We start from the raw sequence: 57,046 nt of genomic DNA, 5'->3' as shown, positions 1-57,046 counted from the left end.
TACTTGGTGAGGCCGGTCAGCAGCACCGTGCGGATCGGGACATTGATACCGACGCCGAGCGTGTCGGTGCCGCAGACGACCTTCAGCAGGCCCTCCTGGGCGAGGCGCTCCACCAGGCGGCGGTATTTGGGCAGCATGCCCGCGTGATGCACGCCGATCCCGTGCCGGATCAGCCGCGAGAGCGTCTTGCCGAAGCCGGAGGCGAACCGGAATTCGCCCAGCGCCGCGGCGATGGCGTCCTTCTCGGCGCGGGAGGCGAAATTGACGCTGGTCAGCGCCTGGGCGCGCTCCAACGCGGCGGCTTGGGTGAAATGCACGACATAGACCGGGGATTGGTTGGTGGTGACCAGATCCTCGAGCGTCTCGGTGATCGGCGTGCGAGCGTAGGAAAAGCTCAGCGGCACCGGGCGTTCGGTGCCGGCGACAATGGCGGTCGGATTCCCGGTGCGGCGCTCGAGGTCGGCGGCGAAGAAATCGACCTCGCCCAAGGTGGCCGACATCAGCAGGAATTGGGCGTTCGGCAGCTCGATCAGCGGAACCTGCCAGGCCCAGCCGCGATCCGGATCGGCGTAGAAGTGGAATTCGTCCATCACGATCTGCCCGACCTCGGCCGCCGCGCCCTCGCGCAGCGCCAGATTCGCCAGGATCTCGGCCGTGGCGCAGATGATCGGGGCGTCGGCGTTGACGGCGGCGTCGCCGGTCACCATGCCGACCCGGTCGGCGCCGAATACCTCGCACAGCGCGAAGAATTTCTCGCTGACCAGGGCTTTGATCGGCGCGGTGTAGTAGGTGCGCAGGCCCCGGGTCAGCGCGAACAGGTGCGCGCCGACCGCAACCAGGGATTTGCCGGAGCCCGTCGGAGTGGCGAGGATGACATTGGACCCGGAGGCCAGCTCCATGATCGCCTCGTCCTGCGCCGGATACAGCGGAGTGCCCTGTTCCTCGGCCCAGATCGCGAACGATTCGTAGAGCGCGTCGGCGTCGGTCCCCGGTATCTCGAGCAGTTCGGTCAGATCCACTCGTTCCACCCTACGGGCCACCCCGTGGGCGGCCCGATCAGGGCGGACAGAGCCTATTTCGCGCCGTCTCCGTCGTAGCCGCCCTGCTCGGCGAGGAACTTCTCGAACTCCGCGCCCAGTTCGTCACCGCTGGGCAGTTCTTCATCACTGGCCAGCAGCGAGGTCTGCTCCTCCTGCGCCGAGACGAAGCTGTCGTATTGGCGCTCGAGGGCGTTGACGACCGTCTCCACCTCGGAGTTGCCCGAGACGTGCTCGTTGACCTGCTCGCGCACCCGTGCCGCCGCCTCACCGAGCGCGGCCAGCGGAATCGACAGGCCCGCGTTGTCGGCGACGTTCTCCAGCAGCGTCTGCGCGGCCTCCGGGTAGGCGGTCTGCGCCAGGTAGTGCGGCACGTGCACCGAGAAGCCGACCGACTCGTGGCCGTGCTGGGCCATCCGGTACTCCAGCAGCGAGGACGCGCTGCCCGGCACCTGCAATTCGCCCGGCCAGCGCTGATGATCGGTGATCAGGGAGCGATCCGAGGAATGCGCGGTGACCCCGAGCGGGCGGGTGTGCGGAATCGCCATCGGAATCGCGGACAGGCCGATGCTGCGGCGCACGCCCAGCTGCTCGGCGAGCAGGCGCACGGCGGTGGTGAACTTCTCCCAGCGCAGATCCGGCTCGATGCCGGCCAGCAACAGGAACGGCGTGCCGTCGGTGTCCTTGACCGCCCACAGGTTCAGCTCGGGTTCGGCGTAATCGCTGAAGTGATCGGTCTTGAACGTCATCAGTGGACGGCGCGATCGGTAATCGAGCAGCTCGTCGACGTCGAACGAGGCGACCAGTTCGCTCTCCAGGCTCTCGCGCAGATGCGTGGTGGCCAGGCGCACCGCGTGACCCGCGTCGGTGAAACCCTCCAACCCGTGCACCAGGACGGGCCCGGAGCCGTCGTCGGACGACAACTGCGGAGCGGGGAACTCCAGTTCGTACATGCGCGACTCGTGCTCCATCGCGTACTCCTTCCTGCGCGGTCCGCTTTCCGGCTTTCCGAGTAGCTCGGACGTCGGTGTCCTCGCTTACCCGTTGTTGCACTGCGCGGTGCGTCAACCATGTCCATTGTCCCCCATGCCGGTGACAAGCACCGCGCACGGTAGTGGACACCGACCCGTACGTCGAGGCAACAGCTGATTCGCCTGTGGCATTCCCGGCCCGCACAATTCGCCGCGCCACGGTGCCCGCCGGGCGGAGCCCGGGGACCCGAATCAAGGAGTTCCCGATTCTGTCGTGATTCAAGCCTCCTGCGGCGGTTCGATCGGGACCCGCCCCGGTCGGCGTGGCAACGCGGACGGGCGTGGCGGATTTGGCACAGTGGCCGGGTGAGTGTGCCGGGATCGTCACGCGCGCGGTGGCCGGGAGCCGCCGCACTGAGCTGCGCGGTGCTGGTCAGCGGGTGCGGCAGCACGGTCGCCGGGCATCCGGTCGCGGGGGAGGCCACGACCGTGCAGGCGCACGTCGTCTCCGGGCTCGACGGCCTGCTGCCCGGTGACGACCAATTCCCCGCTCGATACTCGGTGGTCCGGCTGCCGCCCGAGGCCGCCGCCCAGGCCGCGGGCGATCTGATCGGGATCACCCGCGGCGCCACGGTCTACCCGCCGGGCTGCCGGCCGCTCGAGCAGTCCTTCGGCCCGGATCAGACCGCGGTCGCCGTCGGCACCGACGACGGCACGCGGGCGACGGTCACCGTCGAACTGACGCGCAGCCGCCTGCCCCTGCCGGTGCTGCGCGACCAGCTCGAGCGCTGCACCGAGATCCGGGTGAACCAGGCCGGCGCCCTCACCACCGTTGCCACCCGCCTCGATCCCGCGCCGGGGCTGCCCGGCGACGCGATCGCGTTGCGGCGCAACGTGATTCCCGACCTGGGCGGAGTCGGCCGGAACCGCTCGATGCGGACACTGCTGGGCCAGGTCGGCGATGTGCGCATCACGGTCACGTACCTGACCTTCGGGGTGTTCGAACCGGACATCGCGGCGCTGGACCAGCTGTACGGCACGACGGTGCGGCAGGTCCAGAACGGCTGATCCGGCGCGATAGCAGGCGCCACCGACAGATTCGGCGCCGGGCCCGGCCCCGTGGCCGTGGTTGTCCCCAGTTCCCGGTTTGTCCACAGCGCCCGCGAAAGCCCAGTTCGCTCCACCGCACTCGGGACGGTCCCGGCGCATGCTCGGCCCATGACCACCTCAGCCGAACTTCCCGCCACCCTCGGGCACGGCGCCCCGAACCCCTACTGTGCCGTCGGGCTGCCGCGCCGCCGGCCCCGGCCGCCGGCGCCGCACTGCGCCGACCCCACCCCGTTCTATCGGGGCGGTGAGTGGGCTCGCTCACCCCTGCGGATCGCCGACCCAGGTGAACTGATCGTCGCGCTGCCGCCGATGCTCGGTTTCGTGCCGCAGCGCTCGCTGGTGGCCGCCGTGCTGCGGGCCGCGGCGCCGCCCGGCAGCGCGCCGGTCATCGACGCGGTGGCGCGCTTCGATCTGGAACCAGCCGGCGGCCCGCCCGCGCGCGCCGGGCAGATCGCGGCCTGCCTGGCCCGCATCTGCGCCGCCGAGCAAGCCGAGGAGGTACTCGTCGTGGTCGTCGACGAGCAGGCGGCCCGGCCCGAGCCGGGGCCGCCCCGCCGCCCCGCTCCGGACACACCGCACGCCGCGCTGGTCGCCGCGCTCGACAAGCGCCTGGCCGCGCAGGAGATCCTGCTGGCGGGCGCCTGGGCGGTACCGGCCATCGACGCCGGCGAACACTGGTGGCCGCTGCTGGGCGGGCCCGGCGGCGGCGTGCTGCCCGATCCGGGGCAGTCGTCGATCGCGCTGGCGAGCGTGCTCGACGGCCGGCCGATCCACGGCTCGCGTGCGGAGCTGACCGCGGTGCTCGACCTCGACCCCGCCCTGTGCGCCCCGGTGGCGGTGCACCTGGAAGGCGCGAGCGAGCGGGCCCGGGAGCGCTACGCCCGGGCCGTGCGTCACGGCGAAGTCGACAGCTACCACCGCGCCCTGCTGGAGGGGGTGCTGTGGCAGGTCGCGCACGCGGCCGTCGGGTCGCTGCCCGGTCCGGCGGAACTGGCGGAACTCGTTGGGGCGCTACGGGAACCGATGGTGCGCGGCGCGCTGTACGCGCTCGCCTACACCGACCAGGCCGCGGCCGCCGAACGGCTGTGGGTCCGCCTGGTTCGGGCGCTGCCCGGCGCGGAGCGCGCCCATCCCGCCGCCTTGCTGGGGTATGGCGCGTATGTGCGCGGCGACGGCCCGTTCGCCGGGATGGCCTTGGACGTGGCCCTGGCCGCCGACCCGCGCCACAGCATGGCTGGCCTGCTGGAGGCGGGGCTGCGTTCGGGAATGCGGCCCGGACCGCTGCGCCGGGTAGGGCGCAGCGGTCACGCGATGGCCGCCGACCTCGGTATCGATCTCGGACCGCTGGTCCGATGAGGCCGCTACTTCGCGCTGTGCGCCCGGGCACCCAGCGATTGGGTGAACTTCCAAGCGTCGGCGACGATTTCGTCGAGATCGTTGTGCTCGGGCCGCCACCCGAGCTCGGCGATCGCGCGTTCGCTGGAGGCGATGAGCACCGCCGGGTCGCCGGCGCGGCGCGGCGCGTCCACCGCGGCGATCGGCAGCCCGGTGACGCGCTCGCACGCCGAAATCACCTCGCGCACCGAGAAACCGGTGCCGCTGCCCAGGTTGTAGATGCGGTGCGCGCCGGGTTCGGCGGCGGCCAGCGCCAGCACGTGCGCCTGCGCGAGATCACGGATGTGGATGTAATCGCGCACCGCGGTGCCGTCGTGGGTGGGCCAGTCGGTGCCGAAGACCGCGATGGATTCCCGGTGGCCCAGGGCGACCTGGAGCACCAGCGGGATGAGATGGGTTTCCACCACCCGGTTCTCGCCGAGCCCGCCGTAGGCGCCCGCCACGTTGAAATAGCGCAGGCTGGTCGCGGCCAGGCCGTGCGCGATCGCGTACGAGGTGATCGCGTGGTCGATGGCCAGCTTCGAGGCGCCGTAGGGGTTGGTCGGCTTGGCCGGCGCGTCCTCGGTGATCGGCACCTGCTCGGGCTCGCCGTAGACGGCCGCGGTGGAGGAGAACACCAGCCGGGCCGTGCCCGTCTCGCGCATCGCCTCCAGCAGCTGCAGCGTCTTCACCACATTGCCCTGCCAGTACTTCTCCGGCTTCTGCACCGATTCGCCGACCAGCGACTGGGCCGCGAAATGCAGGACGCCGTCGAAGGATTCGGCCCGCAGCAGGGCCACTGCCGTCTCGGCGATGTCACCCTCGGCGAACCGGGCCTCGGCGGGCACGCCGTCGGCGTTGCCGGTGCTCAGGTCGTCGACGACGACCACCTCGTGGCCCTGTTCCAGCAGCACCTGCGCGCAGACGCCACCCACGTATCCGGCTCCGCCGGTCACCAGGAGTTTCACCGGTCAGACCAGCTTCACCTGGACGGCGTGGGCCATTTCGTCCGACAGCTCGAAACCCGCGTGGCCGGGCACGGTGATCACCACGCCGCCGGGCTTGGATTCGACGGTGACGCGGGCATCGGGCACGACGCCCGCCTCCCGCAGCCGGCCGATGACCTCCGGATCGGTCTGGATGTGCTCGGCCAGCCGGCGCACCACGACCGCGTGGCCCTGGCCGTGCGGCAGATCCGACAGGCGCACCAGCGTCTCCTCCGACGGCGCGACCGCGGTGATGCCCAGCTCGTCCAGGCCGGGGATCGGGTTGCCGTAGGGCGAGGTGGTCGGGTGGTTGAGCACCTCGACCAGGCGGCGCTCGACATCCTCGCTCATCACGTGTTCCCAGCGGCACGCCTCGGCGTGCACGTTCTGCCAGTCCAGGCCGATGATGTCGACGAGCAGACGCTCGGCGAGGCGGTGCTTGCGCATGACCGCGATGGCCATGCTGCGGCCCTTGTCGGTCAGCTCCAGATGGCGGTCACCGGCGACCAGCAGCAAACCGTCGCGCTCCATCCGCGCGACAGTCTGGCTCACCGTCGGACCACTCTGCTCGAGGCGCTCGGCGATGCGGGCGCGCAGGGGCACCACGCCCTCCTCCTCGAGGTCGTAGATGGTACGGAGGTACATCTCCGTGGTGTCGACCAGATCCTTCACCTGTTACCCCTTCGTCGGCACGAATTCTACCCACGCGCGAGCACCGCACCGCGGCCGCGTCACATGCCGTGGCGCGGCCCCGACGTGAGGCACTGCTTGTGGGAATCGGCTTCGGCGCACGGCGTCTGGCCGTGTTCGCACTTACTCTCTTTCTACTGCATAGGAACGTCGCGCGGGTGCGCCAGCTTCCCAAGTACCGTGGCAAATATGGCCACACCCGTCACTCGGGCATCGGGAACCGTTGTCTGGACCGAGAAGTTCCTGGATTACACCTGGACTCCGGAGCACCCCATGAAGCCGGCGCGCCTGCAGTTCACCATGGCGCTGGCCGAAAGTCTGGGATTGCTCGACGGTGTCGAGCCGGTTCAACCCGAACCCGCCGCCCCGGGCGAGTTGCTCCGGGTGCACACCGCCGCCTATATCGAGGCCGTGGAGCACGCGGTGCAGCCGCCGGGCGCGCCGCAGGCGCCGCCGCACGGGCTCGGGTCACCGGACAATCCGGTCTTTCCACGCATGCACCAGGCGGCCTCGGTCATCGTCGGCGGCACGCTGGCCGCCGCCCAGGCCATCGCCGAGGGCCGCACCCGGCGCGCGGTCAGCATCGGCGGCGGCATGCACCACGCCATGCCCGACGCCGCCTCGGGGTTCTGCATCTACAACGATGCCGCGATCGCCATCTCCTGGCTGCTCGACCACGGGTTCGACCGCATCGCCTACCTGGACGTGGATGTGCACCACGGCGACGGCGTGCAGCGCGCCTTCTACGGTGACCCGCGAGTGCTGACCTTCTCCATCCATCAGCATCCCGCCACGCTGTGGCCCAACACCGGGTGGCCGGAGGAGACGGGCATGGGCCCGGCCGAGGGCACCGCGCTCAATCTCGCGATGCTGCCCGGCGCCCGGGATGCCCAGTGGCTGCGCGGTTTCCATGCCGTCGCGCCGGGCGCGCTGGCGGCGTTCCGGCCGCAGATCGTGGTCAGTCAGTGCGGCGTCGACACCCATCGCGAGGACCCACTCGCGGATCTGGAACTCACCGTCGACGGGCAGCGCGCGGCCTTCCTGGCCATGCGCGAACTCGCCGACCGCTACGCCGAGGGGCGCTGGCTGGCCGTCGGCGGCGGCGGATACGGGCTGGTCCGGGTGGTGCCGCGCGCCTGGACGCATCTCCTGGCCGCCGCGCTGGACCGCGACATCGCGCCGGAGACGGAGATCCCGCGGGATTGGCTCGACACCGTCCGGGCCGCCGCGCCCGCGGTCGAACCGCCGCGCACCATGGGCGATGGGGGCGATGTCACATTCCGGCCCTGGGACGGACCGGGTGGCACGGGGGAAACTGGAGACGCGCAGATCGACCGCGCCCAGCGTGCCGTGGACACGGCCGTACTGGCCACGCGCCGCGCCACTTTCGGGTTGCTCGGCCTGGATCCGGAGGACCCCCGTGACTGAGCCGACACCCCTGCCGGACACCCCCGGCACGCCCGCGGTGCCGCCGCCTCCGCCGCAGCACTGGTTCGCCGACGTGCTCGCCTCCGACGGCGGCGTGGTCCGGTTGCGCCCGGTCGTCCCCGACGACGCGGACCGGATGCAAGCCTTCCACGCCGCGCTCTCCGACCGCACCCGCTACCTGCGCTACTTCGGCCCCTACCCGCGGATCTCGCCCAAGGATCTCTACCGCACCACCCATGTCGACTATCACGACCGGGTCGGCCTGGTGGTCGAGCTGGGCGAGGCGATCATCGGCGTGGGCCGCTACGAGTTGCTCGACCGCGCCGGTGGGCGGGCCGCCGAGGTCGCCTTCGTGGTCGCCGACGAGCATCAGGGGCGCGGGCTGGGTTCGATCCTGCTCGAGCACCTGGCCGGGGCGGCCGCCGAGAACAAGATCGAGACGTTCGTCGCCGAGGTGCTCGCCGAGAACTCGGCCATGGTCACCGTGTTCCGGGACGCGGGCTATCAGGTCGAGCGCAGCCGCGACGGCTCGGTGCTGCACCTGGAATTCGCCATCGATCCGACCGAAGCGCTTGTCACGGTGCGGGATTCGCGCGAGCGTGCGTCCGAGGCCCGCAGCGTCGGGAATCTGCTCGCACCGCGCTCGGTGGCCGTCATCGGCGCGACGCCGGCGGCCGGGCGGGTCGGCGGGGTGGTGCTGGCCAACCTGCTCAACGGGGTGTTCCAGGGGCCGGTCTATCCGGTGAATCCGACCCGGACGGCGGTGCGCGGCGTGCGCGCCTATCCGACGGTGCGCGATATCCCCGACGAGGTGGATCTGGCCGTGGTCGCGGTGCCCGCGGCCTCGATCGGGTCGGTGCTCGACGACTGCATGGCCAAGGGCGTCAAGGGCCTGGTGGTGCTCACCGCCGGATTCTCCGAGACGGGGCCGCAGGGCGTCGCCGCCGAACGGGATCTGATCGCCGCCGCGCGCGGGCACGGCATGCGAGTCGTCGGGCCCAGCGCGCTCGGCATCGCCAACACCGACCCGGAGGTGTCGCTGAACGCCACGCTGGCCTCGGTGCTGCCGGCTCGGGGCCGGATCGGATTCTTCTGTCAGTCCGGCCCGCTGGGCGCGGCCATTCTGGGCGAGGCCGCGGCCCGCAATCTGGGTCTGTCGACCTTCGTCTCGGCCGGTAACCGCGCCGATGTCTCCGGCAACGACCTGCTGCAGTACTGGGACACCGCGCCCGATACCGATGTGATCCTGCTCTATCTGGAGAGCTTCGGTAATCCGCGCAAGTTCTCCCGGATCGCGCGCCGGGTCGCGCGGACCAAGCCGATCGTCGCGGTGAGCAGCGGCCGGTTCGCGGCCCGGGCCCAGCCCACCGGCGATATGGACCGCTCCATCGTGCGCGACCTGTTCGCACAGGCGGGAATCGTTCAGGTCGATTCGATCTCGGAGCTGTTCGACTGCGCGGCGCTGCTGGGATACCAGCCGTTGCCCGCGGGGCCGCGTGTCGCGATCATCGGCAACAGTGCCGCGCTGAACTGGCTCGCCTTCGACGCCGCGCGCAGTGAGGGGCTGGAAGTCCATCGGCCCGAACCACTGCCGGCCCGCGGGCCGCGCCCCACCGAGCGCACGGTGGACGAGCACACGGTCGGCGACCCGGTGGATCTGGGGCCCGACGCGACGCCGGGGGATTATCTGGACGCGGTCGTCGCCGCCCTGCGTTCGGACGAGATCGATTCCGTCATCGTCGTTTTCGCGCCCCCGGTGCCGCTGCCGATGGCCGGCTTCGCCGAGGCGATCCGGGCCGCCACGGCCGCGGTGCCCGAAGCCGCCAAGCCGGTGCTCACGACTTTCGTTGCCGAGCAGGGTATTCCGAACCTGCTGGCCGTGCGCGGGGAGCGAGGGATGGCGGTGCGGGGCTCCATCCCGTCCTACCCGGATCCCGAACGCGCGGCCCGGGCGCTGGCCATGGTCGGCCGCTACGCGCAGTGGCGCGACAAGCCGGTGTCCACGGTGGTGCGGCCCGACGGGATCGATCCCGACCGGGCGCGGGCGCTGGTCGCGGGCTGGATGCGGGAGGGTGAGGGGCGCTGGCTGACGGACCTGGAGGCCGTCGATCTGCTGGACTGCTACGGCATCGGCGTCGTGGAATTCCGGGAGGTCCGCAGCGCGGAGGAGGCCGTCGCCGCGGCGGAGGAACTCGGCTACCCGGTGGCGGCGAAGGCCACCGGTGAATTGTGGCGTCGCCGACCGGATCTCAGCGGTGTGCGCTTGGATCTGTGGCGGCCGGAGGCCGTCGCGAAGGCCTACCGCGATCTGAGCGAGGTCTGTGGCGATCCGGTGCTGCACCTCCAGAAGATGGCGCCCGTCGGCGTCGGCTGCGTCCTGCGGGTGCAGGACGACCCTTCTTTCGGATCGGTCATCGAGTTCGGCCTCTCCGGCATGATCATCGAACTTCTCGGCGATCGCGCCTACCGCGCACTGCCGCTCACCAGCGCCGAAGCCACCGCCCTGATCGACGCCCCCCGCGCCGCCACCTTGCTCTCCGGCACTCCGGCCAGCCCCCGCGTGGACAAGGCCGCCCTCGTCGAACTGGCCCAGCGCATCTCGGCCATGTTCGACGACCTCCCCGAAATCCGCGAACTCTCCTGTGACCCGGTCCTGGCCTCACCCACCTCCGCCGCCATCCTCTACGCCCGAGCCCGCATCGGCCCGGAACCCAGCCGCTTCGACGTCGGCCCTCGCCGCCTGGCTTGAAGTCGTCCGGGCGGGGCCGACGACTTCGTCTGCCTCGCCCGCGACCTACTCTCGACGCCTCGCGACGATTGACTAGATGATCAGCATGGCCCAGCCGGCATCCGAACCCGACCGACCCACCGCAGCCCATCTGCGGGATGTTCTCGTCGAACTCGAACGTCGAGAGCCGATCTTTCACCGACCCGAATTCGGCACCACCCGTGCGGATTTCGAGCGGTCCACCGCACCCGATTTCTGGGAGACCGGCGCTTCCGGAAAGCGCTACAGCCGGGAATTCGTCTGGGCCACCATCGAACAACGACAACTCGCCGCCAGCGAGCATCCCCACGGCGATGACCTGTGGACGACCTGCGACTTCCAGCTACGCGAGATCGCGCCGGACACCTATTTGCTGACCTACTCGCTCCGCCAACCCGAGCGGCTGACCCGGCGCCTGACCGTCTGGCAACGCATCAGCGGCGACTGGACGATCCTCTACCACCAGGGAACAGTCGTCGCCGAATAACAGCAGCATCGACCGAGGTTGCGAAACCTCGAAACCACCGGGTCTCAGCGTCTCGTTACCGCGGTCCAGGAGGCGATCTCCAGCTGGAGTTCGGGGTCAGGCAGAAATGCAGCGAGTCCGTCGAGGAGCCCGGCCGCGCGGTGGATTCCGGCGATCCAGCGGATTCTGTCGATCAGATCGGGGTCGGACAGAGGGCGAGCGGCGGTGTTCAGTGCCGACACGGCTGCTTCGTACTCGGCCGCGAAAGCGTCTGGGGGCATGCCCACGGTGGTGCGGAAATGCGTATAGCAGGCCAGCGGAGAGCAGATTCGGGCGACGGCGGCTGCGCCGAAACGTTGCAGCAGATGGACCGTTACCAGAATGCGCCGCCACAGGGTTTCCGTGAGGGGGACATCACCGGTTTCCGCGGCTTGATGGAGAGCCTGAAGGTAGACGGCTGCCCAGGTCAGTGCCTCCGCCTGCGGAAGTTCGGCCATGAGGTTGGCATTGCAGCGGGCGAAGATGTCCAGCCACCAGGAAATGCCCTCCCGGGTGGTATTCGCGAGCTGTGCCGCGATGTCCGCCGGCGTGGTGCGGTGTTCTGTCACCCTGTGCCTCGTAGTCGCGAAACCCGTTGTGCTCCTTGGGAGGCAGACTTCCCCGTCCGGAAGCGCCGCGCGCATCGTGTGCGGGAACAGGATCCGGGCGATTCACCAGGGTGCGCGTTACAGCGGCCTGGACTGGAGATGCGGGGAAGGCTGCGGAAGGTGATTCGGATCCCGGCGCCACAAGGCTGAGCCCTCGTGCGTGTGCTGCGCACACACATCCGCGTTCCGTGGACCACCAGACTCCGGTACACAGCAGGCCGACCGGTTCGCGCGAACCTGGAGGGGTCAGGACGCGCGGGCACCGGTCGGCGTTTCACGGTGCCCCGTCGACTGGGAACACCCGAGTGGGGAGCTGCCGCGGGTGCGGCAGGTGGATCAGCTGGCGTAGGCGCGCAGGCGATCGGCCCGCTCACCCTTGCGCAGCTTGGACATCACTTCGCGTTCGATCTGACGGACCCGCTCACGGGAGAGGCCGAAGAGCTTGCCGATCTGATCGAGTGTGCGCGGCTGGCCGTCGTCCAGGCCGAAGCGCAGGCGGATGACCTGCTGTTCGCGTTCGTCCAGGGTGGCGAGCACGCTGCGCACATCGTGGTGCAGCAGGCCGGCGATCACCGCGGATTCGGCCGAGGTGGCCTCGGAATCCTCGATGAAATCGCCCAGCGGCGCCTCTTCGTCGTTGCCGACCGGCATGTCCAGGCTGACCGGATCACGGGAGTGATCGAGCAGATCGGAGATCTTCTCCACCGGGATGCCCGACTCGTTGGCCAGCTCGTCGTCGGTGGCCTCGCGGCCCAGTTGCTGATGTAGCTCGCGCTTGATCCGGGCCAGCTTGTTGACCTGCTCCACCAAGTGCACAGGTAGGCGGATGGTGCGGCTCTGATCGGCCATGCCGCGGGTGATGGCCTGGCGGATCCACCAGGTGGCGTAGGTCGAGAACTTGAAACCCTTGGCGTAATCGAACTTTTCCATCGCGCGGATGAGTCCGAGATTGCCTTCCTGGATCAGATCCAGCAACGGCATGCCGCGGCCGGTGTAGCGCTTGGCGAGCGAGACCACGAGGCGCAGATTGGCTTCGAGCAGATGCGAGCGGGCGGACTGGCCTTCGCGAACGATGATGGCCAGATCGCGCTTACGGGTGGCCGACAGGCGCTTGCCGGTCTCCAGTAAATGCTGCGCATAGAGGCCCGCCTCGATGCGCTTGGCCAGCTCGACCTCGTCGGCGGCCGTGAGCAGTGCCGTCCGGCCGATGCCGTTCAGGTACACGCGTACCAAGTCGGCGGCGGGGCTCTGGGCGTCGAGGTCGGAATCGCTGGGGCGCACACGAGTGGTGGCGGGGCTGGTCATGACTTGCCTCCTGTCGGTGGTGTCTCATCCCGAACAACGGACCCGACAGAGAGAAAGTTCCCGTTTCAGCCTCCGGTAAACCGTCCTGAGCTGCGGTTTTACCGACTTGCGGCTGAGAAGTTCCTGAGAAGGATCTGCTGCCGGAACACCGGTGGTCCGATCCCGCCGCCGACGCCCACTCGTGGCCCAATGTCTATACGGGGCGCACCAATCCGTGACGAACGAGTCCTGCCACCACGGAGAGCGCCTCGCCTGCGAATTCCGCGGAGACTTCCTCGGATCCATGGGCAAGCGCCAGCAGTTCGATCAGTTCGTACAACGGCAAACCGTCCGCACGCATTCCCGCGACCAGGGCGATCGTGGACTCGTCCACCTCGTGCTGCCAGCGCGGTCCGTCGCCGCGGTGCAGGCGGGCCACCCGCTGCTCCCAGCCGTCCGCGCCGGGCAGGTAGACGCGCTCCAGTGCGGTCGCGGCATCCGCGGTGAAACGGGCGTTCCAGGCCAGATCGTTGTCCGCGGCGACCGCGCGCAGCCAGGCCGACCGTTCGAAATACTGGACGGCCTCGCCGCCGAGCGGGTCCTCGAATCCGTGGGTGAGGTCCTCGGCGAGCAACTCGGTGGGGCCGTCGATGGCGCGGAGGTAGACGAATCCGAAGCCGACGCCCGTGACCTCGGCGGTCGCGAACGCGTCCAGCCACTGCTCTGCCCGCGCCTGGGCGGCGGGGTCGCGCGGATCCAGTCCGGCGTCGCGCAGCCAGGTTCCGACATAGAGGGCGGGGTCGGCGACGTCGCGCTGCACCACCCAGGCGTCGACGCCGTGGGCGGGCAGCCAGGAGGAGACGCGGTGCCGCCAGTCGTCGTCCTCGGTGTGCACCCAGGCCGCCAGCATGGCCGCGGTGCCGCCCGGGGCGAGCAGCTCCGCGGCCTGGGAGATGACCAGTTCGCTCGCGCCGTCCAGGGCGAGCCCGGAATCGCGATAGGTGTGCTCGATGCGGGCGGGCCCGACCACGAACGGCGGATTGGCGACGATCTGATCGAAGCGCCGCCCGGCCACCGGCTCGAACCAGGAGCCTTCGAGCAGTTCGATGTCGAGTTCGTTCAGTGCCGCGGTGGCCTCGGCCAGCCACAGCGCGCGGGGGTTCACGTCGGTGGCGGTGACCGAGCGGCCGTAGGAGGCCGCGTGCACGGCTTGGACGCCGCAGCCGGTGCCGAGATCGAGCACGGAGCCGACCGGTCGGGTCGGAGTCGCGCGCAGCAGCGACAGCGACGCGTGGCCGACACCGAGCACGTGCTCCTCGCTGAGCGTGCGCCGCTGCATCGAGTCGTCGAGATCCGACAGAATCCACCGGGTGCCCGCGCCCGCGTCCAGCGGCCGCAGATCCAGTGCCGCCCGCACCTCGCCGCCGTCGCGCGCCAGCAGCCCGGCCGCCACCGCCTGCTCGATGCGCACCGGCGCCAGCGCCGCTGCGACCTCACGCTCGGGCACGGCGTCGCCGAGCAGCAGCAGCCGCACCAGCACCCCGAGTTCCCCCAGCTCCCGGGCCGCCCGCCGCACCGGCACGGGCTCCGACCGCCCCAGCGCCGCGTGCACATCCTCGCCCAGCGCCGCCAGCAGCGTATCGGCGTCGTAGCCGACCCTGGTCAGCGCGGACCGCAGGTCCGGGCACAGGGCGGTGAGCAGCGATCCGGTCGTCGTCCGATTGGTAGGCACACCGGTACTCTGCCACCGCCCCCACCCGGCCCTCCAAGCTGCTCCACCCCCCACCCCGGTTTCGGTGGCGGGGCGGCCGCGCACCAGGCCGGAGAGCACCGAGGCGAACGCGAGGGGGCGGTCACGCGTGTGCGACATGCGCCGACAACGCGGGCTGAAGCGTGACGCCGCGGCCGCGGCTGCCCCGCCGACCGGCAAGCGCCACTGCGGCGTCCTGCCGAGGCCGATGCGCGCCGACCACGATCGGTGTCGGTGCCGGGTGAGTTGTGGGCGCTCGCGTCCCGCTGTGGGTGATGCACGGTGTGGCCACCGCAGTTGGTGCCGACCCTGTCGGATCGCCGCCGTCGCGTCCCGACGCGCGTGGGAGCGGCGCGCCGCGGTTCGCGAGGCCCGGTAAGCCGCGGTCGTGACGTCCCGTCGCTGCTTATGCGCGCCGCCGCGATCGTAATTGGGCCGTGTCCACACAGTGGTCGCCGTGAAGGCCTGCCCCGCAAGCGCGCGCACCCCCGCGATCACCCTGCCGCCGCGCTTCGCGGCTGGATCGGTGGCCGTGACGCGGTTCGTGCGGGTCCGGTGAGGCGCGGTCGTGACGCCCTGTCGCTGCTTATGCCCGCTGCCGCGACCGCGATTCAGCTCGGGCCCGGTGAGCCGCCGATGCGGTGTCTTGGCAGTCGGCGAGGGTTCCGGGCGACCAAGTGGCCGGGTTCGGGGGTGCCTGTCCGTCCGAACCCGGCGCGCGGCTGTCAGCGGGGGTTCGGGTCGCGGCCGGTGACGCAGTAGGGGGCGCCGGAGGGGTCGGCCATGACGATCCAGTGCTGGTGGCGTTCGGTGATGGTCGCGCCCAAGGTGGTGTGCCAGGCGGCGGTGGCCTTGATGTCGGAGGAGGCGAGGTCGATGTGGGCGGTGGCCGTGCGGTCCTCGTTGAGGCGCTGCAGCAGGAATTGGACGGGGAGGGGTTCCTTGGGGCGCAGGCGGGAGAATTCGGGCAGGGTGGCCGCGGAGTGGTCCCAGTGGGTGAGGGTGGTCCAGAAGCGGGATTCGGCGATGTAGTCGTAGGTGCCGATATCCAGGCAGACCTGGTCCAGGCGCGACAGCGAGCCGTCGGGGGCCGCGACGGCGGGGGCGGGGTGGCTCTTGGCGGGACCCGCGGGAGTGAAGCAGAAGAGCTGACCGGCGGGGGAGCGCAGGACGGCGTATCCGGGATGGTTGGCGACCAGGTCGGCGCCCAGGTCCAGCGCGCAGCGCACCGCCGCGGGGATGTCCTCGACGTCGAAGTCCAGGTGCACCCCGCCCAGGCCGGTCACCGACTGCATCTTGATGCCGGCGGCGGCGAAGAGCGCGGGATCCGGTAGCAGAGTGAGGAATTCGCCGTCGGCGCCGCGGCGCTCGGAGGGCGCGGTGCCGGTGATGGTGGACCAGAAGGCCACACATGCGTCGAATCGTTGCGCGGGACGGTCGAGAAACGCCCAGACCCACCTGATCATGTTGTCTCCTGAGTACTGCGGGAAGCGGGCCCGCACCCGTGGCGCGGGCCGGGCCGCGCTCGTCGGTTTCCCGGCACACAGTAGGTCGCGCCGGTGCGGCTGTCGAGGACAATCGGGCGACTGGCCGAGACAGCAACCGGAAGAAGGTGATTCGTCCGGTATATCCCTTCGAATGCTCGAAAGAGTCTGCGCGAGTTAGCGATTAGACGTTCTGCCGGATTCGATCAGCCGACGGTGTCCACCTGACCGACGGAAACCGTTGCGCGCGGCCCGGATTGACTCGGCCGCGCGCGGAAGGTCCGGCGATAGGCCAACGGCGCCAGCCCCAGCTCGGCCCGCATGTGGTGGCGCAGCGAATGCGCGGTGCCCAGCCCGGCCGCGTGTGCGACGGCGTCGACCGGCAGGTCGGTGGTCTCCAGCAGGTGCCGCGCGTGCCGCAGCCGCTGCTGCAGAATCCAGCTCCCCGGCGCCAGCCCGGTCTCGGCTTTGAAGCGACGGGTGAAGGTGCGCACACTCATCCGGGCGTGCGCGGCCAGCGTCGCCAGGTCGAGCTCGGCATCGAGGTGACGCAGCGCCCAGGCGCGGGTCGGTGCGGTCCCGTCCGAGCCCGGGTCGGGCACCTGCCGATCGATGAACTGGGACTGCCCGCCTTCGCGCCACGGCGGGACCACGCAGTAGCGCGCGGCCCGATTGGCGACCTCGCTGCCGTGATCGGTGCGCAGAATATGCAGGCACAGATCGATGCCCGCCGCGAGACCGGCGGCGGTGCAGAGCTTTTCGTCGTCGGCGACGAAGAGCAGGTTGTCGTCGAGCCGCACCCGCGGGTACAGGGCGCGGAACTCCTCGGCGAAAGACCAGTGCGTGGTGGCGCGCCGCCCATCCAGGTAGCCGGCGGCGGCGAGCACGAAAGCGCCGGTGCAGATCGAGATGATCCGGGTGCCCGGCCGGATCGTCGCGAGCGCGGCGGCGAGCTCGGCGGGCAGGGTACCCGCGCGGCGCGGCCCCGGAATCTGGGTGCCGGGGATGATCACCGTGTCGGCGGTGGCCAGCAACTCCGGGCCGTGCGCGGGCGTGACGGCGAAACCGCCGGTGGATTCCACCGGCTCGGTGGACAACCCGCAGATTCGCACGTCGTAGAGCTTGTCGCCGGCGGCGGTCTTGGCGGCGCCCAGCACCATCGTCGGAATCGTCATGTCGAAGCCGACGACGGGCGCGAGCGCCAGCACGGCGACGCGGTGCGGTGTGGTCATGCTCCCCCTCCGGGTGTGGCTAGATATTTACGCATTGTGTCATTCAGGCCACTCGTTCGGAACCTCGCTTTCCCGCACGCTGTTCCGGTGACCGAATTACGAGCCTCCGCCGACGCCCGGGATCCCGTGGACGCCACCGAGATTCCGCCCCGCCGCGGCCTGCACCCGGCCTGGCTGGTCGCCGGGGTGACCTTCCTGACACTGATCGGCGCGGCCGCGTTCCGGTCGGTGCCCAGTGTGCTCATGACCCCGCTGCACGAGGAGTTCGGCTGGTCGCACGGCACCATCGGCACCGCGGTGTCGCTGAATCTGCTGCTGTTCGGCCTGATCTCGCCGTTCGCGGCCGCGCTGATGGAACGGCTGGGCATCCGCAAGGTGGTCGCCTGCGCGCTGGTGCTGGTGGCGGCGGGCAGCGGGCTGACGGTGTTCATGACCCAGTCCTGGCAGCTGGTGGCGACCTGGGGTCTGCTGGTCGGCGTCGGGACGGGCTCGATGTCGATGGCGCTGGTGGCCACCGTTACCGGCCGCTGGTTCGTGCGGCAGCGCGGCCTGGTCACCGGCGTGCTGACCGCGGCGGGTGCGACCGGACAGCTGATCTTCCTGCCGCTGGTCGCGGCGGTCGCCCACGACCACGGCTGGCGGCTGCCGTCGCTGATCGTGGCCGGGACGGCACTGGCGGTGGTGCCGCTGGTGCTGCTGTTCCTGCGCGACTTCCCCAGCGACGCGGGCGTCACCGCCTACGGGGCGGAACCGAGCAGCACGGTCGGGCTGCGCAAACCGCCGATCGGCGGCGCGCTGCGCGCCCTGACGGTGCTCGGCCAGGTCGCGCGCCGGCCCGGGTTCTGGCTGCTGGCAGGCGGATTCGCGGTGTGCGGCATGTCCACCAATGGACTGGTCGGCACGCATTTCGTCAGCGCCGCCCACGACCACGGCATGCCGCAGACCATGGCCGCCGGCCTGCTCGCGCTGATCGGCATCTTCGACGTGGTGGGCACGATCTTCTCCGGCTGGCTCACCGACCGGGTCGATCCGCGCTACCTGCTGCTGGGCTACTACTCGCTGCGCGGGTTGTCGCTGCTGATCCTGCCGTCGCTGTTCGCGCCCGACACCGAACCCAGCATGTGGGTGTTCATCATCTTCTACGGCCTGGACTGGATCGCCACCGTCCCGCCGACGGTGATGCTGTGCCGGGAACTGTTCGGCGACGACGGGCCGATCGCCTTCGGCTGGGTGTTCGCCTCGCACCAGGTCGGGGCCGCGATCGCCGCGACCGGCGCGGGGGTGGTCCGCGACATCCAGGGCAGCTACGACCTGGCCTGGTACGTCGCGGGCGGGCTCTGCGGGATCGCGGCGCTGATGTCCATCGTCATCCGCCGGCCGAAAACGGCGGTGCCGGTCTAGTTCTCGATCGCGCGGTGCGGCCGCGACTCCAGGGCGGCCTGCTTGCGGCCGTCCCAGCGGCTGGGTTCGTCCTTGCTCCGCGGCGGGCGGTCGTTGGCGATCAGCACCGCGATCCAGGGCAGCGGGATGGACACGCCGATGATCAGCAGTGAGATGACCCAGTTCTCCCACAGGCTGTAGGCGATCGCGGCCAGCACCAGGCAGGGGATGCGGAAGGCCATGATGATCGTGTACCTGCGGACCCGGGCGCGGTGCTGGTCTTCCAGCGAGGGCGCGGCCTCGGTGATCAGGACCGGGTGTTTGTCGTCGTTGCCGGGGAAGAATCCGCGGGAGGCGGGCTTGGGGTCTGGCATGGAGACGTCTGGGCGAACACCGCTGCCGATGTCGTCGGCGTCCGGGGTGTCGCCGTACTGCTGCATAGCTCCGAGTGTTCCACAATCGGCGGCCGCGCTCGGCCGCCCCCGGGGGAATGCGGCATCATGGAGGACGTGAGTACCGACACCCTGGTTCGCCCGGATACGACGACCGACGAGACGACGGGCGACGACACCCCGAAATTCTTCCACTACGTGAAGAAGAACAAGATCGCCGAGAGCGCCGTCATGGGCACCCACGTGGTCGCCCTGTGTGGCGAGGTGTTCCCGGTGACGCGCTCGGCCAAGCCCGGCTCGCCGGTGTGCCCGGCCTGCGAGGAGGTCTACAAGGGCCTGCGCAAGGGCGACTGAGTCCCGTAGTCCTCGGCCCCGGTTTCCGTGCCGGGGTCGTCCTCGTCGTCGCCGCGCACCTGGTTGGCCAGCCACTCCTTCATCTGCTCCAGCCGCGTCGCGCGGGCGGGCCAGAATTCCTGGATGGTGGCGTTGAACTCGGCGCCGAGAATCACGGCGAAGCCGAGGAAATACGTGAACAGCAGGAACGCGATCGGCGTCGCGAGCGCGCCGTAGGTGACGCCGGTCTCGTTGATCCAGGACAGGTACCGGCGCAGGCCCTCGCTGGCCGCCATGAAGAACACGGCCGCCACCACCGCGCCCCAGAACAGGCGGTGCCACGGGAGCGTCCGGTGCAGCGCCAGCTTGTAGAGCGTGGCCAGCGCGACGATCAACAGCAGGCCGACGCCGGGATAGTAGAAGCTGTCCAGCAGCCGGATGCCCGTCTCGCGCCACATGTCGGGCAGCACCCGCCCGGCCAGCCGCGGGCCCAGCGCCACCAGCGGCAGCAGGATCACCGACGCGATCAGGAACCCCACGTACAGCAGCAGCGCGAAGATGCGCTGCCACACCGGATGTCGCGCGTCCTGCTGACCGTGTGCCTCGACGATGGAGTCCACGAAGGTCGACATCGCCGAGGACCCGGCCCACAGCGACAGCACGAACCCGAACGACACCACCGCGCCGCGCCCGCGCCCGAGCACGTCGTTCACCGTCGGTTCGATCAGGTCGGTGACCACGGCGCTACTGAACAACTCGCGGCTGAAGGCGAGGATCTTGGACTCGACGATGTTGACCGTGTCCGGCCCGAACAGGCCGCCGACGTAGCCCAGGCTGCCGAGCACGCCGAGCAGCAGCGGCGCGAGCGACAAGGTCTGCCAGAACGCGGCGGCCGCCGATTTCGTGAAGATCGAGTTGTTCCACGACTTCTGGGCCACCCGGACGACGACGCGCCGGCTGCGGCGGGCCGCGCGGCGCAGGCGACGCCGCAGCAATCCCAGACGTGACGAACGCGCGCCACCGCCGCCGCTGTGGATCGGCAGCGGTTCACTCGCGTCGGGCTCGGGGTCGTTCATGGTGTGTACAGCATCGCGCATGACACGCCCCGGCACTGCTTTGTCGCACGGGGGACGTGGCCCACACTGGCCAGACACGCCGTGTCGACCGGCCGAACAGGGATGTTGTGCCCGGTCGGCCTGTGATGCCGATCGCCCCCGCCGCGTCGGTTTGGCAACACGCCGACTCCGCCCGCTAGGGTCTTCTGCGTGACTGGGTCGGGTGGCGCTGCGGCGACTAATGAAGCTTCGCCGGGCGATTCCGGAGCGTCGGGCAGAGCTGGCCAGCTACGCGCTTGGCAGCGCCGCGCGCTGACGAAATACCTCGCGTCCAAACCGCGTGACTTCCTAGCCGTCGCCACTCCCGGCGCCGGTAAGACGACCTTCGCGCTGCGCGTGGCCTCCGAACTGCTGGCCGACCGCACCGTCGACCAGGTGACGGTCATAGCGCCGACCGAGCACCTCAAGCACCAGTGGGCGCAATCCGCCGCCCGGGTGGGCATCCAGCTGGATTCGCGCTTCTCCAACGCCACCGGCGGCACCTCCGGCGATTATCACGGCGTCGTCGTCACCTACGCCCAGGTGGCCTCGCATCCCGCGCGGCACCGGGTGCGCACCGAACGCCGCCGCACCCTGGTGATCCTGGACGAGATCCATCACGCGGGCGACGCGAAGAGCTGGGGCGAGGCGACCGCCGAAGCCTTCGGCGACGCGACCCGGCGACTGGCCCTCACCGGTACCCCCTTCCGCTCCGACGACAGCCAGATCCCGTTCGTCACCTACGAACCCGGTGAGGGCGGCCTGCCGCAGTCCCGCGCCGACCACACCTACGGCTATGCCGAGGCGCTCGCCGACGGCGTCGTGCGGCCCGTGGTCTTCCTGGCCTATTCCGGTGAGGCGCACTGGCGCGACAGCGCGGGCGAGGAGTACACCGCCCGCCTCGGCGAGCCGTTGAGCGCCGAGCACACCGCCCGCGCCTGGCGCACCGCGCTGGACCCGGCCGGCGACTGGATCTCCGCGGTCCTGCGCGCCGCCGACACCCGGCTGCGCCAGCTCCGCTCGACCGGCATGCCGGACGCCGGCGGCCTGGTCATCGCGACCGATCAGGAACGCGCCCGCGACTACGCCGAACTGCTCGAACACATTTCGGGGGAGAAGCCCGCGCTTGTGCTCTCCGACGACCCCTCCTCCTCGGATCGCATCGGGGAGTTCGCCGCGAGCACGCAGCCGTGGATGGTGGCCGTGCGGATGGTATCCGAGGGCGTCGACGTGCCGCGCCTCGCGGTCGGTGTCTACGCGACGAGCGCGTCCACGCCGCTGTACTTCGCGCAGGCGATCGGCCGTTTCGTGCGTGCCCGGCGGCCCGGGGAAACGGCCAGCGTGTTCCTGCCCTCGGTGCCGGTGCTGCTGGATCTGGCCGCACAGCTGGAATTGCAGCGCGACCACATCATCGGCAAGCCGCACCGCGAGAAGAACGCGCTCGACGACGAACTGCTGATCGACGCGAACAAGCAGAAGGACGAACCCGGCGACGAGGAGCGCAAGTTCGTCGCGCTGCACGCCGACGCCGAACTCGATCAGCTGATCTACGACGGCAATTCGTTCGGTACCGCCACCATCGCCGGCAGCGCGGAGGAAGCCGACTACCTCGGCATCCCCGGTCTGCTCGACGCCGAGCAGATGCGGGCGCTGCTGCGCGAACGCCAGTCCAAGCAGGTCTCCGAACGCAGCGCCGCCGCGACCGCCGAAACCTCGGCCCATGTCGCGACGGCCACCGAGCGGGTCGCGACCGCCGACAAGCTCGGTGAGCTGCGCCGGGAGCTGAACAGCCTGGTCGCGATGCACCATCACCGCACCGGGAAGCCGCACGGCGTCATCCACGGTGAATTACGCAAGGAGTGCGGTGGCCCGCCCACCGCGCTGGCGACGGCGGATCAGCTCGCCGAGCGCATCGCCTGCCTGCGCCGTCGGTAAGCGGCCGGTCCGGGCGATCGTGCCGCTCGGCCGATGTGAACGTTGTGCCGAGTGACCCGCGTTCGTGCGGTCGAATGGTCCGATCGCGGAACTCAGCCCTCGACCGGAGCCTTGCGGGTGTGCTGGGCGACGAGTTCGGCCACGTGCTTGCCGGTGCGTTCCAGCGGCGCCGCGGAGCGCTGCGCCAGCGACATCACGACCGCGCCCTCCACGGCGGCGATGATGGTGGTCGCCAGGGAGCGGGCGGTGTCGGGTTCGACCTGCTCGGCGCGCAGGCGTTCGGCGAGGATCTCCTCCCAGTCCAGGAAGCTCGCGGCCGCGGCGTCCGCGGCGGCCGGGGATTCGGCGCGGCCCAGGGCGGCGGCCAGGATGGGGCAGCCCGCGGTGAAATCGCTGGCGAGCATGGCTTCTCGCCACATGGCGGGGTAGGCCGCGAGGCAGGTGGCGACATCCGCGCCGGCGGTGAAGGTGCGCATGACCGCGCTGGTCGCCTCGCCCGCCACCCGGGTCGCCTCCGCGACCAGCTCGGCTTTGCCGCCGGGAAAGTTCAGGTAGACCGTGCGGCGGGAGATGCCGCTGTGGTCGAGCAACTGCGCGATGCCGGTGCCGGCGATGCCGTGGCGGCGCATCAGATCGATCGCACTGGCCAAGAGTTTGTCCCTGGCGGCCATGCGCGCCCCTTTCCCTCGTCGGCTGTCGAGCCCCAGTCTACGGTTGATGTAAACCGATCGGTGTACTACCGTCGCGGTACACCGATCGGTCTACTCGAAGCCGATCTCGACGAACGGGCCCAGCAATGCCGACCCTGCACGATCCCCTTCCGCTGGCCTGCGGCCAGGCGCTGCCCAACCGGATCATGAAGTCCGCCCTGAGCGAGGGGCTCGGCAACCAGGACCTGGCGCCCGACGAGCGCCTGGAGCGGCTCTTCCGCCGGTGGGGCGCGGGCGGCTTCGGGCTCGTCGTCACCGGCAATGTGATGGTGGACAGCCGCCACCTCGGCGAGCCCGGCAATGTAGCCGTCGAGGACGAGCGGCACCTCGGCGCGCTCACCCGCTGGGCCAAGGCGGGCAAGGACGGCGGCACGCCGGTGTGGGTCCAGCTCAATCATCCCGGCCGCCAGGCCAATCCGATCGTCACCCGGCACCGCCCGGTCGGGCCCTCGGCGATCGCGCTGACGATCCCCGGGCTGCCCACACCGCGCGCGCTCACCGAGGACGAGATCCTCGACATCATCCGCCGCTTCGGCACCGCGGCGCGGGTGGTGGAGGCCGCGGGCTTCGACGGCGTGCAGATCCACGGCGCGCACGGCTACCTGGTCTCGCAGTTCCTCTCGCCGATCGCCAACCAGCGCACCGACGCCTGGGGCGGCGACCCGGAGCGCCGCGCGCGGTTCGTGCTCGAGGTCGTGCGATCGATTCGGGCGCAGGTGAGCCCCGGTTTCGCGCTGGGCATCAAGCTGAACTCGGCCGATTTCCAGCGGGGCGGGTTCACCGAGGAAGAGTCCCAGGGTGTCGTCGCGCGGCTGGCCGCCGAAGCGGTCGACCTGATCGAGATCAGCGGTGGCAGTTATGAATCGCCCGCCATGATGGGCCGGCCGCGCCAGGTCGCGGCCAGCACCAAGGCGCGCGAAGCGTACTTCCTGGATTACGCCGAAACCGTGCGGCGGGTGGCCGGATCGACACCGATCGCGGTGACGGGCGGGTTCCGCAGCGCGGCCGCGATGACCGAGGCGGTCGGATCGGGCGTGTGCGACATCGTCGGGCTGGGCCGGCCGGCCGCCGTGTTCCCCACCGCCGCGGGCGATCTGCTGGAGGGCCGCACCGAGGTTCTGCGCTCGCCCTTCATCACGCTGGGGCTACCGCCGCGGCTGGCCGCCAACGGCAACATCAAGGCTTTCGACGGCGCGCTCGATCTACAATGGCACACCGATCAGCTGCATCTGATCGGGTCCGGGGCGGATCCCGATCCGGGCCGCTCGTCCTGGCGCACCGCCGCGCACATGATCCGCCATCACGGCGTGGACGCCTTCCGCGCCAAGCGATCCGCCGCGCCCGCCACCGACAAGCTGGCCCGCAAGTTCCGCCGCGAGCGCGCCCTCGGCCGCTACGTCATGAACCCCGCGGTGCGCCTGCTGGACCGCGTCGGAGTGCGCACCACCCTCGCCACCGAGCTCGAGACCATCGGCCGCAAATCCGGTCAGCCGCGCCGGGTTCCGGTCTCGGTGCTGTTCGACGACGACGGCGCGTGGATCATCTGCATGCACGGCACCCGCTCGGGCTGGGGCCTGAACCTGACCGCGAACCCGAACGTCACCGTGCGCCAGGGCGACCGCTGGCGGCCGGGCATCGCCGAATTCCGGCCCGAGGACGACGTGGTCGCCCGCGCCACCACTTTCGCCCCGCACCCCGCGCTGGCTCCGCTGACCCGATCGATGTTCGCCACCTTGCAGACCGCTCCGGTCACCGTCCGCGTCACCTTCACCGACACGCAGGGCTAACAGACCCGCACAGGGTCCCTCAGACGACCTCGAAGTAGGCCGCCGGGTCGAGGCTGTTGATCGGAGTCCAGCGGGGCGTCTCGGCCGGGATCGACGAGTCCTGATGGGCCGCCTCGAAATAGCCCTGGAGTTCCAGGGCCAGGCGTGGGTTCTGGTCCACCCGCCGGGTCAGTTCGTAGAGCACTGACAGCAGGTGCACGCAGCGTGGGTTGCGGGCCGAGCAGGAGCAGTCCGTGGCGGCCAGCACCGGGGTGGGGGTCAGGCCCGCGTCGGCGAGGGCGCGGTGCATCTCGTCGGTGAGGACCGTGGGGTCGGGCAGCAGCCCGGCGATCGCGGTCACGGCCGCGCGGTCCAGCGGAGCCACCTCGACGTGGGTCACCGAGGCTTGGCCGCCGCGATGGATGGACGCGCGGACATCGCGGCCCTCGATGGTGAGCTGGACCCCGTCGTTGCGCGCGATGGAGCGCGCCCGGGGGAGCAGCGGGTCGGGGCGGGTCTGGCGCAGCGGTTCGGCCAGGCGCAGCCAGTCCTTGCCCCAGGCGGTGTATCCGAAGTCGTTGTCCGGCATCAGTTGTCTCGCTTCCGGCGCAGGATTTCCACGAGTTGCTCGTCGTCCAGTCGGGCCAGCGCGGCGATGCCCGCGGTATCGGACAGATCGGTGAGGGCGGCTTTGCGGTCGTGCATGCCCGCGATGTGCTCCTCCACGGTGGTGCCGGAGGTGAGCGTGGTGACGGTGACCGTGCGGGTCTGCCCGATGCGGTGCGCGCGGTCGGAGGCCTGCGCCTCCACGGCCGGATTCCACCAGCGATCGAAATGGATGACATCGGCGGCCCGGGTCAGCGTGAGACCCGTGCCCGCGGCGCGCAGGCTCAGCACCAGGACCGGTGGGCCGTCAGGGGATTGGAAACCGGCGACGATCGCGCCGCGCTGCTCCTGATTGAGCCCGCCGTGGAAGAACGGCGCGGTGACGCCGAACTGTTCGGCCAGGTGGCGCACCAGCAGCTCGCCGGTCTGGCGGTACTGGGTGAAGATCAGGGTGGGCGCGTCGTTCTCCAGATTGGCCCCGACGATGTCGGTGCACAGATCGAGTTTGCCGGAGCGACCCGCCAATTCGCCGAGCTCGCCGGTGATGAGTCCGGGATGGTTGCACACCTGTTTGAGCGCGGTGAGCGCGGCAAGCACGCGGGTCTGGCGTTGCGCGCCGGAGCCGAAGCCGTCATCGACGGCGCGGTCCAGCAGCTGGTCGTAGAGCTTCTCCTGCTCGGGGGTGAGGTCGCAGAGCAGGTCGGTGTGGATCTTGGCGGGTAGCGATGCGGCGACCTGAGTCTTCTTGCGGGTCAGCACCACCGGTTCGATGGCGTCGCGCAGCCGGGCGGCGGCGGTGGCCGACCCGTCCTGGATGGGCCGGACGAACCGGCGGCGGAACTGGGTGCGGTGCGCGAACAGCCGGGGCGCGACCAGGTTGAGCAGGGCGAACAGCTCTTCGAGATGGTTCTCCACCGGGGTGCCGGTCAGCGCCACCTTGGCGCCGGCGGTGAGCGTGCGCGCGGCCTTGGACACCTGGGTGCGCGGATTCTTCAGCGCCTGCGCCTCGTCGAAAACCACCGTCGTCCAGGAGGTTCCGGTGAGGTGCTGCCCGTGCAGCCGCAGGGTGGGGTATCCGGCGATCAGGACGGTGCCCGGCTCGGGCGCCACCGCGCCGCCACGCCACACCACCGGCCGCAGCCCCGGCCCGAACCGGGTGATCTCGTGCGCCCAGTTGCCGACCAGCGAGGTGGGACACACGACCAGCTGCGGGCCCTCGGCCACCCGACCGGCCAGGAAGCCGATGGTCTGCACGGTCTTGCCGAGGCCCATCTCGTCGGCCAGCACCGCCCCGCCGAACGCCTCGGTCGTCTCCCGTAGCCAGCTCACGCCGCGCGCCTGGTACGGCCGCAGCTCGGCCTTCAGCACCGAGGCCATTTCCGCTGTCGCCGCCTGGGTTTCGTGGAAGACCCGCAGCGCGCGCTGCGCGGCGATCACCGAGGTGCCGACCGCGTCGGGCACCGCGTGCGCGGCGATGGGCAGCGTGAACTCGTCGGTACCGTCATCGCTCGGCCCCGGACCCGGCGCAGGTGTGCGCCTGCTTCGCGCCGCGGAGGTGTCTGCGGCCGCGGCGGCAGAACCCGGCGCAACCGGCGCGGCTTGCGCGGCTGCGGACTGGATCAGGTTCTGCCACACGCGCAGTGACGCGCCTCGTTCGCCGATCGCCGCGCCGGGCTCGTCGGCAACCAGTGTGGCGAGTTCGTGCGCGGTGACGAGCACGCAGTCGACGTCGACGACCGTGAGCGCGTCCAGCGTGCTCGTCGGTACGGCCAGCGGCAGCGTCTCGCGGTCCCCGATGCCGGTGGGCGCGCGCCCGGTGGTGCGCCCGCTCCAGGTCCAGAGGGCGAACATGTGGCGGTCGGGCAGGTAGGTGGCCTGGGTGGAAGACAGGTCGATCCCCTCGTTCGCAATGTGTTGTGCGGCACAAAAATTGTCCAGGGACGCCGACAGCGGGCGACTGGTGTCGCCCGCTGCCGGTGAAGACTGTGTTCTGTTGTTCGATGCTGTTGTGTCGGGACGCGAGGTCGGACCTGTGCTCTACAAGGCGGGAGCGGACTCCGTGTCGATCACGGCTTCCAACTCACGCAAGCGATCCATGTGCTCGTTCGCGTGGTGCTGGCAGAAGAGCAACTCTCCACCTGCGGGAAGGGTGGCGCGCACGCGCGCTGCCGCCCCGCAGCGGTCGCAACGATCGACCGCGGTCAGTGGGGTGCTTGTCAGGGTTCCTGGCATGACTCCTCCGTCCTGGCTCCCGGCACTGCAGTCCGTTCACCTGGTGTGGGGCCCGTGGTCACTCCGCGGGCTCGCTACCGCTACTTCCCAGCAGTGGTATGACTACTCTGTCAGACGTTCGGGACGGGGGCTTTGTTCCCGTAAACGATTCGGTGTGTTTTCCCTAACATGACCTGGTATTTCGCTAACGGCGAACAGCTCACCTCAGGTGCCGCACACGTCCACGCTCACTCCTCGAACTCGCCTATCCAGTTGTCTACCGGGAGATTACCCGTGATCTATGACACTCACACCCTCGTTCACATTTGTGACCTGAACGAATGGTCGAACGCCCGGCAAACCGGAGAGTATCGCGCGCCCTCGCTGGCCGAGGCCGGATTCATCCACCTGTCCACGCCGCAGCAAGCGCACCTGCCGGCCAACCGCCTGTTCCGCGGCAAGCAGGATCTGGTGCTGCTGCGGATCGACCCGTCCCGGCTGGACGCGGAGGTGAAATGGGAGCCCGGCGTGCCCACCGACCCCGAGTCGATGCTCTTCCCGCACCTGTACGGCCCGCTGCCGGTGGCGGCGGTCACCGCGGTCGAGGAATTCCGGCCCGGACCGGACGGCACGTTCGCGCCGCTGCCGGAGTGACTACTGCTCGCGGGCCTCGCGCGCCACGATCGCGGCCTGCACCCGCGAGCGCACGCCCAGCTTGGTAAGCACCCGGGAGACATGGGTTTTCACCGTGGTCTCGCCGATGAACAGCCGGGTGGCGATCTGCGCGTTGGTCAGGCCGTCGCCGAGGCAGTCCAGGACCTCGCGTTCGCGCTCGGTGAGGTCGGCGAAGCCGTCCGGCGCGGCCGCCTGGGGCTCGACCGCGGTGGCGGCGAACGCGCCGATCACCGCCCTGGTCACCTCCGGCGCGAGCACGCCGTCACCGGCGGCGACCGCGCGCACCGAATCCACCAGCGCCGCACCGGAGGTGGACTTCAGCACGAAGCCCGACGCGCCCGCCCGCAGCGTCCGGAAGACGTACTCGTCCAGATCGAAAGTGGTGAGGATGAGGACCCGGGCCAGGCCGTCGGCGGTGATCCGCTCGGTCGCGGTGATGCCGTCGACGCCGGGCATGCGCACGTCCATCAGCACCACGTCCGGGCGCAGTGCCTTGGCCTGCGCGACCGCGACGTCGCCGTCAGCGGCCTCGCCGACCACCTCGATGTCCGCGGCGCTGTCCAGGATCATCCGGAGCCCGGCCCGGATGGCACCGTGGTCGTCGGCGATGAGCACGCGAATCGTCACCGGATCATCAGATCACAGCGGGGTGCGCGGCCGGATCCGCCGAAGGAACGACGCGCTACGGGCTCACCGCGAGGAACACGAAGGCCGCGAACAGCACCAGGTGCACGCCGCCCTGCAGCAGCGTCGCCCGGCCGGGCACCACGGTGAGCGCGCCCACCACGACGGTCAGCGCCAGCAGCACCATCTGCGTCGCGCCCAGGCCCAGGGTCAGCGGACCGGAGATCCAGATCGTGGCCAGCGCGATCGCCGGAATGGTCAGGCCGATGCTGGCCATCGCCGATCCCAGGGCCAGATTCAGGCTGATCTGCACCCGGCCCCGGCGCGCGACCCGCACCGCCGCCAGCGTCTCGGGCAGCAGCACCAGCAGCGCGATCACGACGCCGACGGCCGCGCGCGGCATGCCGGCCGCGGCCACGCCGCTCTCGATCGCGGGCGACACCATCTTCGCCAGGCCGACGACGCCGACCAGCGCGACCACCAGCAGCACCAGGCTCTGGACGGTGGCGCGCAGGGTCGGCGGCTCGTGCGGCTCGTCGTCCGGGTCGGCCTCCTCGACCGGCAGGAAGTCCTCCCGGTGCCGGATCGTCTGCACCGCGACGAACAGCCCGTACAGCAGCAGCGAGGCCACGGCCGCGAACGCCAGCTGCGAGCCGGAGAACTCCGGCCCCGGCTTGCTGGTGGTGAAGGTCGGCAGGACCAGGCTCAGGGTGGCCAGGGTGGCGACGGTCGCGAGCGCGCCGCCGGTGCCCTCGGCGTTGAACACCGCGACCCGCCGGCGCAGCGCGGCCACCAGCAGCGACAATCCGACGATGCCGTTGCAGGTGATCATCACCGCCGCGAACACGGTGTCGCGCGCCAGCGAGGAGGCGTCCGGCCCGCCCGAGGCCATCAGTGTAAGGATCAATCCGACCTCGATCACGGTGACAGCGACGGCCAGGACCAGCGATCCGAACGGTTCGCCCACCCGATGGGCCACGACCTCCGCGTGCTGCACGGCCGCGAGCACCGCGCCGCCCAGGGCCAGCACCAGCACGATCATGACCGGTCCGGACGGATGGCTGAACCACGCGATTGCCAAGATCAGGGCGGCCAAAATCGGGGCAATGGTCGTCCAATGTCTTGTCAAAATACGCGTCATGGCACCCATGATCCCAGCGACCAACGGGCGACCCGGGCGGCGGAGATCGGCAACAGCCCTCCGACCTGCGGGAAAGCGACCGGCGACCGGCCCGGATTGTGGCCCGCGTCACGATGATTGGAGCCGATCGCGCGCCCCGGCGATCGGCTAGCCGGTGGGCAGCCGGGCACGGACCTCCCAGTCGCTGCCCGCGAACTCGGCGGTGAACGAACCGCCCAGCGCGACGGCGCGTTCACGCATGTTCATCAGCCCGCGCCCGGCGGGATCGGGCTGCGCGAAGTGCGGGCTCGGGGCCGGATTACGCACGGTCACCACCAGACTCGTGTCCTGGGCGCGGACATCGATGTCCACCGGCCGGCCCGGGGCGTGCTTCATCGCGTTGGTCAGCGCCTCCTGCAGGATCCGGTAGGCGGCCTGATCCACGGCGCTGGGCAGCGTCGTCCCGTTCAGCGCGTCCCGGACCCGCACGGTGATCCCGGCCGCGCGCGCGGCGTCCACGAGGATCGGCAGCTGGGCCAGCGTGCGGGGCGCGGCGACGTCCTCGTCGGCGCCGTCGTCGCGGAGCAGCCCGATCATGGTGCGCATCTCCTGGAGCGCGCTGACACTGTTGGACCGGATCGAGGCGAGAATGCCCGAGACCTTCGGATCGAGGTCGCCCGACATCCCGAGCGCGGCCTCGGACTGCAGGGCGATGGCCGAGAGGTGCCCGGCGATGACGTCGTGCAGGTCGCGGGCCATGGTCTTGCGCTCGTCGGCGATGGCGGCCCGGCGATCCAGTTCGGCGACCAGCGTCATCGCCTGGGCGCGCGTGTGTTCCGCGTCGGCGATCTCCTTGTGCTGGCGGACCTGCAACCCCCACCAGACCGGCATGCCGATGAAGGCGAAGGCGGCGGCGATCGCGATGGCGAAGGCATGCCAGTCGCCGACGGCGATCCAAACCGCCACCGCGAGCGCCAGCGACAGCACCGCGCTCAGCGTGGCCGTCACCCGTGAGACGATGCGGCTGCCGTACAGGACCGCCGCGTAGACCAGATCCGAATACACCAGCCACACCGGCACGCTCGGGCCGAGCAGGAGGTCCGCGATCATCGGCCCCGCGCCGATCAGCAGCGCCGATACCGGCCGGCGCCGCCGGATCAGCGTCGCGCCGCACAGCGCGATCAGGATCGCGAAGCGGATCGTCAGCGGCGTCTGGCTGCTGGGGCTGCCCAGCGGATAGATGCCGGACAGGTACAGCACGGTGCCCAGCGTGAACATGAAGGCCGTGATCAGCACGTCCTGTGTCCACATCGACAACTCGTGCCACTGCTTCACCGATCCATCACAGCACACGCGTGCGGGGGTGAGGTCCGCCGAAGGGAGGACCCGCGATCGATCCGATGGCCGACGCTCGCCCCGCCCCGCGCACGCGACGCTTGACCCGTGATTCTGATTCCGGCCCTGATCGGCCTGGCCCTGGTGGACTCGACCAGCATCGGCACCCTGGTCCTGCCGATCTGGCTGCTGCTCGCCCCGCAGCGCCCGCCCGCCCGGCGGCTGCTCACCTACCTGGCGGCGATCACCGTCTTCTACTTCGCCGTCGGCGTGGCGCTGCTCACCGTCGTCGGGTCGGCGCTGGAGCGGTTCGGCGACCTGACCCGCAGCCCGATCGTGCTGGTGCCGCAGCTGCTGCTCGGTATTGCGCTGTTCGCGGTGTCGTGGCGCTTCGACTCCAAGAAACGGCGGGAGCGCGGCGAGCCCGACCGCACCGCCGCGTGGCGCACCCGCGCGCTGAACGCGCAGTCCTCGGGCACCGGGCTGGCGGTGCTCGCGGTGAGCGCGGGCACGCTGGAACTGTTCTCGATGCTGCCCTATCTGGCCGCGATCGGGTTGCTGGTGTCCAGCGATCTGCCGCTCGCCGGGTCGATCGGGTTGCTCGCGGCGTACTGCGTGGTGATGGTCGCGCCCGCGCTGGTGCTGATGGGTGCGCGGAAGGTGTTGCACGCCAGGATCGAACCGCTGCTGGCCCGCATCGACGCGTTCCTGTCCCGGCACGCCGACAGCGCGACCGGCTGGGCGCTGGCGATCGCGGGCGTCCTGCTGGTCCGCGGCGCCGTGCCCGGGTTGTTCGGCAACTAGACGTTCCCGGGCGCAGCGCCGGACAAGCGCTAGGGTGGACCGGTGAACATCGATGTCACCGCCCTACCGGGTATCGGGGTACGCAAGGATTTCCAGGCACGCTCCGGGCGCCGCATCGGCGTGGTCGATCATCGGGACGGCGGCATCGACCTGATCGTGTCGAAGCTGTCGGACCCGGACGCCTGCGCGGCCCAGGTTCCGCTGAGCACCGACGAGGCGGCCGTGCTGGCCAATCTGCTCGGCGCGCCGCAGCTGGTCGCCCAGCTGGAAGAAGACCACCGCGACCTGCCCGGCATCACCACCCGGCAGTTGCCGATCGACGAGACGTCGCCCTACGTCAGCCGCACCCTCGGCGAGACGGGGATGCGCACCCGCACCAAGGTCTCGATCGTCGCGGTGATGCGCGCCGGTCAGCTGCATCCCTCGCCCGGCCCGGATTTCACCTTCACCACCGACGATGTGCTCGTCGTCGTCGGGACTCCCGACGGTCTGGAAGCGGCCGCGAAGATCCTCACCCACGGGTGAGTTCGTGACCACTACCGCGCTCGCGCTGGTAGAACTCGGAGCGGTCCTGTTCGCCCTGGGGATGCTGGGGCGGGTCGCGGTGCACTTCGGGATGTCGCCGATCCCGCTGTATCTGCTCGGCGGGCTGGTCTTCGGGCACGGCGGCGTGGTCCAACTCGACGCCGCCATCGAATTCGGCCGGGTGGCGGGCGAAATCGGCGTCGTGCTGCTGCTGTTGCTGCTCGGCCTGGAATACACCGCGCCCGAGTTGATGACCAGCATGCGCCGCTCCTGGGCCGCGGGTCTGCTCGATCTGGTCGCCAACGCCACGCCCGGCGTGCTGGTGGCGCTGCTGCTCGGGTGGGGCGTGATCGGCGCGGTCACCATGGGCGGGGTCACCTATATCTCCTCCTCCGGCATCATCGCGAAGGTGCTCGACGATCTGGGCCGCCTGGGCAACCGGGAGACCCCGGTCGTGCTGTCGATCCTGGTGTTCGAGGATCTGGCGATGGCGGTGTATCTGCCGATCCTCACCACGCTGCTGGCCGGACTCAGCCTGTTCGCCGGTTTGAAGGCGCTGGCCCTGGCGCTTGTGACGGTCACGGTGGTGCTGGTGGTGGCGCTGCGCTACGGCCGCTACGTCTCGGCTTTGCTGGACAGCCCGGACAACGAGGTGTTCCTGCTCAAGCTGCTCGGCGCGGCTCTGCTGGTGGCGGGGGTGGCCTCCACGCTCAACGTCTCCGCGGCCGTCGGCGCGTTCCTGCTGGGCATCGCGATCTCCGGATCCACCGCGCACCACGCCGCGAAACTGCTGGAGCCGCTGCGGGATCTGTTCGCGGCGATGTTCTTCGTCGCCTTCGGCCTGAACACCGACCCGGCCGCGATCCCGCCGGTGCTCGGCTGGGCGATCGCGCTCGCGGTGGTCACCGTCGCCACCAAGGTCGCGACCGGGTGGTGGGCGGCCGGGCGGCAGGGCATCGCGCGGCTGGGCCGGGCCCGCGCGGGGGCGGCGCTGGTGGCGCGCGGCGAATTCTCCATCGTCATCGCGGGATTGGCGGTCGGGATGGTCGCCGGCGCCGAGCTGGCCGCGCTCGCCTCCGCCTATGTGCTGCTGATGGCGGTGCTCGGGCCGGTCGCGGCACGCGTGGTCGAGCCGGTCAGCCGGTTGCTGACGCGTCCGCCGCGAGCGGTGGCCTAGCGGCGCGCCGCTTCTCGACCCCGGTCCAGAACGCGGTCGCGAGCGTGCCCACCAGCAAGCCGATCGCGCCCGCGCACACGTGGCCGTAGTCGGTGAAAGTTCGTCCGTAGGCGGCCGCGCCGATCAGGACGGTCAGCAGCAGCGCGATCCACGTCAGCCGGACGAGACCGCGGAACCGGAACGCCAGCGCCGCGAGCACCGCGGTGAACCCGTAGCTGGTGCCGACGTCCGGGGCGACGGCCACGCGCAGCGGGATCAGGCCGTTGTCGATGGCCTGGGCGATGCCGAACACCGTCAGCAGCGACGCCCCGATATGGCCGGTGGCGAACAGCAGGATCCAGCGTCCGGTGCCGAGCCAGCGTTCGGCCAGCGCCATGATGATCAGGAATTCCGCGATGGTGAGCCAGGGGAACTGGCCCTCGGTCCAGAACGCCGAGGCGATCAGCACCTGAACGGGGTTGTGCCGCATATTGTGCAGGTTCGTCGACGCGGACAGGATCAGCCTGCGATCTTCGGCCGGAGACAATCCGCGCAGCGTCCACCAGGTGACGAACAGGGTGAACGCGTAGGCGGTGCTGGCCGGGGCGTCGGTCAGGTGGTGGCGCAGGGCCGGATAGATCCGGAACAGCAGCCGGGGCGCGCGCAGCCACTCCCAGGCCCGGCGCAGTTCGGTCCGCAGGTCGACCGTCCGGGTCCAGGGGGAGTGGTAGCGCCCGTCGAGCGCGGTGGAGGTGACCACAGGGAAAGTCTGCCGTCGCCGGAGCGGACCGGCAGGACTGACGCGCCGGGAGCGGCGTGCGCGGTCGGCGATGCGCGCGGCTTAGTTCCCTCGATTCGCCTGGCGCAGGCTGACTCGCCTCAGCCGCCGTGCCGCCTGCGCAGCCAGCGGTCGCCCGGCTCCTGCGGCGTCTCGTACTCGTCGGCGTCGTCGCCGGCCGGATCCTCCAGTCCGGCGCCCTTGGCGAGTAAGCGCTGACGATCGGCGCGAGCCAGCGCCTTACGGGTGTGCGATTCGGTGACCGGGAGCGCCGAGCGCGGGCGGGCGTCGCGCTGGGTCGGCGCGGCCCAGCGGGTTTCCGAACCGGGTTGCGGCGGCCAGTAGGAGTTGGTGATCTCCTCCGGTGCGGGCTCGTGTGTCTTGCGCTGTGGTTGCGGTCGTTGCGGTTTCAGGCCGACCGGGCGGGTCGGTTCGGCCGGCGCATCCGGTTCCGGTGGGCGCGCGGCGCTGCGGCGCAGCCGGGGCAGGTCGACGACGTTGTCCTCGACGGTGGTCAGGCTGACGGCGATCAGCAGCAGCATGGTGGCGATGCTGATCAACAGGATCAGCGGGGCCAGCAGCTGGGCGGGGTCGGCGCCCTGCGGCGTCGTCGCGTGGTCGGCATGGTGGGCGTGCATGGCGGTCATGCCGGTGTAGTGCATGCCGGACACCGCGACACCCATGATCAGGGCCGCGGCGATGGTCGCCCCGATGCCCTTGACTCGCAGCGCGAAATACAGCGCCACCGTGGCCGCGACGATCGCGATGAACACCGACAGGACGACCACCGGCAGGTCGTAGCTGAGGTGCGCGTCCGATTTCATCGCGTACATGCCGGTGTAGTGCATGGCGGCGACGCCGAGCCCGGTGATCGCGCCGCCGCCCAGCAGCGCGGGCACGGTCGGTTGCGGGCGGACCACCGTGAACAGGCCGATCCCCACCACCACGATCGCGGTCAGCGCGCTGAACAGGGTGAGCGGCACGTGGTAGCGGATCTCCGCGCCCTCGATCGAAAAGCCCAGCATGGCAATGAAATGCATGACCCAGACGCCGGCTCCGCCGATGGCGAGCGCGGCCGCGGCCAGCCAGCGCGGCCGGATCTCGCCCTCGCGGCGGGCGCGGACCGCGCATTGCAGGCCGAGCAGCGAGCCGAGGAAGGACATGACGTACGCCATCAGCGGGGTGACCCAGCCGTAGCTGAAATGGGAGATGTCGAGCACGAGATATCCGCCGTTCGAGGCGAATTCGCCCCGTGAGTGAAACAACAACGTTCAGACGATACGGCAGGTCGGGGCGATTTTTACACCGAAAGAAGTCTGCCGTGATGTGGCATGGATCACTCTATGTTTAGACCGTGTCGGCGCTCACGAACTGGTCGGTTCCCCGAAGTCCGGCCGGAACGCCCGGCCTCGGGCTACGGTGACGGCGAGCCCGGATCGGAGAACCCATGGAACCCACAGTCGCAGTCACCGGCGGTCGCGTCAGCGGGCGCGTCGTCGACGGCGTCAGCGTATTTCTCGGCATTCCCTACGCGGCCGCGCCGGTCGGCCCCGCCCGGTTCGCGCCGCCCGCTCCGCCGACGCCGTGGGAGGGTGTCCGGCCCGCGGTCGAATTCGGTCCGACCTCCCTGCAATCCCCGTACCCGCCCGCCATCGCCGAGATCCTGGGCAGCGACCACATTCCGGGCGCGGAGTACCTCAACGTCAATGTGTGGACCCCGGATACGGGGGCGCAGGGGCTGCCCGTCATGGTCTGGATCCATGGCGGCGCGTTCACCCGCGGCGCGAATTCGCGCGCGGCCTACGACGGCACCGCCTTCGCCCGCGACGGGGTGGTGCTGGTCTCGGTCAACTACCGCCTCGGCGTCTCCGGCTTCGCCGTCCTCGACGGCGCTCCCGCCAATCGCGGTCTGCTCGACCAGATCTACGCCCTGGCCTGGGTGCGCGACAACATCGCCGCCTTCGGCGGCGACCCCGCCGACGTCACCCTGTTCGGCGAATCCGCCGGCGGCATCAGCGTCGCCGCCCTCCTCGCCGCGCCCGCGGCCCGCGGCCTGTTCGCCAAGGCCATCGTGCAGAGCGGCACCGCCCGGATGGCCGCCACCCTGGAGGACGGCCGCCTGCTGGGCGCGGAACTCGCCGCCACCCTGAACATTCCGGCCACTGCGGCGGCGTTCGCCGCCGTCGAGCCCGCCGACCTGCTGGCCGCCCAGGAAACCCTCATCGCCGCGTACATGACGAACCCCGACCCCGCGCGCTGGGGCGCGTCCATCGTCGCGAGCGGTCTCGGCATCACCTGCCTGTTCCCGGTGATCGACGGCGAGGTCCTCACCGGTGACGTCCTGGCGGCTGTCGCCGCGGGCTCCGCGACCGGCGTCCCGCTGCTGCTCGGCTACACCGCCGAGGAATTCCGCCTCTTCCTGGTGCCCACCGGAATCGCCGCCCTGGTGACCGAAGAAGCCCTGCCCCTCATGCTCACCCGTTACGGCCTAGACCCCGCCCTCGCCCACGTCTACGCCGCCGACCGCCCCGACGCCGCCCCCGGCGACCTGCTCGCCGCCATCCTCACCGATCACGCCTTCCGCGCCCCCACCATGGAACTCGCCGATACCCAATCCGGCACCGGCGCACCCGTCTTCGTCTACGAATTCGCCTGGCGCCGCACCGACCGCCCCCTCGGCGCCATGCACGCCCTCGAAATCCCCTTCGTCTTCGACACCCTCCCCGCCTCCGCACCCCTCACCGGCCCCGCCGCCCCCCAACCCCTCGCCGACACCGTCCACGCCGCCTGGATCGCCTTCGCCAAATCCGGCAACCCCGGCTGGACCCCCTACACCCCCGGAACCCGCCCCGTCATGACCTTCGACCACCCCACCTCCCACCTGACCCACGCCCCCCGAGCCAAAGAACTAACCGCCCTAACCGAATCCCGCACCCCCTGATATCTAGGTCGGCGCGTCGACGTGCTGGCTAAACTTGTTGGGTGCAAGCGAAATTCGGAGGGTATTCGTGAGTGCGGACAATCCGTGGCAGACACTGTCGAGCCGTGAGGTCTACAAGAACAAATGGCTGAGCGTGCGCGAAGACCAGGTGATTCGGCCGGACGGGCAGGAAGGAATCTACGGAGTCGTCGAGCTGCCCTATTCGGTGGGAATCGTCGCACTCGACGCGGAGGGCCGGATCGCGCTGGTGGAGCAGTGGCGCTACACGCAATCGCGTGTCTCGGTGGAGATTCCCGTGGGCAGCTCACAGGCCGGCGACGCTGATCCGCTGGACGCGGCGCGGCGCGAATTGCTGGAGGAGACGGGGTTCGTGGCGGCGGACTGGTTGGCCCTCGGCTCGATCGACAACGGCATCGGGGCGACGACCGACGTCGCCCACCAATTTCTCGCCCGAAACCTCAGCTACCAGGGCGCGGTCAACGATCCGGAGGAGTCGATCGCGGTGCGCTGGGCGCCTGTCGAGGAAGCGGCCGATGCGGTCCGCACGGGGAAGATCACCGAGAGCTCCAGCGTGGTCGCGATCTTGAAGACAACCGAGTATCTGGCGGGAAATGACCGATGGGTTCCGAAGTAGCCGGGGCTGACGCCACATTCCCCACTTTTTGCCACATCAGCCAATACGGGACCAGGGGCTATCGCGACATCTATCGAATGATGTCGATCAGCCGTCCCTTGAACCTCTGGGCGCCGTCGAGTGTCGTTATCGAGAGCTCCGACTGCCCGATCAGCGTCAAGAGCTTTCTGCGCTACGTCGACAACGGCTACATCCGGATTTTCGGCAGATCCGAATGGTTGAACGAACCCGCGCATCGAGCAAGCAGCCGATGGCCGGGCAGCCGGTGGACCGACGCATTCGACAATCCGATCCGGGAATTCTGTCGCCGGGACAGCGCCCTGCCCCTCGAGTCACGGCGGGTGGTCACGGCTCCGCCGGAAAGCGGCTGGGAGTGGGCCCGGTCCTATCTGGCCGCGCATCCCGGTGAGGCCGGCCGCTGGGCTCGGCTCGCCAGGAGCAAAGCCGGAGCCGCATCGATCCCACCGGGCACGCGCGAACCGGCACTCGCCGCCGGCGACGACGAGTCGGAGATCGCTGCCCGCATTCTCCGAGACGCGCACAATCACGGGATGGCCATCGCGGATTCGGGTTTCGCGGCGCCGTTCCTGTTGCCCGGAGTGCACAAGAAGTTCCTCGACATCCTGGCCAAGGCCCCTTCCCATACGCCCCGGCCCGCGCCCGAGTCACCGGACCCGCCTTCGGTCGACATCCGGTACTCCGGGCTGGGCATGCAAATGCTCGAGGTGCTCAAGTTTCTGGATATCCATGCCCGGCGGAACACCGGCTCGGGGCGGATCGAGAGTTTCATCGGCAGCGAAGGCCACGACATGCTCGTCGCCTGGATGGCCCGCGTCTACAACATGCTGCAGAGCTCCGGTGGCCGCACCGTCGACGGCATCATCATGCGTGAGTTGGAGGCGGAGCTCCGTCAGATCCGCTACATTCGCCCGCTGCGCTCGTTCATGGACAAGAAGGACGAGGCCACGGTCGGTGCGGTGAGCTTCGCGTCGGCCATGGTCGGCCTCGCCACCGGCCCCGTGGACACCACGATCTTCGAGACAGCTGTAGGGTTCGCGACGATCGCCGGCGTCGCCACGGCGGCGTACCCGATCGGCCGTGGCCTGGCACGCGAGATCGGCTGGGCCCCTGCGGATTTCAAGGGAATCCAGTGGCCGTTCCTGTACACCTACGGCACCCTCGGTACCCGGCGTCAGCATCGGGAACTGCAACGGGTGCTCTGGGAAACCAAGCCCTGATCCCCCTGAAACGGCGATCGGGGCCCCACAGCCACAGCTGCGAGGCCCCGATCCGGGAGAGCGAACTCAGTCCAGGTAATCCCGCAGGACCTGGGAGCGGCTGGGGTGGCGCAGCTTGCTCATGGTCTTGGACTCGATCTGACGGATCCGCTCACGGGTGACGCCGTAGACCTGGCCGATCTCGTCCAGGGTGCGGGGCTGGCCGTCGGTGAGGCCGAAGCGCAGGCGCACGACGCCGGCTTCGCGCTCGGACAGCGTCTCCAGGACCGACTGCAGCTGATCCTGCAGCAGGGTGAAGCTGACGGCGTCGACGGCGACGACGGCTTCGGAATCCTCGATGAAATCGCCGAGCTGGCTGTCGCCCTCGTCGCCGATGGTCTGGTCCAGCGAGATGGGCTCACGCGCGTACTGCTGGATCTCCAGCACCTTCTCCGGCGTGATGTCCATTTCCTTGGCCAGCTCCTCCGGGGTGGGCTCGCGGCCCAGATCCTGGAGCAGCTCGCGCTGGATGCGGCCGAGCTTGTTGATGACCTCGACCATGTGCACCGGGATACGGATGGTGCGGGCCTGGTCGGCCATGGCGCGGGTGATGGCCTGCCGGATCCACCAGGTGGCGTACGTGGAGAACTTGTAGCCCTTGGTGTAATCGAACTTCTCGACCGCGCGGATCAGACCGAGATTGCCCTCCTGGATCAAGTCCAGGAAGGCCATGCCGCGGCCGGTGTAGCGCTTGGCGAGCGAGACGACCAGTCGGAGGTTGGCCTCGAGCAGGTGGTTCTTGGCGCGGTTGCCGTCGCGGATGATCCAGTTGAAATCGCGGCGGGTGGCGACGGGCAGCTTCTCCCCGGCCTCGGCCCACTCGCGCATCTTCTCCGCCGCGTACAGGCCGGCCTCGATCCGCTTGGCGAGCTCGACCTCCTCCTCGGCGTTGAGCAGCGCGACCTTGCCGATCTGCTTGAGGTAGGCGCGCACCGAGTCGGCCGAGGCGGTGAGCTCGGCATCCTTGCGGGCCTGGCGCAGCGCCTCGGACTCTTCCTCGTCCCAGACGAAATCACCGGAGGCCTTGTCGGCCGCGGTGGGCTCCTCGGCTTCCTCGGTGGTCTCTTCGGCGGTGTCGGCGACCAGTTCCTCGGCGTCCTCGGTGAGGTCGTCCTCGGAGACCTCGAGATCTTCGAGGTCCTCGATCTCGAGCGACTCGTCTTCGATGGCTTCGTCGCCGCCCGGCTCGCCCTCGGCGGAGGTGGCCTTCTTGGCCGCCTTCTTCGCCGGCGCCTTCTTGGCAGCGGCCTTCTTGGCGGGGGCCTTCTTCGCCGCGGCCTTCTTGGCCGGAGCCTTCTTGGCGGCAGCCTTCTTGACCGGCCGGGCTTCGGTTACATCTGCGGAGTCGGCCTCTTCGGCCGAGTCGGCGGTCTGACGGGTCGTGGCTACCACGTACGCCCTTTCGTGACGGTCTCGTGCGGCGTCACGCCAGAGTGGTGTTCCGGCGGAGCGGTCTGTCGGGTTTCACCGGCGGAAGGCCGGTCGGGTTCACCGGCTAAGCCGGGCACGTTCCATTGTAACGATCCTGCCAGGGTACCCATGCCCACCTCGGCTTGGACGCGCGACGCGCAGATCTGTCACGGTACCAACCCCGCGGCGACCGCCATGGCCGCGCCGACGATACCCGCGGTGTTTCTCAGATGTGCGGGAACGACCTGAGTCCGGTTGGTGAGCAACGGAATCCACAGATCGGCGTCGCGGCTGATGCCGCCGCCCGCCACGATGACGTTCGGCCAGAAAAGATTCTCCAGCCCGATCAGCACCGTGGACACCTCCGCGGCCCACTGCTCGTAGCTCAGGCCCTTGCGGTCTTTCACCGAGGCGGCCGCGCGGTGCTCGGTCTCCATGCCGCCGATCTCGAGGTGCCCGAGTTCGGTGTTGGGCACCAGCGCGCCCTGATAGATCAGCGCCGAGCCGATGCCGGTGCCGAAGGTCAGCAGCAGCACCATGCCGGCGAAATCCTTTGCCGCGCCGTAGGTGTCCTCGGCCATGCCGGCGGCGTCGGCGTCGTTGAGCACCGTCACCTCGCGGCCGCCGAGGGCCTCGGAGAACAGCGCCCGCGCATCCGTGCCGATCCAGGCCTTGTCGATATTGGCGGCGGTGCGGGTGACGCCGTCGAGCACGACCGCGGGGAGGGTCACCCCGACGGGGCCGTCCCAGTTCGCCTCGGTGACCACCTTCGCGACGGCCTCGGCCACGGCCTGCGGCGTCGACGGTTGCGGCGTGGCGACCTTGATGCGTTCGTGCAGCAACTCGCCGGTGGCCAGATCGACCGCGGCGCCTTTCACGCCGCTGCCACCGATGTCTATCCCGAACGCGTGCCCCCGAGCGGACATGGCTACCCCTCGTTCCGTGTGCTGGTCATCTGACGACAGTGCCCGACAAGAGTAAAGGCAGCCCGTCCTGCGCCGCGGGGCGTATCTGTGATGCGATGGACACCGTGCCCGAAACCACGAGCTACCCCGCCGGATCCGCCGCCCTGCCCCCCGAAGAGATCGCCGAATTGCGCCGCCTGGCGGTCGATCTCGCCGAGACCGCCGCCGCCCATGTGCGCACCCGCCGCCCCGAGGTCTTCGGCCCGGCCGGTGCCCTGGCCGAGGACGCCGTCCAGACCAAAGGTCATCCGACCGATCCCGTCACGGTCGTCGACACCGAAACCGAAGACCTCATCCGCAAGCTGCTGGCCGAACACCGTCCCGGGGACCCGATCCTGGGCGAGGAGGGCGGCGGCGACCTGGCCGCCGCCGGGGACGCGGTGACCTGGGTGGTCGACCCGATCGACGGCACCGTCAACTTCCTGTACGGCCTGCCCGGCTACGCGGTCTCGGTGGCCGCGATGCGCGGCGGCCGTTCGGTCGCGGGCGCCGTGGTCGATGTCGCGCGCGCGGTCACCTACAGCGCGGGCCTCGGGCTCGGCGCGATGCGGGTCGACGGCGACGGCGGCGTGGAGCACCTGCGCGCCAGCACGGTCGAGGCGCTGCCGCTGGCGCTGGTGGCCACCGGCTTCGCCTACGGCGTGCACCGGCGCGCCCGGCAGGCCGAGATGGTCGCCCAGCTGCTGCCCCGGGTGCGCGACATCCGGCGGCTGGGCGCGGCTGCGCTGGACCTGTGCCACGTCGCGGCGGGCCAGGTCGACGCCTACTACGAACACGGCCTGAACGCCTGGGATTTCGCGGCGGGCGCGCTGATCGCCACCGAGGCGGGCGCCCGCCTGACCCTGCCGCCCGCGACCGTCCCCGGCGCGGCGGGCGAACTGGTGGTCGCCGCCGCACCCGGGATCGCGGCCGAACTGGGCGCGTTGCTCACCGGGATCGGGGCGACGGAGTCGCTGCCCGACCGGATGTAGCGATCAGCAGCGCGCGGACCGGGCGGCGGAGAGCAGTTTGCTGTCGATGGAGCTGCCCGGGACCGGATTCTTCAGCGAGCGCAGCACCTCCTCGGCGTCGTTGCCGGGCTGCACGTCGCCGCCGAACAGCGAGCCGAGCACCAGATCCACGGTGTCGTCGGTGCGCGGGTCCTCGATCAGCTCGGCGCACGGCGCGACGAGCTGCACCGACGCGGCGGCCGGGCGGCCGTTGACGCCGAAGCGGATCTGCCCGGTGCACTCCAGGTCACCGTTGACGTAGACCGGATCGTTGCCGTATTGCGTTCCGGGCGCGCTGGCGAACCCGATGTCGCCGAGCTGGGAGGCGATGTGGGAGGCCTGGCCACGCTGGTTGTTCGCGTTCAGCACGCGCACCTTGCTGGCCGAGAGGGCGGCGGGCTCCACAGCCTGCAGCCGTGAGGATCCGACGCGCTGCCCGAGGGGCGCGGCGGGCGTCGTGTTGTTGCCGGTCGCGGGGCTGGGGGAGTTGCACGCCATGGCGGCCCCGCTGTTGTCCGCCGTCGTCAACGCCTTGATCCACACGATCGCGCAGATCAGCGTCATCACGCCGAGCAGGATGAGCCAGGGCCGGGGGCGCCGTCGGACCCACGCGCGACCCTGGGGGTCGGTGGGGCTGCCTTCGGTGATCAGTGAAACCACCCGCACACTGTACGAAAATGTCTCGGCTACATCGCGCAAGGTCTCGGCGAGTTCCGCCGCAGGTGTCGATCTGCCCTCGATTTCGAATCGTCTGTGTTTTGATTGCGACTTTTGCCGTGGGGTCCGCTATTGTCTGGCGGCCCAGATCGAATCGCCAGTGCCGAAAAACGGTGGTCGGTCGCGGGAACAAGTAGGGCATGTCCTGCGTTTACCGAGCGCTATCCCGTGTGGATCTACCACGATCCGCGCCGATAGAGCAGCGGTGCACGTGTGATGTGCGCCACCGGCGGGGCGGTAATGCTACCGCGGTTCCGACCAGGAATCGGTGTAGCGCGAGCCGGTCCGGGATATACGGAGTAAGGACGAGGGGAAGACGACATGGCAACCGACTATGACGCACCGAGGCGCACCGAGACCGACGACGTGTCGGAGGATTCGCTGGAGGAGCTGAAGGCTCGTCGTAACGAGGCACAGTCCGCCGTCGTGGATATCGACGAATCCGATACCGCGGAGTCGTTCGAGCTTCCCGGCGCGGACCTGTCCGAGGAAGTGCTGACCGTTCGGGTCATCCCGAAGCAGGCGGACGAGTTCACCTGCTCCAGCTGTTTCCTGGTGCATCACCGGAGCAGACTGGCGGAGGAAAGCGGCGGGCAGTTGATCTGCATGGATTGCGCCGCCTGAGTAGCACCTGCGGCGGCCGGACAACGACGTGTCCGGCCGAGGGACTTCTGTCAGTCCGCGCTCGGCAGGCCGAGCGCGGCTAGGACCTTCTCTGGGCGACGGGTGCTGACCAGCCAATATGGTGTGGGGTCATCCGGGTCGTCCAGGACTAGCAGCACCATGGGGCCTACCCAGGCACGGTGCTGGACATACGCGGCCGGGTCGAGCTGTCGCCCGAGCGCCGCGCTCTTGGCGGTCTTCGGCACGATGACCGCGCGGGCCACGAAGTTCACCGGCAGGTGAGCGCGGTCGGCCCGCAACTCCGGGGTGGGCGATCCGGTCACCTCTACCCGATGGCGGCTCAGCCACAGCAGCACCCACACCGGGATCGGCAGCATCAGCAGGTACGGCAGCCAGGCCCGCAGACCCGGTGCGCCCATGTGGATCTCGGCGGCCAGCAGGCCGGCCAGGCCGAGCGCGACCGGCCACCACCACAGCGGCACCCACAGGCGCTCGGAATAGGTGTGGGCGGTCTGTTTTTCGTGGTCCGTCACGGGGCTGGGCTGGTCCGACACGACTCAACACTAAGTCACGGCGCTTCGCGGCCAGCGCGTAGGCTCTCGCAGTGTGAGGGAGCATCGCGAGCGAACCAACAACGCTGCCGCCAGTGCGGTCATGCCGGAGCCGAGCGTCAGCGAGGCGCAGGCATGAGCGCACTTTCACCTATTCCGTTGCTGCGGCTGGATCCCGGCATCCCCGTGCCCGCGCGCGCCCATCATGGCGACGCCGGCGTGGACCTGTGCACCACCCAGGACGTCATCCTGGAACCGGGGGAGCGAGCGCTGGTCGGTACCGGCGTCGCCGTCGCGCTACCGGTCGGCACCGTCGGCCTGATCCATCCGCGATCGGGATTGGCTGCCAAGGCCGGACTTTCGGTGGTCAACACCCCCGGCACCGTCGACGCGGGCTACCGGGGCGAAATCAAGGTGTGCCTGATCAATCACGACCCGCGCACGCCGATCGAGCTGCGCCGGGGCGACCGGATCGCCCAGCTGCTGGTGCAGCGGGTGGAGCTGGTCGATTTCGTCGAGGTGGATTCGCTCGACGAGACGGCGCGTGGTGCGGGTGGGTACGGGTCCAGCGGCGGCCATGCGATCCTGGCCGACGCTGCCAAGGAGGCGTGACATGGCGATGTTCGGAAGAAAGAAGAAGTCGGACCGGTACGAGTCCGACGAGTACGACGAGGCGGGCTACGAGGCCGAATACGACTCGGAGTACGACGAGGCCGCCGCGTACGCCGAGCCGGTCTACGAGGGCGACACCCCGCAGACCGGCCCCTACGACTACGACGCCGTGGCCGACCTGCTGGCCGATGTGGCCGATCAGCGGCTCGACCTGGGCTCGGTCATCCTGCCGGTGCCGCCGGGCGGGCAGCTGCAGGTCGAGATGACCCCCGAGGGCACCCCGCAGGCGGTGCACCTGGCGACCGAGCACGGCCGCCTCACGGTGGCCGCGTACGCCGCGCCCAAGTCCAAGGGGCAGTGGCGCGAGGTGGCCGCCGACCTGGCCGATTCCTTACGCACCGACGGCGCTCGGGTCTCGATCGAGACGGGTCCGTGGGGCCGTGAGGTGCTGGCGATCACCGAGGGCGCGGATCTGCGTTTCATCGGCGTCGACGGCCCGCGCTGGATGGTGCGCCTGGTCGCCGCCGGGCCCCAGGGCGCGGCCGCCGACGGCACGCCGCTGGTCGCCGCCGCCCGCGCGATCATGAGCGAGACGGTCGTGCGCCGTGGCACCGATCCGCTGCCGGTCCGCGACCCGCTGCCCGTCGTCCTGCCCCAGGAACTGGCCGACCAGCTCGCCGCCGCCCACCAGGCCCAGGTCGAAGCGCAACAGCAGCAGGCCCAGGCCGCCGCTGCCGCCCAGGCCGCCGCCGCCCAGGGCATCCACCCCGGCGTCATCCCACCCCGCATGCCCGAGGGTCCGCGCCGCGGCACCGAAGGCTCGGCCATGCAGCAACTCGGCCTGAACTGAGCATTCCGGTCCCCGGCAGGCAAGCGCCGGGGACACGGACTACATGCCGTCGCAGCACCGGCCATACAGCAACCCGGCCTGAACTGAGCGTTCTCGTTCCCGGCCCGCAACCGCCGGGGACGCGGGCTGCTCGCCGCCCCAGCACCGAAGGCTCGGCCCTGCAGCAACTCGGTTTGAACTGACGCCCTTGATCCCCGGCCCCGCAAGCGCCGGGGATGCGGGCTGCTCGCCACCGCGGCACCGAAGGCTAGGCCCTGCAGCAACTCAGCCTGAACTGAACGTTCTCGTTCCCGGCCGCAAGCGCCGGGAACGCGAGCTACTGCCGCCGCGGCTCCCGAGTGGTCGGCCGTCCGGCAGCTCGGTTCGGCCTGACCGCCTGCTCACGGGCCCGCAATGCAGGGGACGCCGCCTGGCTACGGTGTGCCTGAATGCGCGAGCGTGCGGAACCCACTGAAGCGACCACCCCGGCCTCGGTCCGCCAAGTGCCCAAGCGCGGCCTCAGTCGAACGCGGCGAGGCCCGTATGCCCGAGTACGGCCGGGTCTGCGCCCAGTTCATCGAGCGTGATGCGCGCCAGCGCCGAACGGGGAATCAGGTCCGCCCATTCCTCGGCGACGGCCAGTGGGTGGACGGGGTCGTCGACGGCTGTGATGACCACTACGGGGACCCCGATGGTGCTCAGGCACTCGGGCCCAGGCCACTTGTATTCGGCCGCCTCCTGCAGCGCCAGCGGTAAGTCCGGCCATTGTGCGCGCCAGGACTGGGTGAGGGCGGCAGCCAGCCAGGCGGGGCTGCCGGCGCGCATCTGTGTGAGAACGTCGTCGAGTCCGTGTGCTCGCAATTGGGCGGCCGTGTAGGCGGCGCTCTGCGCGGCGGGGCAGTCGGCGGTGTCGGCTCCGGTCCACGCGGGCAGGGCGGCGATGACTCCGGTCACCCGCCCGGGATTCTCGGCCGCCCATTCCAGCGCGACCGCCGCGCCCAGCGAGATGCCGGCCGCCAGCACCGGGCCGCGGCGGGCCGAGTTTTCGAGCGCGCGACGATAACTGGCAACCACCGCGCGCGGATCCGGTTCGACGGCGATGAGTTCGAGATCACGTTCGCGGCAAGCGGGTTCGAATCCGCGCCGGGCGAAATCCGCGTCCGACCCGGTCCCGGGCAACGCGACGGCAATCGCGGGCCGGGGGAAAGGTTTCAACCCGGTGGATTCTGGGGATTTCCAGGTGATGGATCGGCGAGCAGTCACCACCGCGTGTGGGGAGTCGAACACCGGGCCGAGCGTAGCGGGGCCGGGTCAGTGCGCCTACAGTGGCGGTGTGCGGCCAGCAGCCGGTCGTTCGTTGGAAAACACGCTGGCGTGCGACCCACGCCGCGTGCTGTAGCAGGAGAGCGTGCAATGCCATCCGCAGCCTCAGGATATTTTCGCCGACTGGGCCGCAGACTGACCGAGGATCTCGATCAGTTGGACGCCGAGGAGTTGGCCGAGACCGCCGAGGCATCAGGAGCCTGTCGAGCCTCGGAATGTCGCCGCGGCGACGAAGCCACCATGCTCGGCCGTTTACGTAGTGTCGAGGCCTGCCCCAAGTCCTCGGGCGCTAGTGTGCAGGCAGAATTCTTCGACGGCACCGACGCCATCACCCTGGTGTGGATCGGCCGTCGTCGGATCCCCGGTATCGAGCCGGGGCGCCGGATACTGGTTCGCGGTCGCGTCGGCGACCGAGACGGCCGCAAGGTGATCTTCAACCCCTACTACGAATTGCGCGGGAACAGCTGACTTGATGCCGAGCAACGACAACGGCGCCGATTTGGGCAAGCCGACCGAGATCGGGCGCCGTGAGCCGCTCGACGCCGACATTTCCCACGAGAACGACCAGCTGCACGGGGTCTTCGATGCCGAGCTGCGCGAGATCGAGGACGATCTGCGCGCGCCGCACCCGGGCGTGGGCCCCGCCGCCGACGAGGAGCCCCGCGAGCAGACCATGCTCGAGCAGATGGGCGGCTTCAGCGGCCTGATCTACTCCACCCTGCCCGTGCTGGTGTTCGTGCCGGTCAACACCATCTTCGGTCTCACCGCCGCGGTCTGGTCCGCGCTCGGTGTCGCCGCCGCGATCCTGGTGTGGCGGCTGTATCGCCGCAGCCCGGTGCAGCCGGCCATCTCCGGTTTCCTCGGTGTCGGCATCTGCGCGTTCATCGCCTACCGGATGGGAGAAGCCAAGGGCTTCTTCCTGTTCGGCATCTACACCAGCCTGGTGTACGCGGGCGCGTTCCTGATCTCGATCCTGGTGCGCTGGCCGCTGGTCGGCATCATCTGGGGCTTCCTGAACGGCCACGGCCGGGAGTGGCGCGAGGACCGCCGGCTGATCCGGCTCTACGACATCGCCACCGCGACCTGGGTGCTGGTCTTCGGCGCCCGCTACCTGGTGCAGTCCTCGCTGTACGACACCGATCACACCGGCTGGCTGGCCTTCGCGCGCATCGCGATGGGCTGGCCGCTGACCGCCGTGGCGTTCGGCGTCACGGTGTGGGCGGTGCGCCGGGCCGGGCACACGCCCGCCGCGAAAGGGTGATCACGACCACGCCAGAGGTGGGGTAGCGCCCACCCCTGGGGTGTCTGGCTGGCCGGGCCGTTTCCGCCGACGATCGTTGCAGAACGAAAAAACGCAACGATCGAAAGGCTCCGAAGTTGCCTACCGAGCACAAGATTTCGGCGACGAAGTCTCCCGCCCACCCCAGTCCCGCGCTCTCGGAGAGCAAGCGTGTCGCCGCCGAGCTGGACAAGCTGATCGGCGCGGCCGCCGCGGGTGACAAGCACGCCATGTCCGAGATCGTGCGGTTGGTGCATCCGCTGGTCCGCCGGTATTGCGGTGCGCGCCTGGGCAATACCTCGCATCTGCACGTCACCGTCGACGACGTGGTGCAGGAGGTGCTGATCGCGACGGTGAAATCCGTTCCGCGCTACCAGGATCAGGGCAAGTCGTTCCTGGCGTTCGTGTACGGGATCTCGGCCAACAAGGTGGCCGACGCGTTCCGCCGCTCGCAGCTGCACCCGGCCTACCCGACCGCGGAGATGCCCGAGGAAGCCTGCCACGAGGCCGGTCCGGAGGAGTGGGCGCTGGCCTCCGAGCGGCGCGACGCCACCCGGGAACTGATGAAGATCCTGGCCCCCGCCCACCGTGAGGTGCTGGTGATGCGCATCGTGCTGGGCTGGAGCGCCGCTCAGACCGCCGAGGCGATCGGCACCAGCCCCGGTGTGGTGCGGGTGATGCAGCACCGCGCGCTGAACAAGCTGCGCGCGGAACTCAACGTCGTCAAGGCTTGATGCCGTGATGGGCCAGCGCGACCCGCAGATCTTCCTCGGCCTCGAGCGAGGTGACGAACAGCAGTTCGTCGTCGCCCTCGAACGGGTCGTCGGGCTGCGGGACGATGACTCGCCCGCCGCGCAGGATCGTCACCAGCGCGGCATCGCGCGGCAGCGTGAGCGCGCGCACCGGTTTGCCCGCCAGCCCGGTGTCGCCGGGCAGCGTGATCTCCACCAGGTTGGCCTGGCCCTGGCGCAGCGTCATCAGACGCACCAGGTCGCCGACCGACACCGCCTCCTCGACGAGGGAGGCCAGCAACCGCGGTGTGGACACCGCGACGTCCACGCCCCAGGACTCGTCGAACAACCACTCGTTGCGCGGATCGTTGACCCGCGCCACCACCCGGCGCACCCCGAACTCGGTCTTGGCGAGCAGGCTGTGCACCAGGTTGGCCTTGTCGTCGCCGGTGGCGGCGATGACGACCTCGTAGGTCTCGAGACCCGCGTCCTCCAGCAGCGCCAGCTCGCAGGCGTCCGCGTGCACCCACACGGCGTCCGGGATGGCGGCGGGGTCGATGTGGTCGAGCTTGCGTTCCAGCAGCATCACCCGATGTCCGCTGCGTAGCAGTTCCCGGGCGATGGATCGGCCGACGGCGCCGGCTCCGGCGATGGCCACCTTCATGATCAGTCCTCGCTCGCGGGGGGCTTGCCGGCCAGCGCGACGGCCTCGCCGACGCTGCCGGAGGTCGCGGCCACGTAGACGACGTCGTCGGCCTGGATGATGGTCTTGCTGTCGGGCAGCAGTCCGTTGCCGAACCGCAGGATGAACGCCACCCGGACGCGCACGTCGCGTTCCAGGTCGCGCACGGTGCGGCCGTACCAGTCCTCGTGCAGGTTGAGCTGGGTGACCGCGACCGCGCCGGTGGGGTCGCGCCAGTTCGTGGTGCTGGAGTCGCCGATCAGCGTCCGCAGGAAGCGGTCGGTGGTCCAGGGCACGGTGGCGATGGTGGGGATGCCCAGGCGTTCGTAGACGGCGGCGCGTTTGGCGTCGTAGATGCGGGCCACGACGCGCTCGATGCCGAAATTCTCCCGGGCGACGCGCGCGGAGATGATGTTGGAGTTGTCGCCGGAGGACACCGCGGCGAAGGCGTCGGCGCGTTCGATCCCGGCGCGGGTCAGCACATCCCGGTCGAAGCCGACGCCGATGATGCGCTGGCCGGGGAAATCCTGGCCGAGCCGCAGGAACGCGCTGGGATCGCGGTCGATCACCGTGACCTCGTGGCCCACCCGGACCAGGGCACGGGCCAGCGCCGAGCCGACGCGGCCGCACCCCATGATCACTACGTACACCGTGCAACCCCGTTCCTGGACCTGGTGTCGGTCTGCTTTTGCCGTGCGCAAACCGTACCGCCGATTCCGGTCGCGCTGTCCCCGAGGGATGGCTCAAGCCCCACGTTCCCGCTGTGACCGCGCGTCAAACCTGTGCCGCCGCGTGGCGCGTAGCCCGACCCCGCGGGTAATCCGGCCTGCGGGGATCTATGCTCGCTCCGGTGTCCAAGTTGACGACGGCAGCCAAACGCATGCTGCTGGGCAAGCCCTTCCGTAGTGATTCACTGGGGCATACCCTGCTGCCGAAGCGCATCGCCCTCCCGGTCTTCGCCTCCGACGCGATGTCCTCGGTGGCATACGCGCCGGAGGAAATCTTCCTGACGCTGTCGGTGGCGGGGATCTCGGCCTATATGTACGCGCCGTGGGTGGGGCTCGCGGTCGTCGCCGTGATGATGGTGGTGGTGGCCAGCTACCGCCAGAACGTGCACGCCTATCCCTCCGGCGGTGGCGACTACGAGGTGGCTACCACCAACCTGGGGCCCACCGCGGGCCTGACCGTCGGTTCGGCGCTGCTGGTCGACTACGTGCTGACGGTGGCCGTGTCGATCTCCTCGGCCGCCTCCAACATCGGGTCGGCGATCCCGTTCGTCGCCACGCACAAGGTGTTGTTCGCGGTGGTGGCGATCGCCCTGCTGACCGCGATCAATCTGCGTGGTGTCCGGGAGTCGGGCAAGGCTTTCGCGATCCCGGTCTACGCCTTCATCGTGGGCATGTTCGTCATGCTCGGGTGGGGTCTGATCGAGGTCTATGTGCTGGGGGAGACGCTGGTCGCCGAATCGGCGGGCTTCGGGATCAAGGCCGAGGACGAGCACCTCTACGGGCTGGCGTTCGCCTTCCTGATCGCGCGCACCTTCTCCTCCGGTTGCGCGGCGCTGACCGGTGTCGAGGCGATCAGCAACGGCGTGCCCGCGTTCCGGAAACCCAAGTCCCGCAACGCCGCCACTACCCTGCTGATGCTCGGCGTGATCGCGGTGGCCCTGCTGATGGGCATCATCATCCTGGCCCAGAAGATCGGCGTCGTGTTCGCGCACGACACCGCGCATCTGGTCGGCGCGCCGGCCGACTACCACCAGAAGACGCTGATCGCCCAGATCGCCGAGGCCGTCTTCCACGGCTTCCCGATCGGGTTCTACTTCATCCTCACCGTGACCGCGCTGATCCTCGTGCTCGCGGCCAACACCGCGTTCAACGGGTTCCCGGTGCTGGGGTCGATCCTGGCGCAGGATCGGTATCTGCCGCGCCAGTTGCACACGCGCGGTGACCGGCTCGCCTTCAGCAACGGCATCCTGTTCCTCTCCGGCGGCGCGATCGCGTTCGTGGTGGTCTTCGGCGCCGATGTGACCAAGCTCATCCAGCTCTACATCGTCGGCGTCTTCGTCTCGTTCGTACTCAGCCAGACCGGCATGCTCCGGCACTGGACCCGGCTGCTGCGCACCGAGACCGACCCCTCGCACCGCGGCCGGATGCGACGTTCGCGGGTGATCAACGCGATCGGTCTCGCGATGACCGCGACGGTGCTGGTGATCGTGCTGATCACCAAGTTCCTCTCGGGCGCCTGGATCGCCATCCTGACCATGGTGATCATCTTCGTCGTGATGAAGATGATCCACCGCCATTACGATTCGGTGGCGCGGGAGCTCAACGAAAGCGAATGGGATGGTGTGCTGCCCAGCCGCACGCACTCCATCGTGCTGGTCTCCAAGCTGCACCTGCCGACCCGCCGCGCGCTGTCCTACGCGCGCGCCACCCGGCCGGACACGCTCGAGGCGGTCACGGTCAACGTCGACGAGGCCGACACCCGGGCGCTGGTGCGGGAGTGGGAGCGCAGCGATATCTCGGTGCCGCTCAAGGTGATCGAATCGCCGTACCGCGAGATCACCAAGCCGGTGCTGGATTACGTGAAGCGGGTGCGCAAGGACGCGCCGCGCGACGTGGTGACGGTGTTCATCCCGGAGTACGTGGTGGGGCACTGGTGGGAGCAGGTGCTGCACAACCAGAGCGCGCTGCGGCTCAAGGGCCGGCTGCTGTTCGAGCCCGGCGTGATGGTGACCAGCGTGCCGTGGCAGCTGAGTTCGTCGACGCGCGCGCGGCAGCCCGGCGACATCAGCGCGCCCGGCGCGGTGCGGCGCGGGTACGAGGAACGGCCGATGTCGGGCGCCCGGGATGAGTGACTGGCGCGGCACGAGTTTCGAGATCCGGCTCGGGCCGCCCGGGCACGGCGGGTTCTGCGTCGGACGGCACGAGGGCCGGGTGGTGTTCGTGCGGCACGGGCTGCCCGGTGAGTTGGTGCGCGCCCAGGTCACCGAGGATCGCGGTGGTTCGTTCTGCCGGGCCGACGCGATCGAGATCCTGGAGCCCTCGCCGGACCGCGTGCCCGCCACCTGCCCGGTCTCCGGGCCCGGCGGCGCGGGCTGTTGCGACTTCTCCTTCGCCACCCCCCGGGCTCAGCGCGCTCTGAAAGCCACGGTGGTCGCCGAGCAACTGCGCCGCCTGGCGGGCATCGAACGCGAGATCGTGGTCGAGCCGATCGCCGGGTATCCGGCGGAGACGACCGCCGGCTGGCGCACGCGGGTGCGCCTGGCCGTCGACGAGCACGGGCGGGCCGGTGTGCACCGGCACCGCAGCACCGGCATCCTCACCGATCTGCGCTGCCCGCAACCGGTTCCGGGTGCGCTGGACGGCGTCGCCGACCGCGAGTGGACGCCCGGCGCGGAACTGGTCGTGGCGGTGGACGGCGACGGCGTGCGTCACCTCGTCGAACTCGCCCCCGCGGAACCCGAACCGCGCGGCGGTTCCCGGCGCGGGCGTGGCCGGGCCGACCGCACCTCCGGACGTGACGACGAATCGGACGGTCGCGGGCGGGGGAGCGGGCCGGGGCGTGGTCCCCGGCCCCGCACGCACGCGGCGGAGTGGCCGAATGCGGCGGGCGGCGAGCGCCGCAGCGCCACCGCGGGCCGGGCGGCGGCGCACGCGCCGCGCGAGGAGTGGGTGCTGGCGGGCTCCGGGCGTGCGGTCGAGTATGTCGGCGGCCGCCGGTGGGAGGTCGCCGCGACCGGGTTCTGGCAGGCGCATCGGGATGCGGCGCAGTGCTATTCGGACGTGATCGCGCAATGGTCGGGGCTGGAACCCGGCGACCTGGCCTGGGATCTGTACAGCGGCGCGGGCGTTTTCGCGGCGCGGCTCGCCGAGCAGGTCGGCGCGGACGGTGCGGTGCGGGCGGTGGAGTTCGCGCGCACCGCGGTCGCCGACGGCAACGCGGCGCTGCACGATCTGCCCTGGGTCGACCTGCGCGCCGATCGCACCGAGCGCTGGATCGCCGAGCACGCCTCCGGTGCGGCTCCGGCGGCCGTCGTGCTGGATCCGCCACGCGCCGGTGCGGGCAAAGAGGTGGTGGCCGCCCTCACCGAGGTCGGCCCGGAGCGCATCGTCCACATCGGTTGCGACCCGGCCGCTTTCGCCCGTGACCTCGGCCTCTACCAGAACGCGGGCTACACCCTCACCGAACTCCGCGCCTTCGACGCGTTCCCGGGCACGCACCACGTGGAGTGCCTCGCTCTGCTCGAATGCTGATCTCGGCCGCGTCGAATGCTGATCGCGCCAACCGTCGCTGAGCATGCGGCGCGCCTGCTGTGCTGACCGGCCTGACCTGCGCGCGGACTTGCGTTCGATGAGCCGCGCCGTCGTCGCGCGCGGCTCGCAACGTGGTGCCGCCGCTTCTCAGCCGTGACGCTCGGCGAGTACGCGGCGCTTCACCGGGCGACCGCCGGTAGCGCTGCCCAGCCGGCACTCAGCGCTGCGGGCCGCCGTCTCAATGCAGCTGCCACGTGACTCGGACACTGGCCGAGATCTCGCTCTCGCCGAGTTCCACCGGCATCGACGCCATCTCGGCGATCATGCCGGCCGCCTTGGGGCGCGCGGCCGCGCGCGGACGGGACGCGGTGTCCTCGGTGATGACGAGCACCGGCCCGACGCGGCCACCGGCGCGCGAGGCGAACTGTTCGGCCTTGGCCAGGGCGTTGTCCCAGGCGGCGTCGCGGGCCTGTTCGAGCAGCGCGGCCTCGTCGGCGAAGCCGAGGGTGAGACCGTTCAGCCGGACGTCGTCGCCGCCGGCCTCGACGCAGTGCGCGATGATGTCGGCCGGGCTGGGGTCGGCCCGCTCGCCGATCTCGCGCAGCGCCACCGTCAGATCGGTGCTGGCGACATAGCCGGTGATGCGCTGGCCCTTGCCCTCGGTCCACTCGGTCTCGGTGCGCACCGACAGGCCCGTGGTCGCGATGTCGGCGCCCGGCACGCCGTCGCCGCGCAGCGAGTCGGTGATTGCCTTGATCCGCTCGCCGGCCGTGCCGTAGGCCTGGGCGACCTGCCCGGCCCGGGCTTCGACGGAGACGGTGACGCGCATCAGATCGGGCGCGGCGCTCGCGCTGCCCGCGCCGTAGGTGGTGACCGTGCCCGCGACGTTCTCGGGCTCGGCGAACCCGCAGCATCCGGCGCCGCAATCGGCGATCGCGATGTCCTTCTGCTTGTCCTTTTTCTTGCGTTTGCTCACGGCGCTCTCCTTGCGTCGAGGTCACGGGCTCCTGAAAGGTCAACGGCCGAACGCCCGGGATTGTCCCCGGCGGTGTCCGGGTAGCGTGTGAGCCGGGCCCGAGCGCGTACATTCGTGTGGAGACTCACATTTCGCGGCCGTGACCGCTGGTGACAGGCCGAGGTGGAGCAGGGGCACCCCCACGGCTCCGTAGACTGAATCGGATCAGATGCGCTATCCGGAGGGAGCGAGTTCAGGTGGGAGTGCTTTCCCGGGTCGATACGCCCGAAGATCTGCGTGGGCTGACAGTGCCACAGCTGCGTGAATTGTCGGCGGAGATCCGTGAGTTCCTCGTCCAGAAAGTCGCGGCCACCGGTGGCCATCTGGGCCCGAATCTCGGTGTGGTGGAACTGACCATCGCGCTGCACCGGATTTTCGATTCGCCGGCCGATCCGCTGATCTTCGACACCGGCCATCAGGCCTACGTGCACAAGATCCTCACCGGCCGCAAGGACCAGTTCGATTCGCTGCGCAAGCAAGGCGGCCTGTCGGGCTACCCGAGCCGGGCCGAGAGCGCGCACGACTGGGTGGAGTCCTCGCACGCCTCGGCCGCGCTGTCCTACGCCGACGGCCTGGCGAAGGCGTTCGCGCTGACCCAGCAGGATCGCCACGTGGTCGCGGTGGTCGGTGACGGCGCGCTGACCGGCGGCATGTGCTGGGAGGCGCTGAACAACATCGCCGCCGGCGTCGACCGCCCGGTGGTCGTGGTCGTCAACGACAACGGCCGCTCCTACGCGCCCACCATCGGCGGCCTGGCCGATCGGCTCACCGCGCTGCGCACCCAGCCCGCCTACGAGCACGCCCTGGACGCGGGCAAGCGCCTCATCAAGAGCATCCCGCGGGTGGGGGAGTCGGCGTATTCGATGGTGCACGCGGTGAAGGCCGGGATCAAGGACGCGGTCAGCCCGCAGGAGCTGTTCAGCGATCTGGGCCTGAAGTACGTCGGCCCGGTCGACGGGCACGACATCGTGGCCATGGAGGCCGCGCTGCGCCGCGCCAAGGATTTCGGCGGCCCGGTCGTCGTGCACGCGGTCACCCAGAAGGGCCGCGGCTACGAGCACGCCGAGAACCATGTCGCCGATCAGATGCACGCCTGCGATCCGATCGATCCGCTCACCGGCCGTCCGCTCGCGGGCAAGAAGGCGCCGGGCTGGACGTCGGTGTTCTCCGCGGAACTGATCGCGCAGGCCGAGCGCCGCGAGGACATCGTGGCGATCACCGCCGCGATGCCCGGCCCGACGGGTCTGGCGCCGTTCGGTGAGCGCTTCCCGGAGCGCATGTTCGACGTCGGCATCGCCGAGCAGCACGCGATGACCTCCGCGGCCGGCCTGGCCCTGGGCGGCCTGCATCCGGTGGTCGCGATCTACTCGACGTTCCTCAATCGCGCCTTCGACCAGTTGCTGATGGATGTCGCGCTGTTGAAGCAGCCGGTCACGGTGGTGCTGGATCGCGCGGGCATCACCGGCCCGGACGGCGCGAGCCACAACGGCATGTGGGATTTCTCGCTGCTCGGCATCATCCCGGGGATCCGGGTCGCC

Annotated in this window: 54 protein-coding genes (2 of these 54 only partly in view); 26 read left to right on the top strand and 28 right to left on the bottom strand. The window is 70.2% G+C overall.

Going from position 1 to position 57,046, the window contains the following annotated elements:
• Together AB0I43_RS21390 and AB0I43_RS21385 are read right to left on the bottom strand one after the other, a co-directional pair.
• Positions 1-1,019, bottom strand: the 5' end (the start) of a protein-coding gene (locus AB0I43_RS21390; RefSeq protein ID WP_356975410.1) for a DUF3516 domain-containing protein. Its footprint begins 1,477 nt before the window's first position; the window shows 1,019 of its 2,496 coding nt (coding positions 1-1,019); the start codon lies at positions 1,017-1,019; the stop codon falls past the left edge of the window.
• Between the two features lie 53 nt (positions 1,020-1,072).
• Entirely contained in the window at positions 1,073-2,008 is a 936-nt protein-coding gene (locus AB0I43_RS21385; RefSeq protein WP_356975412.1) for a PAC2 family protein, read from the bottom strand.
• Between the two features lie 366 nt (positions 2,009-2,374).
• On the opposite strand from AB0I43_RS21385, the gene AB0I43_RS21380 reads away from it, so the two are divergent.
• Together AB0I43_RS21380 and AB0I43_RS21375 are read left to right on the top strand one after the other, a co-directional pair.
• The gene (locus AB0I43_RS21380) at positions 2,375-3,076 is read left to right on the top strand and encodes a sensor domain-containing protein (RefSeq protein WP_356975413.1); all 702 of its coding nucleotides are present in this window, start codon (positions 2,375-2,377) and stop codon (positions 3,074-3,076) included.
• Between the two features lie 150 nt (positions 3,077-3,226).
• Positions 3,227-4,474, top strand: a complete 1,248-nt coding sequence (locus tag AB0I43_RS21375) for a DUF4192 domain-containing protein (RefSeq protein WP_356975415.1) — start codon at positions 3,227-3,229, stop codon at positions 4,472-4,474.
• A gap of 5 nt (positions 4,475-4,479) precedes the next feature.
• Here AB0I43_RS21375 and galE read toward each other — a convergent pair whose 3' ends face one another.
• Both galE and AB0I43_RS21365 read right to left on the bottom strand, forming a co-directional pair.
• Positions 4,480-5,460 (bottom strand): UDP-glucose 4-epimerase GalE, encoded by a 981-nt coding sequence (galE, locus tag AB0I43_RS21370; protein WP_356975417.1) that lies wholly within the window; start codon positions 5,458-5,460, stop codon positions 4,480-4,482.
• Positions 5,461-5,463: 3 nt separating this feature from the next.
• On the bottom strand, positions 5,464-6,150 hold the full coding sequence (locus AB0I43_RS21365) for an iron dependent repressor, metal binding and dimerization domain protein (protein WP_356975419.1): 687 nt from the start codon (positions 6,148-6,150) through the stop codon (positions 5,464-5,466).
• A gap of 207 nt (positions 6,151-6,357) precedes the next feature.
• On the opposite strand from AB0I43_RS21365, the gene AB0I43_RS21360 reads away from it, so the two are divergent.
• The 3 genes from AB0I43_RS21360 (at position 6,358) to AB0I43_RS21350 (ending at position 10,850) form a co-directional block, all read left to right on the top strand.
• Complete coding sequence (locus AB0I43_RS21360) at positions 6,358-7,596, top strand: acetoin utilization protein AcuC (RefSeq protein WP_356975421.1); 1,239 nt, start codon at positions 6,358-6,360, stop codon at positions 7,594-7,596.
• Complete coding sequence (locus AB0I43_RS21355) at positions 7,589-10,345, top strand: GNAT family N-acetyltransferase (RefSeq protein ID WP_356975422.1); 2,757 nt, start codon at positions 7,589-7,591, stop codon at positions 10,343-10,345. The genes AB0I43_RS21360 and AB0I43_RS21355 overlap by 8 nt, the downstream gene beginning before the upstream one ends.
• A gap of 76 nt (positions 10,346-10,421) precedes the next feature.
• Positions 10,422-10,850: a DUF4440 domain-containing protein gene (locus AB0I43_RS21350; RefSeq protein WP_357432582.1), complete on the top strand. Its 429-nt coding sequence runs from the start codon at positions 10,422-10,424 to the stop codon at positions 10,848-10,850.
• Between the two features lie 44 nt (positions 10,851-10,894).
• Here the strand turns inward: AB0I43_RS21350 and AB0I43_RS21345 are convergent, their stop codons facing one another.
• From AB0I43_RS21345 to AB0I43_RS21325, 5 genes are all read right to left on the bottom strand, one after another.
• Positions 10,895-11,437 (bottom strand): hypothetical protein, encoded by a 543-nt coding sequence (locus tag AB0I43_RS21345; protein WP_356975426.1) that lies wholly within the window; start codon positions 11,435-11,437, stop codon positions 10,895-10,897.
• A 375-nt stretch (positions 11,438-11,812) separates the two neighbouring features.
• Positions 11,813-12,781: a sigma-70 family RNA polymerase sigma factor gene (locus AB0I43_RS21340; protein WP_356975427.1), complete on the bottom strand. Its 969-nt coding sequence runs from the start codon at positions 12,779-12,781 to the stop codon at positions 11,813-11,815.
• A 193-nt stretch (positions 12,782-12,974) separates the two neighbouring features.
• A complete protein-coding gene (locus AB0I43_RS21335) occupies positions 12,975-14,492 on the bottom strand; it encodes a methyltransferase (RefSeq protein WP_356975429.1) in 1,518 nt (505 codons plus the stop codon).
• A 743-nt stretch (positions 14,493-15,235) separates the two neighbouring features.
• Complete coding sequence (locus tag AB0I43_RS21330) at positions 15,236-15,976, bottom strand: VOC family protein (protein ID WP_356975431.1); 741 nt, start codon at positions 15,974-15,976, stop codon at positions 15,236-15,238.
• 224 nt (positions 15,977-16,200) lie between these two features.
• A complete protein-coding gene (locus AB0I43_RS21325) occupies positions 16,201-17,226 on the bottom strand; it encodes a helix-turn-helix domain-containing protein (protein WP_356975433.1) in 1,026 nt (341 codons plus the stop codon).
• 126 nt (positions 17,227-17,352) lie between these two features.
• Here AB0I43_RS21325 and AB0I43_RS21320 point away from each other — a divergent pair, with 126 nt between their 5' ends.
• On the top strand, positions 17,353-18,627 hold the full coding sequence (locus AB0I43_RS21320) for an MFS transporter (protein ID WP_356975789.1): 1,275 nt from the start codon (positions 17,353-17,355) through the stop codon (positions 18,625-18,627).
• Here the strand turns inward: AB0I43_RS21320 and AB0I43_RS21315 are convergent.
• Positions 18,624-18,980 (bottom strand): DUF3099 domain-containing protein, encoded by a 357-nt coding sequence (locus tag AB0I43_RS21315; RefSeq protein ID WP_356975790.1) that lies wholly within the window; start codon positions 18,978-18,980, stop codon positions 18,624-18,626. The two genes, AB0I43_RS21320 and AB0I43_RS21315, sit on opposite strands and share 4 nt — an antisense overlap.
• A 135-nt stretch (positions 18,981-19,115) precedes the next feature.
• On the opposite strand from AB0I43_RS21315, the gene AB0I43_RS21310 reads away from it, so the two are divergent.
• Positions 19,116-19,352 carry a DUF3039 domain-containing protein gene (locus AB0I43_RS21310; RefSeq protein ID WP_356975435.1) on the top strand — a complete coding sequence of 79 codons (237 nt, stop codon included), beginning with the start codon at positions 19,116-19,118 and terminating at the stop codon, positions 19,350-19,352.
• On the opposite strand, the gene AB0I43_RS21305 is transcribed toward AB0I43_RS21310, so the two are convergent.
• On the bottom strand, positions 19,325-20,407 hold the full coding sequence (locus AB0I43_RS21305) for a YihY/virulence factor BrkB family protein (RefSeq protein ID WP_356975437.1): 1,083 nt from the start codon (positions 20,405-20,407) through the stop codon (positions 19,325-19,327). The genes AB0I43_RS21310 and AB0I43_RS21305 overlap by 28 nt on opposite strands.
• A 291-nt stretch (positions 20,408-20,698) precedes the next feature.
• On the opposite strand from AB0I43_RS21305, the gene AB0I43_RS21300 reads away from it, so the two are divergent.
• The gene (locus tag AB0I43_RS21300; protein WP_356975792.1) at positions 20,699-22,360 is read left to right on the top strand and encodes a DEAD/DEAH box helicase; all 1,662 of its coding nucleotides are present in this window, start codon (positions 20,699-20,701) and stop codon (positions 22,358-22,360) included.
• Positions 22,361-22,452: 92 nt separating this feature from the next.
• Here the strand turns inward: AB0I43_RS21300 and AB0I43_RS21295 are convergent, their stop codons facing one another.
• On the bottom strand, positions 22,453-23,031 hold the full coding sequence (locus tag AB0I43_RS21295; RefSeq protein ID WP_356975439.1) for a TetR/AcrR family transcriptional regulator: 579 nt from the start codon (positions 23,029-23,031) through the stop codon (positions 22,453-22,455).
• Positions 23,032-23,156: 125 nt separating this feature from the next.
• On the opposite strand from AB0I43_RS21295, the gene AB0I43_RS21290 reads away from it, so the two are divergent.
• Positions 23,157-24,857, top strand: coding sequence for a nitroreductase family deazaflavin-dependent oxidoreductase (locus AB0I43_RS21290; RefSeq protein WP_356975441.1), 1,701 nt, complete (start codon positions 23,157-23,159; stop codon positions 24,855-24,857).
• A gap of 19 nt (positions 24,858-24,876) precedes the next feature.
• Here AB0I43_RS21290 and AB0I43_RS21285 read toward each other — a convergent pair whose 3' ends face one another.
• From AB0I43_RS21285 to AB0I43_RS21275, 3 genes are all read right to left on the bottom strand, one after another.
• Positions 24,877-25,425: a hypothetical protein gene (locus AB0I43_RS21285; protein WP_356975443.1), complete on the bottom strand. Its 549-nt coding sequence runs from the start codon at positions 25,423-25,425 to the stop codon at positions 24,877-24,879.
• Positions 25,425-27,293: a DEAD/DEAH box helicase gene (locus AB0I43_RS21280; RefSeq protein ID WP_356975444.1), complete on the bottom strand. Its 1,869-nt coding sequence runs from the start codon at positions 27,291-27,293 to the stop codon at positions 25,425-25,427. The genes AB0I43_RS21285 and AB0I43_RS21280 overlap by 1 nt, the downstream gene beginning before the upstream one ends.
• A 186-nt stretch (positions 27,294-27,479) precedes the next feature.
• Positions 27,480-27,674 carry a hypothetical protein gene (locus AB0I43_RS21275; protein WP_033087939.1) on the bottom strand — a complete coding sequence of 65 codons (195 nt, stop codon included), beginning with the start codon at positions 27,672-27,674 and terminating at the stop codon, positions 27,480-27,482.
• 273 nt (positions 27,675-27,947) lie between these two features.
• Between AB0I43_RS21275 and AB0I43_RS21270 the strand changes: the two genes are divergently transcribed.
• Positions 27,948-28,307, top strand: a complete 360-nt coding sequence (locus AB0I43_RS21270; protein ID WP_356975446.1) for a DUF952 domain-containing protein — start codon at positions 27,948-27,950, stop codon at positions 28,305-28,307.
• Here the strand turns inward: AB0I43_RS21270 and AB0I43_RS21265 are convergent, their stop codons facing one another.
• From AB0I43_RS21265 to AB0I43_RS21255, 3 genes are all read right to left on the bottom strand, one after another.
• Positions 28,308-28,955, bottom strand: coding sequence for a response regulator transcription factor (locus AB0I43_RS21265; RefSeq protein ID WP_356975448.1), 648 nt, complete (start codon positions 28,953-28,955; stop codon positions 28,308-28,310).
• Between the two features lie 55 nt (positions 28,956-29,010).
• Positions 29,011-30,093, bottom strand: a complete 1,083-nt coding sequence (locus AB0I43_RS21260; RefSeq protein ID WP_356975449.1) for an ionic transporter y4hA — start codon at positions 30,091-30,093, stop codon at positions 29,011-29,013.
• A gap of 147 nt (positions 30,094-30,240) precedes the next feature.
• On the bottom strand, positions 30,241-31,407 hold the full coding sequence (locus tag AB0I43_RS21255; protein WP_356975451.1) for a histidine kinase: 1,167 nt from the start codon (positions 31,405-31,407) through the stop codon (positions 30,241-30,243).
• A 108-nt stretch (positions 31,408-31,515) separates the two neighbouring features.
• On the opposite strand from AB0I43_RS21255, the gene AB0I43_RS21250 reads away from it, so the two are divergent.
• The 3 genes from AB0I43_RS21250 to AB0I43_RS21240 are packed head-to-tail and all read left to right on the top strand — an operon-like array spanning position 31,516 to position 33,913.
• Complete coding sequence (locus AB0I43_RS21250) at positions 31,516-32,211, top strand: GAP family protein (RefSeq protein ID WP_356975453.1); 696 nt, start codon at positions 31,516-31,518, stop codon at positions 32,209-32,211.
• Between the two features lie 42 nt (positions 32,212-32,253).
• On the top strand, positions 32,254-32,736 hold the full coding sequence (locus AB0I43_RS21245; protein WP_356975454.1) for a cation:proton antiporter regulatory subunit: 483 nt from the start codon (positions 32,254-32,256) through the stop codon (positions 32,734-32,736).
• Positions 32,737-32,740: 4 nt separating this feature from the next.
• Positions 32,741-33,913 (top strand): cation:proton antiporter, encoded by a 1,173-nt coding sequence (locus AB0I43_RS21240; protein WP_356975456.1) that lies wholly within the window; start codon positions 32,741-32,743, stop codon positions 33,911-33,913.
• Here AB0I43_RS21240 and AB0I43_RS21235 read toward each other — a convergent pair.
• Both AB0I43_RS21235 and AB0I43_RS21230 read right to left on the bottom strand, forming a co-directional pair.
• Entirely contained in the window at positions 33,873-34,652 is a 780-nt protein-coding gene (locus tag AB0I43_RS21235; RefSeq protein WP_356975458.1) for a rhomboid-like protein, read from the bottom strand. The genes AB0I43_RS21240 and AB0I43_RS21235 overlap by 41 nt on opposite strands.
• Before the next feature lie 119 nt (positions 34,653-34,771).
• Entirely contained in the window at positions 34,772-35,938 is a 1,167-nt protein-coding gene (locus AB0I43_RS21230) for an MHYT domain-containing protein (protein ID WP_357432581.1), read from the bottom strand.
• Positions 35,939-36,117: 179 nt separating this feature from the next.
• Between AB0I43_RS21230 and AB0I43_RS21225 the strand changes: the two genes are divergently transcribed.
• The 3 genes from AB0I43_RS21225 (at position 36,118) to AB0I43_RS21215 (ending at position 39,483) form a co-directional block, all read left to right on the top strand.
• Positions 36,118-37,611: a carboxylesterase family protein gene (locus AB0I43_RS21225; protein WP_356975462.1), complete on the top strand. Its 1,494-nt coding sequence runs from the start codon at positions 36,118-36,120 to the stop codon at positions 37,609-37,611.
• 67 nt (positions 37,612-37,678) lie between these two features.
• Entirely contained in the window at positions 37,679-38,245 is a 567-nt protein-coding gene (locus AB0I43_RS21220; protein WP_357432580.1) for an NUDIX hydrolase, read from the top strand.
• Positions 38,246-38,322: 77 nt separating this feature from the next.
• Positions 38,323-39,483 carry a hypothetical protein gene (locus AB0I43_RS21215; RefSeq protein WP_357432579.1) on the top strand — a complete coding sequence of 387 codons (1,161 nt, stop codon included), beginning with the start codon at positions 38,323-38,325 and terminating at the stop codon, positions 39,481-39,483.
• A 66-nt stretch (positions 39,484-39,549) separates the two neighbouring features.
• Here the strand turns inward: AB0I43_RS21215 and AB0I43_RS21210 are convergent, their stop codons facing one another.
• The gene (locus AB0I43_RS21210; protein ID WP_356975466.1) at positions 39,550-40,914 is read right to left on the bottom strand and encodes an RNA polymerase sigma factor; all 1,365 of its coding nucleotides are present in this window, start codon (positions 40,912-40,914) and stop codon (positions 39,550-39,552) included.
• Between the two features lie 185 nt (positions 40,915-41,099).
• On the bottom strand, positions 41,100-41,858 hold the full coding sequence (gene ppgK, locus AB0I43_RS21205) for a polyphosphate--glucose phosphotransferase (protein ID WP_356975468.1): 759 nt from the start codon (positions 41,856-41,858) through the stop codon (positions 41,100-41,102).
• Between the two features lie 95 nt (positions 41,859-41,953).
• Here ppgK and AB0I43_RS21200 point away from each other — a divergent pair, with 95 nt between their 5' ends.
• The gene (locus tag AB0I43_RS21200) at positions 41,954-42,868 is read left to right on the top strand and encodes an inositol monophosphatase family protein (RefSeq protein WP_356975469.1); all 915 of its coding nucleotides are present in this window, start codon (positions 41,954-41,956) and stop codon (positions 42,866-42,868) included.
• A gap of 3 nt (positions 42,869-42,871) precedes the next feature.
• On the opposite strand, the gene cei is transcribed toward AB0I43_RS21200, so the two are convergent.
• The gene (cei, locus tag AB0I43_RS21195) at positions 42,872-43,546 is read right to left on the bottom strand and encodes an envelope integrity protein Cei (protein ID WP_356975471.1); all 675 of its coding nucleotides are present in this window, start codon (positions 43,544-43,546) and stop codon (positions 42,872-42,874) included.
• A 378-nt stretch (positions 43,547-43,924) separates the two neighbouring features.
• On the opposite strand from cei, the gene AB0I43_RS21190 reads away from it, so the two are divergent.
• Positions 43,925-44,227, top strand: coding sequence for a DUF4193 domain-containing protein (locus AB0I43_RS21190; RefSeq protein ID WP_194814294.1), 303 nt, complete (start codon positions 43,925-43,927; stop codon positions 44,225-44,227).
• Between the two features lie 50 nt (positions 44,228-44,277).
• Here AB0I43_RS21190 and AB0I43_RS21185 read toward each other — a convergent pair whose 3' ends face one another.
• Complete coding sequence (locus AB0I43_RS21185; RefSeq protein WP_356975472.1) at positions 44,278-44,781, bottom strand: DUF3093 domain-containing protein; 504 nt, start codon at positions 44,779-44,781, stop codon at positions 44,278-44,280.
• A 132-nt stretch (positions 44,782-44,913) separates the two neighbouring features.
• On the opposite strand from AB0I43_RS21185, the gene dut reads away from it, so the two are divergent.
• On the top strand, positions 44,914-45,390 hold the full coding sequence (gene dut / locus AB0I43_RS21180; protein WP_356975473.1) for a dUTP diphosphatase: 477 nt from the start codon (positions 44,914-44,916) through the stop codon (positions 45,388-45,390).
• Positions 45,391-45,397: 7 nt separating this feature from the next.
• Complete coding sequence (locus tag AB0I43_RS21175) at positions 45,398-46,240, top strand: DUF3710 domain-containing protein (protein WP_356975793.1); 843 nt, start codon at positions 45,398-45,400, stop codon at positions 46,238-46,240.
• A 498-nt stretch (positions 46,241-46,738) separates the two neighbouring features.
• Here AB0I43_RS21175 and AB0I43_RS21170 read toward each other — a convergent pair whose 3' ends face one another.
• On the bottom strand, positions 46,739-47,434 hold the full coding sequence (locus AB0I43_RS21170) for an alpha/beta hydrolase (protein WP_356975474.1): 696 nt from the start codon (positions 47,432-47,434) through the stop codon (positions 46,739-46,741).
• 198 nt (positions 47,435-47,632) lie between these two features.
• Between AB0I43_RS21170 and AB0I43_RS21165 the strand changes: the two genes are divergently transcribed.
• The 3 genes from AB0I43_RS21165 (at position 47,633) to AB0I43_RS21155 (ending at position 49,555) form a co-directional block, all read left to right on the top strand.
• The gene (locus AB0I43_RS21165; protein ID WP_194814291.1) at positions 47,633-48,010 is read left to right on the top strand and encodes an OB-fold nucleic acid binding domain-containing protein; all 378 of its coding nucleotides are present in this window, start codon (positions 47,633-47,635) and stop codon (positions 48,008-48,010) included.
• 205 nt (positions 48,011-48,215) lie between these two features.
• Positions 48,216-48,803, top strand: a complete 588-nt coding sequence (locus AB0I43_RS21160; protein ID WP_356975795.1) for a DUF3159 domain-containing protein — start codon at positions 48,216-48,218, stop codon at positions 48,801-48,803.
• Positions 48,804-48,919: 116 nt separating this feature from the next.
• On the top strand, positions 48,920-49,555 hold the full coding sequence (locus tag AB0I43_RS21155) for a sigma-70 family RNA polymerase sigma factor (protein WP_356975476.1): 636 nt from the start codon (positions 48,920-48,922) through the stop codon (positions 49,553-49,555).
• On the opposite strand, the gene AB0I43_RS21150 is transcribed toward AB0I43_RS21155, so the two are convergent.
• Entirely contained in the window at positions 49,545-50,216 is a 672-nt protein-coding gene (locus tag AB0I43_RS21150; protein WP_356975478.1) for a TrkA family potassium uptake protein, read from the bottom strand. The two genes, AB0I43_RS21155 and AB0I43_RS21150, sit on opposite strands and share 11 nt — an antisense overlap.
• Positions 50,217-50,218: 2 nt before the next feature.
• Positions 50,219-50,884, bottom strand: a complete 666-nt coding sequence (locus tag AB0I43_RS21145) for a TrkA family potassium uptake protein (RefSeq protein WP_356975480.1) — start codon at positions 50,882-50,884, stop codon at positions 50,219-50,221.
• Positions 50,885-51,084: 200 nt separating this feature from the next.
• On the opposite strand from AB0I43_RS21145, the gene AB0I43_RS21140 reads away from it, so the two are divergent.
• A complete protein-coding gene (locus AB0I43_RS21140) occupies positions 51,085-53,094 on the top strand; it encodes an APC family permease (protein ID WP_356975482.1) in 2,010 nt (669 codons plus the stop codon).
• Complete coding sequence (locus AB0I43_RS21135) at positions 53,087-54,493, top strand: TRAM domain-containing protein (RefSeq protein WP_356975483.1); 1,407 nt, start codon at positions 53,087-53,089, stop codon at positions 54,491-54,493. Before AB0I43_RS21140 ends, AB0I43_RS21135 begins: the two co-directional genes overlap by 8 nt.
• A gap of 238 nt (positions 54,494-54,731) precedes the next feature.
• Here the strand turns inward: AB0I43_RS21135 and AB0I43_RS21130 are convergent, their stop codons facing one another.
• Positions 54,732-55,469, bottom strand: a complete 738-nt coding sequence (locus tag AB0I43_RS21130; RefSeq protein WP_357432578.1) for an SIMPL domain-containing protein — start codon at positions 55,467-55,469, stop codon at positions 54,732-54,734.
• 236 nt (positions 55,470-55,705) lie between these two features.
• Here AB0I43_RS21130 and dxs point away from each other — a divergent pair, with 236 nt between their 5' ends.
• Positions 55,706-57,046, top strand: partial view of a 1-deoxy-D-xylulose-5-phosphate synthase gene (dxs, locus tag AB0I43_RS21125; RefSeq protein WP_357432577.1) — the 5' portion only. Its footprint extends 558 nt past the window's final position; only the first 1,341 of its 1,899 coding nucleotides appear in the window; its start codon is at positions 55,706-55,708; its stop codon lies beyond the right edge, outside the window.

It is taken from the genome of Nocardia sp. NPDC050435 (assembly GCF_040655395.1).
GTDB lineage: Bacteria > Actinomycetota > Actinomycetes > Mycobacteriales > Mycobacteriaceae > Nocardia.
The sequence above is the reverse complement of the archived record's forward strand: the minus strand, read 5'-3'. Positions and strand labels throughout refer to the sequence as shown.

Coding starts and splice junctions, on each gene's coding strand:
- AB0I43_RS21385 (WP_356975412.1), bottom strand. CDS start 2,008: ATGGAGCACGAGTCGCGCATGTACGAACTGGAGTTCCCCGCTCCGCAG.
- AB0I43_RS21375 (WP_356975415.1), top strand. CDS start 3,227: ATGACCACCTCAGCCGAACTTCCCGCCACCCTCGGGCACGGCGCCCCG.
- AB0I43_RS21360 (WP_356975421.1), top strand. CDS start 6,358: ATGGCCACACCCGTCACTCGGGCATCGGGAACCGTTGTCTGGACCGAG.
- AB0I43_RS21350 (WP_357432582.1), top strand. CDS start 10,422: ATGATCAGCATGGCCCAGCCGGCATCCGAACCCGACCGACCCACCGCA.
- AB0I43_RS21340 (WP_356975427.1), bottom strand. CDS start 12,781: ATGACCAGCCCCGCCACCACTCGTGTGCGCCCCAGCGATTCCGACCTC.
- AB0I43_RS21330 (WP_356975431.1), bottom strand. CDS start 15,976: ATGATCAGGTGGGTCTGGGCGTTTCTCGACCGTCCCGCGCAACGATTC.
- AB0I43_RS21325 (WP_356975433.1), bottom strand. CDS start 17,226: ATGACCACACCGCACCGCGTCGCCGTGCTGGCGCTCGCGCCCGTCGTC.
- AB0I43_RS21315 (WP_356975790.1), bottom strand. CDS start 18,980: ATGCCAGACCCCAAGCCCGCCTCCCGCGGATTCTTCCCCGGCAACGAC.
- AB0I43_RS21305 (WP_356975437.1), bottom strand. CDS start 20,407: ATGAACGACCCCGAGCCCGACGCGAGTGAACCGCTGCCGATCCACAGC.
- AB0I43_RS21295 (WP_356975439.1), bottom strand. CDS start 23,031: ATGGCCGCCAGGGACAAACTCTTGGCCAGTGCGATCGATCTGATGCGC.
- AB0I43_RS21290 (WP_356975441.1), top strand. CDS start 23,157: ATGCCGACCCTGCACGATCCCCTTCCGCTGGCCTGCGGCCAGGCGCTG.
- AB0I43_RS21285 (WP_356975443.1), bottom strand. CDS start 25,425: ATGCCGGACAACGACTTCGGATACACCGCCTGGGGCAAGGACTGGCTG.
- AB0I43_RS21280 (WP_356975444.1), bottom strand. CDS start 27,293: ATGTTCGCCCTCTGGACCTGGAGCGGGCGCACCACCGGGCGCGCGCCC.
- AB0I43_RS21275 (WP_033087939.1), bottom strand. CDS start 27,674: ATGCCAGGAACCCTGACAAGCACCCCACTGACCGCGGTCGATCGTTGC.
- AB0I43_RS21260 (WP_356975449.1), bottom strand. CDS start 30,093: ATGACGCGTATTTTGACAAGACATTGGACGACCATTGCCCCGATTTTG.
- AB0I43_RS21225 (WP_356975462.1), top strand. CDS start 36,118: ATGGAACCCACAGTCGCAGTCACCGGCGGTCGCGTCAGCGGGCGCGTC.
- AB0I43_RS21215 (WP_357432579.1), top strand. CDS start 38,323: ATGATGTCGATCAGCCGTCCCTTGAACCTCTGGGCGCCGTCGAGTGTC.
- ppgK (WP_356975468.1), bottom strand. CDS start 41,858: ATGTCCGCTCGGGGGCACGCGTTCGGGATAGACATCGGTGGCAGCGGC.
- AB0I43_RS21200 (WP_356975469.1), top strand. CDS start 41,954: ATGGACACCGTGCCCGAAACCACGAGCTACCCCGCCGGATCCGCCGCC.
- AB0I43_RS21190 (WP_194814294.1), top strand. CDS start 43,925: ATGGCAACCGACTATGACGCACCGAGGCGCACCGAGACCGACGACGTG.
- dut (WP_356975473.1), top strand. CDS start 44,914: ATGAGCGCACTTTCACCTATTCCGTTGCTGCGGCTGGATCCCGGCATC.
- AB0I43_RS21175 (WP_356975793.1), top strand. CDS start 45,398: ATGTTCGGAAGAAAGAAGAAGTCGGACCGGTACGAGTCCGACGAGTAC.
- AB0I43_RS21165 (WP_194814291.1), top strand. CDS start 47,633: ATGCCATCCGCAGCCTCAGGATATTTTCGCCGACTGGGCCGCAGACTG.
- AB0I43_RS21160 (WP_356975795.1), top strand. CDS start 48,216: ATGCTCGAGCAGATGGGCGGCTTCAGCGGCCTGATCTACTCCACCCTG.
- AB0I43_RS21150 (WP_356975478.1), bottom strand. CDS start 50,216: ATGAAGGTGGCCATCGCCGGAGCCGGCGCCGTCGGCCGATCCATCGCC.
- AB0I43_RS21135 (WP_356975483.1), top strand. CDS start 53,087: ATGAGTGACTGGCGCGGCACGAGTTTCGAGATCCGGCTCGGGCCGCCC.